At 41.5% G+C, this 48122-nt stretch carries 33 protein-coding genes and 2 tRNA genes; 27 read left to right on the top strand and 8 right to left on the bottom strand.

The genetic code is table 11. The features are described from left to right. Window positions 1-360 precede the first annotated feature (360 nt). From ABIO93_RS28705 to ABIO93_RS28685, 5 genes are all read right to left on the bottom strand, one after another. Complete coding sequence (locus tag ABIO93_RS28705; protein ID WP_348073458.1) at window positions 361-2016, bottom strand: T9SS type A sorting domain-containing protein; 1656 nt, start codon at window positions 2014-2016, stop codon at window positions 361-363. 53 nt (window positions 2017-2069) lie between these two features. Continuing rightward, entirely contained in the window at window positions 2070-3662 is a 1593-nt protein-coding gene (locus ABIO93_RS28700) for a T9SS type A sorting domain-containing protein (protein WP_348073457.1), read from the bottom strand. 188 nt (window positions 3663-3850) lie between these two features. Continuing rightward, window positions 3851-5941: a prolyl oligopeptidase family serine peptidase gene (locus ABIO93_RS28695; RefSeq protein WP_348073456.1), complete on the bottom strand. Its 2091-nt coding sequence runs from the start codon at window positions 5939-5941 to the stop codon at window positions 3851-3853. A gap of 36 nt (window positions 5942-5977) precedes the next feature. Next, a complete protein-coding gene (locus tag ABIO93_RS28690; RefSeq protein ID WP_348073455.1) occupies window positions 5978-7864 on the bottom strand; it encodes a CocE/NonD family hydrolase in 1887 nt (628 codons plus the stop codon). A 9-nt stretch (window positions 7865-7873) separates the two neighbouring features. Beyond that, window positions 7874-8791 (bottom strand): PE-PGRS family protein, encoded by a 918-nt coding sequence (locus ABIO93_RS28685; RefSeq protein ID WP_348073454.1) that lies wholly within the window; start codon window positions 8789-8791, stop codon window positions 7874-7876. Window positions 8792-8883: 92 nt separating this feature from the next. Between ABIO93_RS28685 and aspS the strand changes: the two genes are divergently transcribed. The 24 genes from aspS (at window position 8884) to ABIO93_RS28565 (ending at window position 41347) form a co-directional block, all read left to right on the top strand. Further along, window positions 8884-10641, top strand: a complete 1758-nt coding sequence (aspS, locus tag ABIO93_RS28680; protein ID WP_348073453.1) for an aspartate--tRNA ligase — start codon at window positions 8884-8886, stop codon at window positions 10639-10641. Window positions 10642-10784: 143 nt separating this feature from the next. After that, window positions 10785-13190, top strand: a complete 2406-nt coding sequence (locus tag ABIO93_RS28675) for an SLBB domain-containing protein (protein WP_348073452.1) — start codon at window positions 10785-10787, stop codon at window positions 13188-13190. Window positions 13191-13192: 2 nt separating this feature from the next. Continuing rightward, window positions 13193-14242, top strand: coding sequence for a Wzz/FepE/Etk N-terminal domain-containing protein (locus ABIO93_RS28670; RefSeq protein ID WP_348073451.1), 1050 nt, complete (start codon window positions 13193-13195; stop codon window positions 14240-14242). A gap of 101 nt (window positions 14243-14343) precedes the next feature. Next, entirely contained in the window at window positions 14344-15114 is a 771-nt protein-coding gene (gene rfbF / locus ABIO93_RS28665; protein ID WP_348073450.1) for a glucose-1-phosphate cytidylyltransferase, read from the top strand. Window positions 15115-15123: 9 nt separating this feature from the next. Further along, window positions 15124-16203 carry a CDP-glucose 4,6-dehydratase gene (gene rfbG / locus ABIO93_RS28660; protein WP_348073449.1) on the top strand — a complete coding sequence of 360 codons (1080 nt, stop codon included), beginning with the start codon at window positions 15124-15126 and terminating at the stop codon, window positions 16201-16203. Beyond that, the gene (locus ABIO93_RS28655; RefSeq protein ID WP_348073448.1) at window positions 16196-17125 is read left to right on the top strand and encodes an NAD-dependent epimerase/dehydratase; all 930 of its coding nucleotides are present in this window, start codon (window positions 16196-16198) and stop codon (window positions 17123-17125) included. Before rfbG ends, ABIO93_RS28655 begins: the two co-directional genes overlap by 8 nt. Then, entirely contained in the window at window positions 17122-18846 is a 1725-nt protein-coding gene (locus tag ABIO93_RS28650; protein WP_348073447.1) for a thiamine pyrophosphate-binding protein, read from the top strand. The genes ABIO93_RS28655 and ABIO93_RS28650 overlap by 4 nt, the downstream gene beginning before the upstream one ends. 47 nt (window positions 18847-18893) lie before the next feature. Beyond that, window positions 18894-20213 (top strand): lipopolysaccharide biosynthesis protein RfbH, encoded by a 1320-nt coding sequence (gene rfbH, locus ABIO93_RS28645; RefSeq protein ID WP_348073446.1) that lies wholly within the window; start codon window positions 18894-18896, stop codon window positions 20211-20213. A 4-nt stretch (window positions 20214-20217) separates the two neighbouring features. Continuing rightward, on the top strand, window positions 20218-21132 hold the full coding sequence (locus ABIO93_RS28640; RefSeq protein WP_348073445.1) for a glycosyltransferase: 915 nt from the start codon (window positions 20218-20220) through the stop codon (window positions 21130-21132). Then, window positions 21102-22415: an oligosaccharide flippase family protein gene (locus ABIO93_RS28635; RefSeq protein ID WP_348073444.1), complete on the top strand. Its 1314-nt coding sequence runs from the start codon at window positions 21102-21104 to the stop codon at window positions 22413-22415. Before ABIO93_RS28640 ends, ABIO93_RS28635 begins: the two co-directional genes overlap by 31 nt. A 398-nt stretch (window positions 22416-22813) precedes the next feature. Next, a complete protein-coding gene (locus tag ABIO93_RS28630; RefSeq protein WP_348073443.1) occupies window positions 22814-23389 on the top strand; it encodes a hypothetical protein in 576 nt (191 codons plus the stop codon). A gap of 89 nt (window positions 23390-23478) precedes the next feature. Beyond that, window positions 23479-24375, top strand: coding sequence for an SDR family oxidoreductase (locus ABIO93_RS28625; protein ID WP_348073442.1), 897 nt, complete (start codon window positions 23479-23481; stop codon window positions 24373-24375). Continuing rightward, window positions 24357-25499 (top strand): glycosyltransferase, encoded by a 1143-nt coding sequence (locus tag ABIO93_RS28620; protein ID WP_348073441.1) that lies wholly within the window; start codon window positions 24357-24359, stop codon window positions 25497-25499. Before ABIO93_RS28625 ends, ABIO93_RS28620 begins: the two co-directional genes overlap by 19 nt. Before the next feature lie 67 nt (window positions 25500-25566). Further along, window positions 25567-26391, top strand: coding sequence for a glycosyltransferase family 2 protein (locus ABIO93_RS28615; protein ID WP_348073440.1), 825 nt, complete (start codon window positions 25567-25569; stop codon window positions 26389-26391). Between the two features lie 178 nt (window positions 26392-26569). Continuing rightward, the gene (locus ABIO93_RS28610) at window positions 26570-27547 is read left to right on the top strand and encodes an EpsG family protein (RefSeq protein WP_348073439.1); all 978 of its coding nucleotides are present in this window, start codon (window positions 26570-26572) and stop codon (window positions 27545-27547) included. A gap of 21 nt (window positions 27548-27568) precedes the next feature. Next, window positions 27569-28720, top strand: coding sequence for a hypothetical protein (locus ABIO93_RS28605; protein WP_348073438.1), 1152 nt, complete (start codon window positions 27569-27571; stop codon window positions 28718-28720). Window positions 28721-28944: 224 nt separating this feature from the next. Then, the gene (locus ABIO93_RS28600; protein WP_348073437.1) at window positions 28945-30156 is read left to right on the top strand and encodes a right-handed parallel beta-helix repeat-containing protein; all 1212 of its coding nucleotides are present in this window, start codon (window positions 28945-28947) and stop codon (window positions 30154-30156) included. Window positions 30157-30574: 418 nt separating this feature from the next. Next, a complete protein-coding gene (locus ABIO93_RS28595) occupies window positions 30575-32767 on the top strand; it encodes a hypothetical protein (protein WP_348073436.1) in 2193 nt (730 codons plus the stop codon). 258 nt (window positions 32768-33025) lie between these two features. Then, window positions 33026-34156 (top strand): glycosyltransferase family 4 protein, encoded by a 1131-nt coding sequence (locus tag ABIO93_RS28590; RefSeq protein ID WP_348073435.1) that lies wholly within the window; start codon window positions 33026-33028, stop codon window positions 34154-34156. An 86-nt stretch (window positions 34157-34242) separates the two neighbouring features. Next, window positions 34243-35328 carry a glycosyltransferase family 4 protein gene (locus ABIO93_RS28585; protein WP_348073434.1) on the top strand — a complete coding sequence of 362 codons (1086 nt, stop codon included), beginning with the start codon at window positions 34243-34245 and terminating at the stop codon, window positions 35326-35328. A gap of 464 nt (window positions 35329-35792) precedes the next feature. Next, window positions 35793-36794, top strand: a complete 1002-nt coding sequence (locus ABIO93_RS28580; RefSeq protein WP_348073433.1) for a sugar transferase — start codon at window positions 35793-35795, stop codon at window positions 36792-36794. A gap of 40 nt (window positions 36795-36834) precedes the next feature. Then, window positions 36835-38256: a capsule assembly Wzi family protein gene (locus ABIO93_RS28575; protein WP_348073432.1), complete on the top strand. Its 1422-nt coding sequence runs from the start codon at window positions 36835-36837 to the stop codon at window positions 38254-38256. Between the two features lie 72 nt (window positions 38257-38328). After that, window positions 38329-39750, top strand: a complete 1422-nt coding sequence (locus ABIO93_RS28570) for a capsule assembly Wzi family protein (RefSeq protein WP_348073431.1) — start codon at window positions 38329-38331, stop codon at window positions 39748-39750. A 109-nt stretch (window positions 39751-39859) separates the two neighbouring features. Then, a complete protein-coding gene (locus tag ABIO93_RS28565; RefSeq protein ID WP_348073430.1) occupies window positions 39860-41347 on the top strand; it encodes a capsule assembly Wzi family protein in 1488 nt (495 codons plus the stop codon). Between the two features lie 5 nt (window positions 41348-41352). Here ABIO93_RS28565 and ABIO93_RS28560 read toward each other — a convergent pair whose 3' ends face one another. After that, window positions 41353-41742, bottom strand: a complete 390-nt coding sequence (locus ABIO93_RS28560; protein ID WP_348073429.1) for an HIT family protein — start codon at window positions 41740-41742, stop codon at window positions 41353-41355. A 56-nt stretch (window positions 41743-41798) separates the two neighbouring features. Here ABIO93_RS28560 and ABIO93_RS28555 point away from each other — a divergent pair, with 56 nt between their 5' ends. Then, the gene (locus tag ABIO93_RS28555) at window positions 41799-42509 is read left to right on the top strand and encodes a DUF1080 domain-containing protein (protein WP_348073428.1); all 711 of its coding nucleotides are present in this window, start codon (window positions 41799-41801) and stop codon (window positions 42507-42509) included. On the opposite strand, the gene ABIO93_RS28550 is transcribed toward ABIO93_RS28555, so the two are convergent. Together ABIO93_RS28550 and ABIO93_RS28545 are read right to left on the bottom strand one after the other, a co-directional pair. Continuing rightward, a complete protein-coding gene (locus ABIO93_RS28550; protein ID WP_348073427.1) occupies window positions 42504-46493 on the bottom strand; it encodes an AAA domain-containing protein in 3990 nt (1329 codons plus the stop codon). The two genes, ABIO93_RS28555 and ABIO93_RS28550, sit on opposite strands and share 6 nt — an antisense overlap. A 24-nt stretch (window positions 46494-46517) precedes the next feature. Continuing rightward, window positions 46518-47591, bottom strand: coding sequence for a TerC/Alx family metal homeostasis membrane protein (locus ABIO93_RS28545; RefSeq protein ID WP_348073426.1), 1074 nt, complete (start codon window positions 47589-47591; stop codon window positions 46518-46520). Between the two features lie 300 nt (window positions 47592-47891). Between ABIO93_RS28545 and ABIO93_RS28540 the strand changes: the two genes are divergently transcribed. Together ABIO93_RS28540 and ABIO93_RS28535 are read left to right on the top strand one after the other, a co-directional pair. Then, a tRNA-Gly gene (locus tag ABIO93_RS28540) sits at window positions 47892-47964 on the top strand. 71 nt (window positions 47965-48035) lie between these two features. After that, window positions 48036-48121: transfer RNA gene (locus ABIO93_RS28535), tRNA-Leu, on the top strand. Window position 48122 lies beyond the last annotated feature (1 nt).

The following is a 48122-nucleotide window of genomic DNA, read 5'->3' as shown; positions in this document are numbered from 1 at the left end:
CTTTATCCTTTGAAAACACGGGAATTTATTGGTTAAATATTTGAATGTCAGATACTTAAATATACCAATATTTTCCCTGTTTTTATAAAAAATGATTAAATTTCTTATCCCGAACTCACGTTAATTATCACTTTTTGAGGTATAACGATCTTATTTCCAGAAAGGATTTGATCCGACAAATACTACTCTGAAACCTTGTTACAAGATTAGAAAACTTAGCTATACGCACCGTCCTGTTGTGTCCTGCATGTAGAAATAAATTGAGATTTAATGTGAGATTTGAAAGTTTGCACAAAATGAAATGGTCCGAACAATACTAGTTATGTTCAGACCATTTCAAGACGTTTTTACCTTAGTCGGTTACCTTTGAATTACGATTTTTTTTATTTTGTCCCCTATTTTGATTGTATAGATGCCGTTTGTCAGACTTTCCATCTCCACATTTCCCTTTGCGTCTGTAAATTGTTTGGACACCAATATACCGTTTTGACTAAAAATGGATACGTATTCACAATTCCGCAATCCGGAAATGGTCAATTGATTTTGTGCAGGATTGGGATAAATACTGATTTCGACGGCAGCCTGCTTCACCATTATGATTTTCGAATACTCAAACTCGCCGTTGTAGCGGTCCGCCGCGCGGTCCAGCTGCTTCAGTCTGTAGTAAGTAATTCTGTGCGGCTGCAAATCTGTGAAATGGTAGATCCTGTCTTCCTCCGTATCGCCATTGCCATCCACGAAACCGATTTTTTCGAACGTTCGGGCATCAGCGCTTTTTTCGATTTCAAAACCAGCATTATTGGTTTCCGAGGTAGTTTTCCAGGTGAGGTGATTTTTGCCGGTATCCTGCTTTCCCTGAAAATAGACAAGTGTGACGGGAAGTGCTGTAACGTTATAAGTGGCGCTTGTCAGCGTAAGTCCGGTGGCAATACTATTGGTAACCACTACCTTATAAATGCCAAAGCCCCAGATTTCAGCATTGAAAAATTTGTCACCTACATTGGTTTCGATTAAACTATTATTCCGGTACCATTTGTATGTATTGTTTGCCACTGTACCGCCCGCCTCCACAAACAAAACCCCGCCCGGTCCCGATGATCCGCTAGTGCTAAGCGGAAAAACTCCCTGCATTGGAAGTAATGCCTGATTGCTGTAATAATCCAGACGGCTGATATTTGCTTCTATTCCGGCGAAGGTGAAAGAGTTATTCGAAATATTCACGTTTGCAGAAACAGGCATTCCTGATAGGTTCGGGATTGTTCCGCCTAATTTTCCAAATTCAGTTTCTCTCAGCCAACCATCATACCTTATGTCTAAAACAGTCAATTTGCTCAAACTTCCAAACGAGGATGGAATGTTGCCACTGAAATTATTATTTGCTAAATCAAGAAATTCCAAATTGCCCAAATTGCCAAGTTCTGGCGGGATATTCCCACTTAAATTTTGTGATGACAGATCCAGATGCTTTAAGTTAACCAAATTTCCAAACTCAGACGGAATACTACCAATCAATTTCCCATATGGGTCAAACCCTGAATCAATTGCAATAAATCTTAAATCGAGATATGACAATTGAAATAAATTGCCAATGCTGGAAGGTATAGACCCCGTAAAATGATTACCGCTCAAATCAAGGTGTTCCAGCTTCGTAAGATTCCCCAACTGAGCAGGTATTGCGCCGCCAAGTAATCCATCAGGGATGGCGATATCTTGGTCAAACTTTGTTTTGAGTGATTTCAGTTCTGAAAGTCCCCCTATCTCAGCGGGCAAATAGCCACTTATACTATTATTAGACAAATCTAATTCCGTCACCCGGCCACTTGTACAAGTAACTCCATACCACCCGCAAGGATTATCGCCAGGCAAACCTGGCACAACCCACCCTGTATTAGACCACCAGTTCGCTCCATTTGTGGCATTATACAATGCAACCAAAGCCAGTCGGTCACCTTCCAATGATTGTGAAAACACCTCAAATGAAAAGAAAGAGGCAATAGCAAGTAAAAAATATTTCATGGCTCTGCTTAGATTATGTTTTCAAGAGGAATAGAGGTACTTACTTCCAATTGTTATTGTTCAATCAAAATTTTCTTTGTCTCACCACCAATTTGAATTAAATATAATCCATTTGAAAGGTTACTGGTCGTAACCCGCTGATTAGGAAGTACTTTTTGCTTCAAAAGAATTCTTCCTTCGGTATTTCGAACCACCATATCTTCTTCTTTCTCCAAGCCGCTCACCAGCATGTGGCTTTTCGCAGGATTGGGATAGATACTGAACTTTGCACGCTCGCCTTTCAAAGATATAATCCGGGAATATTCAAAAGTACTGTCGTAATCCAGTTGTTTCAATCGGTAGTAAGTGATTTCCAAAGGTTCCAGATCGGTAAAATGGTAGATCTTGTCTTCCTCAGTATCGCCATTGCCGTCAATGAAACCGATTTTCTGGAAAGTCTTTCCGTCTACGCTTTTTTCTATTTCAAAACCAGCATTATTGGTTTCGGAGGTAGTTTTCCAGGTAAGTTGATTTTCGCCAGTATCCTGCTTTCCCTGAAAATAGACAAGCGTTACGGGAAGCGATATAACGTTATAATTGGTACTTGTCAGGGTAAGTCCGGTTGCAATGCTATTGGTGACCGTCACGAAATAAACGCCCGGATCAGTGACTTGAAAATGATTATCACCGATGATGGTGGCTTCCAACACCGGCGGAGTACCAAATACGGTGGATTCCTTGTACCACTTAAACGTATTGTTTGCAGTGGTCCCTCCGGCTTCTACATACAACTTTCCACCTTGCATATAAATAGGGATTTGGGCTTGCAAGGAGTAAGAATCAATCTTATTCGCGTTTGTTTCCAAACCGTCAAATGTAAAAGCATTGTAATTGATCGACACGACTGCAGAAGTAGGTATTTCTGATAAATCCGGTATCGGACCGGTTAGTTTGTCGGCCGGTCCCCATTCACAACAAATAGGACCTCTTAAACCCAGGTATTCTAAATTGACAAGATTCCCAATCTCCGCGGGAATAGTTCCTGTAAATTTCTGAGCGCTCAGATCTAGATATTTAAGGTTAACCAGATTACCCAATTCCTTTGGAATATTACCAGTAATAGCCCCCTGATATTGCAGGTCATTTCCTTTATAACTCAGATCCAGATAAGTCAGTTTAATTAAATTCCCAAGACTGGCAGGCAGCGGGCCCGTCATAGGCATTGGCCCACCCCACATGTACTCGTCTGTACCACCACTCAAATCCAAATGTTCAAGATTAGTAAGATTTCCAATTTCTGTGGGAATCGGCCCGTAAGGCCCGGTATAATAATCAGCGCGACGCGCGTTTGTGGCAAGCAAAGTCCATCCCAAAATCAATGTCTTCAGCTGGTTCAGATCACCTATCTCAGCCGGTATATTCCCGTTTAGACCACAAGAATTGAGACTCAATCCGGTCACTCTGCCACCTTCGCAGGTTACGCCATACCAGCCGCAGGGATTCGTTCCAGGCAAACTTGCAGGGCTCCAACCCGATTGCTCGGCCCAATTTATTCCGTCGGTGGCATTATATAGCACAATCAGCGCTAGCCGGTCACCTTCCAATGATCCCTGACCAAACGTTTTCAATGAAAAGAGAGAGGCAATTGCAAGTAAAAAATATTTCATAAGCTCCTGATATTGAGGTTAAAAAACAGAATCTTAATGATAATGGTAGATGAGATTTAACAGCACCTTCGCCACCGGCAAGGTTTGAGGGCTTTGCAGTGTTAAGATTTTCAATTTGCGGTTACATATTTACAAATAATTTTGTAAAATATACATTTCAAATTGGATTTATTCAGTAATCATAGCCATCACTCCCAAGCTAACCCCACATTCCAAAACAAAAACGCATAAATATCCGTCTGTGTCTCCAATGCCTTTTTTGTATTGACGGCTCCGTGGCCGGAGTTGGTGTCAATGCGGATTAGTAGTGGGTTTGTAGATGTAGCACCTGCTTTTCCTTGCAATTCAGCGGCATATTTGAATGAATGCGCCGGTACCACTCGGTCGTCGTGGTCGGCGGTGGTGATCATGGTGGCCGGGTAGCTGCCATTTTCTTTGATGTTGTGTAATGGCGAGTATGCATAAAGGACTTTGAATTCCTCAGCATTATCACTGCTGCCGTAGTCGGCGATCCAGTTCCAGCCAATTGTGAATTTGTGAAAACGCAACATATCCATTACCCCAACAGCTGGTAATGCTACCTTGAAAAGCTCCGGCCGCTGGTTCATCACAGTTCCAACCAGCAAACCGCCATTAGAACCTCCCTGAATCGCTAGGTATGCCGGTGATGTGTATTTTTCTTGGATCAAAAACTCGGCTGCTGCGATGAAATCGTCAAACACATTCTGCTTCTTCAATTTCATTCCTTGCTCATGCCAAGCTTCTCCATACTCGCTCCCGCCGCGAAGGTTGGCTTGTACAAACACTCCACCCTGATCGAAAAACGGAATACGGGTAGAACTGAAAGAGGGTGGCAAGCTAACATTGAAGCCGCCATAGCCATACAAAATGGTTGGGTTTTGACCATTCAGACTAAGCCCTTTGTTATGAGTAATGAATGCAGGAATTGGGGTTCCGTCTTTGCTTGCATAAAAGACTTGCGTTGTAACATAATCTTCCGGTTCGAAAGACACTTCCGGTGCGCGGAATATGGTACTGGTTTTTTGAAGTATATCGTATTTAAAAATCGTAGGCGGGTAATTGAAGGAGGTATAGGTGTAAAACACAAATGTGTCATCCTTTTCTCCCCCAAAACCGCTGGCTGAACCCAGCCCTGGCAATTTCACCTCATCTTCCTGTTTTCCGTTAAAATCATACAGATACGTCCGTGTAGTAACGTCTTTCAGATAAGCCACAAATAATTTACCACCAGCCGCCCCGACGCCTTGCATCGGCTCAGGCTTCTCAGGGATAATCACTTTCCAGGTTTTTGATCCTGACTCGAACAGCACTACCTTACTATTCGGCGCATGCTCATTGGTTTCAATCAAAAAGTCCTCTCCAATGTTTTCGATAACGCCGTAACTGAAATCGGTGATCTCCTCCTGAATAGCCTTGAAACTTGAAGCTCCTCTTTTCAATGCCCAAAGACCATTGCCATCCTTCCCTTTTCCCCGGTCGCTCACACTCAAAATGGCATATCCCTCATCTTCGGTAGTGCCTACCGTATGAAAACGCTGCGGACTGGCCGCATCTTCAAAAATAAGTGTGTCCTCCTCCTGGCTAGTGCCAACTTTGTGATAGTAAACCTGGTGGTTTTCATTTTTCGCAGCCAGCGCGCTACCGTCCGGCTTAGGGTAACGACTGTAATAAAAACCGTCGCCCTGCCACGCTGCCCCGGAGATTTTCACCCATTCTACTTGATCAGGCAACATCGCAAGTGATGCCATATCCATCACATTATATTCCTGCCAGTCCGAGCCGCCCTTGGAAAAACCTAATACCGCATGAGATCCGTCTTTTGACAAACTGAAAACAGTAAGTCGGGTGGTACCATCCGCAGATAGTCTGTTAGGATCGAGCACGATCTCAGGCGCTCCGTCTAATCCTTTTTGGCGGTATAAAACTGCCTGATTCTGCAAACCATCGTTTTTATAGAAATAGAAATACTCCCCTTTTTTCGACGGCGCAGAATATTTCGGATAGTTAAATGCTTTTTCCAGATCAGAAAAAATCCGTTGTCTGAACGGGATTTTTTCGAGGTAATCAAACGTAACCTCATTCTGGGCCTTCACCCAGGCTGCTGTTTCGTCCGAACGGTCATCTTCCAGCCAGCGATATGGATCAGGGACTTCTATGCCGTGGTACTCGTCCGTATGATCTATTTTGTTAGTTAATGGGTATGTTATTTTTTGAGCAGAACCGTCCCCAGACAGCACAGAAGCACTATTCACATTCATCAGAAAAACTTTAAAATTCTTAAATAATGGTCTTCGCTATTTGATCACATCAACTTCCAGCGCGCTGGCAGCATTCAACTGGTGGTAGACGGTCTGTTTGACAGTAGTGAAGTCGGAGTCCTGTGCTTTGTAAATATTCTCCACGTATTTCTGAGGATTTCTGTCAAAAAGCGGGAATGCAGTACTTTGAACCTGAATCATGATTTTATGACCTTTTTTGAAAGTGTGCAAAACATCCTGCAAACGAAATTGAATGTCGGTGATTTTGCCTGCTACCAATGCTTCTGGCTTTTCAAAACTATTCCGGAACCTCGCCCGCATGATCTCGCTTCGTACCATTTGCTGGTAACCCGCCAGTACCGTCTTGGCATCAGGCATAAAGTCGTGGTTCTTTTCATCGCCCGGATATACGTCGATTAATTTGACAAAAAAATCTGCATCGGTGCCGGTGCTGCTGATTTTCAATAATGCATTGATCTCCCCACCCAGCGTAATATCCTGATCCAGCACATCTGTTTCAAATACCAATACATCAGATCTCGTGGCAGCAAAGCGCTGGTCTTCCGACATATATTCGAAAGGCGTAAAACCGGACATCTGCTTGTAATTGGCCGTATAAGGAACAGGTTTTAACGGATCGCTGACGTAGTCGCTAACTGATTTGCCTTCTTTGGGCGCATTAAAATCCAGCTTCCCGTTCGAATGGAAATACAGTTTTTTCTTTTCAACAGAGGCTACCGGCCATTTATCGAAAGTCTTCCACTCTTTTTTACCGGTATCAAACAAATATGCTTCCGGCAAACCTGTTTTGCCATCGCCTGCCTCCTTTAAAAAGTGCTTGAAAAATTTCGCCTCAATGTTATTCTGGTAAAATGTCGCTATGCTATCCCCAAAATAAATGTCGTTGTGTAAAGTATGACCCGTTTCCCGACTCCATCGTCCATGTCCAAATGGTCCTACCACAATCGTATTGTAAGCCGAAGGATTATTTTTCTCGATCGTTTTGTAAGTATTCAATGGGCCGTACAGATCTTCTGCATCAAACCATCCACCTACCGTCATAAATGCATGCTTAATGCCCTTTAAATGCGGTAGAATGTCTCTTTTCTTCCAAAATTCATCTTTGTTCGGATGATCGACAGTTTCCTTCCAGAAGAAGTTTTTGGAATAATAGCGATCAAAGTTTTTAAGAGAACCCATATTAAGGTTAAATGCAAAACCGTCAGGCTCAGGCTTGATCATATCACCCGCAAACCATGAAGAGGTTGTGGGCTTTGCCGGTTTGATACCAAATACCGGAAATGTTAGGTAGTAGCCCTGTGTAAATGCGCCATTGTGGTGAAAATCATCAAAGAAGAAATCGGCAATCGGTGCCTGTGGCGACGATGCTTTCAATGCCGGATGCTCACAAAGTGCGCTGGCAGTGGTGTAAAACCCGGGATAGGAAATCCCCCATTGCCCTACCCTGCCATTGTTATTGGGGACATTCTTTAAAAGCCATTCAATGGTATCATACATATCGGATGCTTCATCCACATCACTTTTGCTCTTCTTCTGATCAATGTGAGGCGTCATATTCGTCCATTCACCCCCGCTCATGTAGCGCCCGCGCACATCCTGGTAGACAAAAATGAATTTGTCACGCATAAGGGTCGGGCTTGGCCCTAGTCTGGGCGGATAGTTGTCCTCACCATACGGCGCGACGCTGTAACACGTCCGCTGCATCAGAAACGGATATTTCTTTTCCCCGGAAGCGTCCTTGGGCACATATACAATGGTATGGAGCTTTACGCCGTCCCTTACCTGAATGTCATATTCAGATTTTGAATAATTTTCCCGGATAAATTTTTCGTCACCCGTATTCTGCCCATGGGCAGCACAAACGAAGAGCATCAATGCGATGCTTAGTAGATTTTTTAGCATGAGTTGATATTATTTTCTTTTGTAATAATTAAGGCTCACCGATGCGGCATTAGACCTTTCACTTAATGTATAAAAGCCATTTCCGTCAGCAGCAAAGCAAATTCCCTCACCCTGTGGTTCCAGGGCAACGAGCAGTTGTTTGGTCGCCGCTTTCATTAATGTTTGACCAACCGATTCGCCCAGCGTGCGTTTCCAATAGTAGGCTGCGAGGTATGTGCGGAGTATTATTTCGCTTCCATCTTTGGAAACACTAGCGCCGGTAACCGTGGAAACAGACGGAACACTACCTACTTTTTCAGCCACCATGGTTTCAGTAATCGATTGTGGAAATGCCAGACGGTAAATGCCTGTACTAGCGCCCTCTTTTGAAATGATAAAAATGTCCTTAGAAGCCGGATCCAGCAGTAATGCTTCCGCATCTCTGGGGCCGTCGGGGTAGCTGAAAGTCATCTTTTCAACATCACTTTGATTAAAAGCGCCATTGATATCAGTGATTTCGGGAACACGGTAAATGGTACCGGTGGAAGAAATGGGAGAATTATTGTTCCCGATATCCCCGATGTAAAGATAATTGACTCCGTTGGCCGGCCCTGGTCCAATTGCCACATCCTCCCAGTCACGGTTTGTCGTACCAGGCACATTAAATTCCTTGATCGATTTCCCATCCTTACTGATAAGATAAAGGGAGTGAGGCCGCCCCGAATCCTGATTGGTCCACAGTGAGCCGCTCATATTATAGCTAGGCGCCAGACCGGAAGCTTCATCAATAATACCGGGGGCAATGGTTACTCTTTCAGGGGTAGTTTCAAATTGATCAGAATTACCAGTATCGGGTTTCGGATCAGGATCGCAGGAACAGGTAACACAAAAAATAAGTGTGGAAAGAAGAATTCCAACCTGTCCGCCCCGCATTTTATATAATTTCATAAAAAACACTTCATGTTAGATTTGCTAAAAATACGTAGTTTTGCGCCATTTATTATCAGCCACTTTCATTATATCAGTATTAAAATAGTTATATGTTACGTACACATACCTGTGGGGAGTTAAGCTTAGAACAAGTAAATCAAGACGTTGTATTGTGTGGGTGGGTTCAGCGCGTTCGCGATAAAGGCGGCATGATCTGGCTCGATTTACGTGACCGTTATGGCTTAACACAGCTCCTTTTTGAAGAAGGAAAAACGCCCGCAGCTGTATTGGAAACTGCCCGCTCGCTGGGCCGTGAATTTGTGATTTCGGCAAAAGGCGAGGTTATTGAACGCCTTTCCAAAAACGATAAAATCGCTACTGGCGATATCGAAATACGGGTTTCAGAACTTTCCATACTCAATCCCGCGAAATTACCTCCCTTTCTGATCGAAGATGAGACTGACGGTGGTGATGACATTCGCATGAAATACCGGTATCTGGATTTACGGAGAAATTCTGTTCGTAAAAACCTTCAATTACGTCACCAGGTAGCCCGCCATACCCGCGCCTACCTTGATGACCTTGATTTTATTGAGGTTGAAACCCCGGTACTGATCAAATCAACTCCTGAGGGTGCCCGTGACTTTGTTGTCCCAAGCCGGATGAACCCGGGAGAGTTTTATGCACTTCCGCAATCACCGCAAACTTTTAAACAATTATTAATGGTAGCGGGTTTTGACCGTTACTATCAGATTGTAAAGTGCTTCCGCGATGAAGATTTGCGCGCTGACCGCCAGCCGGAGTTTACTCAGATTGACTGTGAAATGTCATTTGTGACGCAGGAAGACATTCTGAACACATTTGAAGGATTGATCAGAAACCTTTTCAGTAAGGTCAAAGGCTTTGATCTGCCGGAAGTACCGCGTATGACTTATGCCGATGCAATGAGTCTGTACGGTTCGGACAAGCCCGATATCAGGTTTGGAATGCAATTCACCGAACTCAAAGGAGAGACTATTGACCTCACATCAGGCAAAGGATTTGGTCTTTTTGATGATGCTGGACTGGTAGTGGGTATATGCGCAACTGATTGTGCGGTTTATACCCGTAAGCAGATCGATGAATTGACGGACTGGATCAAACGACCACAGATTGGTGCAAAAGGTCTGATTTATGTGAGATACAATACCGATGGATCAATCAAATCGTCCGTTGACAAGTTCTACTCCGAAGAAGATATTAAAAAATGGGTTGTGGCGTTTAATGCTAAGCCTGGTGATCTTTTGTTGATCCTTTCAGGGCAGGGCGATAAAACCCGAAAGCAGCTGAATGAGCTGAGATTGGAAATGGGTTCACGACTTGGGCTGAGAAATCCACAGGAATACAGGGCTCTTTGGGTTCTCGATTTTCCGCTTTTGGAATTTGGTGAAACTGAAAACCGCTGGTTTGCAATGCACCATCCTTTCACCAGCCCTAAACCGGAGGATATTGATCTTCTGGACAAAAACCTGGGCCTTGTGAGAGCAAATGCATACGATATGGTCATTAATGGCGTTGAAGTGGGCGGAGGCTCTGTCAGGATATTCGAGAAAGAACTTCAAAAGAAGATGTTTGGAATTTTAGGATTTTCTCAGGAAGAGGCTCAGGAACAGTTCGGTTTCTTATTGAATGCATTTGAATTCGGCGCACCTCCACACGCAGGAATCGCCTTCGGGTTTGACAGGTTGTGTTCTATTTTTGGAGGAGCAGATTCGATCCGGGACTTCATCGCATTTCCGAAAAATAATTCAGGAAGGGACGTAATGATCGATTCGCCGTCATTGATAGCAGACAGCCAACTGAAGGAGCTATCGATAAAAGTGGAATAATTAAATTTTTTATCAATTTAATATCTTTTGAAAGAATAATTTAATTAAAATAAGATTTCGTAGTTTTGACGAACTTAAATTTTATAATTTAACTCAATGGTGCCTTTACTGTGAGGGCACCATTGACTGTAATAAGACACTGCATGCATTATCATTCCTTTTCAAAGAAATACATTAAGAGTATTTTCCCCATACTTTTAATGATTGTGAGTCTTCCGGTTTTCGCACAAAACACAGCCCCGCAAACGGCTCCAACCCAGCCCACTACGCAACCTCAAGTAAATCCATCCCAGATTTCTAACACACAAGCCGTAGAATTTTATAATCAGGCGAAGGGTGCGGGTATGTCCGACATGGACATTGAGCGGGCCGCGCTCCAAAGAGGTTACACACTGGATGATATTTCTGCTGTACGACGCCGTTTGCAACAGTCTTCCAAAGACAACACTCAAAAAGATCCTAACCGGGATAAGGTTGACGACACACGTGAACAAGACGATAAGGATGAACTTGATGACGAAACCAACAACGAAAGAGATTCCACGACATTAGGCAGAGCGCGTCAGGGAAGGCTGGACAGAACTTTCGGATCTTCATTTTTTGGAAGATCAACAGTGACTTTTGAACCAAACCTAAGAATCCCCACGCCAAAAAATTATGTATTGGGTCCTGATGATGAACTGGTTGTAGACATTTATGGAAATGCCGTGGATAACTTTCGGATGAAGATCAGTCCGGAAGGAACCGTTAAGATGCTGAATCTTGCACCTGTGTATGTCAACGGTCTGACTATTGAACAAGCGAGCGAACGTATTATTAACAGATTACGGCAAGCTTACTCCACGCTCAACAGGCCTGGATCGGGAACATATTCGACCATTACACTTGGCAATGTCAGAAGTATCAGGGTAATGGTTATCGGTGAGGCAATAAGCCCTGGTAGTTATACGGTATCCTCACTTTCAACAGCTTTCAATGCACTTTATGTATCCGGAGGGCCAGGTCGTAATGGTTCCTATCGTAACATTGAAGTAATTAGAAACAACAAAATTATCCGCAAGATTGATTTGTACCGCTTCCTGGTCGATGGTGATCTGCATGACAATATTTCTCTACAAGATCAGGACATTATTTTGATCAGGCCTTACGACACGAGGGTTGAAGTGGAAGGTGAGTTAAAGAAAACCGGCATATTCGAATCGAAACCCGGGGAGACGCTCAAAGATATTTTGAAGTATGCAGGCGGATTTACGCCAGAAGCGTACACAGAATTGATTCAATATCAGCGGAATACCGGCAACAACTTCATCATCGGTAGCGTTGATTCCACCCAAGTCGGCACTTTTACTCCTAAAAATGGGGATATTTTTACGGTCAAAAGAATTCTGGAAGTAGTTGCTAACCAAGTTGAAATTCGGGGTGCAGTGACACGGCCAGGGCTATATCCGCTTGATGAACGCACGAAAACAGTAAAAGAACTCATCAACATTGCCCAAGGGATTGGCCAGAGAGCATTTTTGAACCGTGCCCTACTGGAAAGATCCAGCGGTGATACGCAAACAGGTTTGGTAGCGATTGACCTGAGAAAATTGATAAATAATGAGATCCCCGACATTGTATTGCTACCGGGCGATATCCTGACCATTAAATCGGTTGAGGATCTGAAAGAATTCACCTACCTGTCAATCGATGGCGCCGTGATCAACCCTGGTGCTTATTACTACTATAAAGACATTACCATTGCTGACCTTATTTTCCAGGCGGGAGGCTACACAGAGGGCGGGGTTCCTTATCGCATTGAAGTATCGCGCAGGGTTAAAAATGATACGACCGGGCTGCCTGATAGTCAAAATGTCCGCATTTTCACGCTCAATGTCAGTGACAATCTAATATTGAACGAGGACGACCAGAAGTTCACACTTTCTCCCTACGATATTGTTCTTGTGCGTAAATCCCCAAGATATGAGGCTCAAAAAACGGTAACAATTGCTGGTGAAGTCACATATCCTGGCACCTACACCATAGTTAACAACTTCGAACGGATTTCAGACTTGTTTCCTAAGGCAGGCGGATTGAAAAAGGAGGCGTACATTCAAGGTGCACGATTTTATCGAAATAGTGAATTGGTAGCGCTTGATTTAGCAACAATAATTAACAAGCCGAATATACCTGCGAATCTGCTTTTAGCTGATGGTGACACACTTTACGTCCCTAAGAAATCAGAAATGATAAGAATTCAGGGTGGTGTGTATAACCCATCTGTGATGAACTTTGACAAAAACTTTGATTTCAGAGAATATATATCCCAGGCAGGCGGATTTACCGAGATGGCGCGAAAAAGCAGGGCATTTGTTTCCTATCCAAACGGCCGTACTCACCGTACCACCAGATTTCTTTTCTTTCGGTCATATCCACAAGTTGAGCCAGGTTCAGTCATAACTATTCCAATAAAAGAACCTAAAAACGAGCAACCAATGTCACGTGGCGAAAGACTAGCCCTAATATCTTTATTTTCAACTTTGGCGATCACGCTAATCCGTTTCTTATAAGTATGCTTGATCAACAGAATACAAAAAAAAACGAGACCCTGGAAATCAGTATAAGGGACTTAATTAATTTTCTCAAAAAGTATTTTTTATTATTGGTGCTGGCTGGCGTGAGCTTTGCGATCATCGGTGTTTTATATAGTTTTTTGCTTACAAGAATGTTCACTGCCCAAACTGTTTTGCTACCGGAATACAGTATGTCCAATAGCAATTCCATCTTCAGTATGGCTGTGGGATCGGAAAAAGGAGGCGCAGAAAAGCTAGTCCCCGATCTCTATCCTAACATTCTTAAGAGTACTCCCTTTGGACAGTACTTATTGAAACAACCCGTTACTGATGAATCCGGCAAAAAATACGCTCGCCTCGAAGAATATTTGGGGCGCACCAATGAGGTAAGTATCATTTCAAGTATCTTATCAATATTCAAAAGCGGTAAAGCTAAATCAAGTACAAAAAGTGCTCCAATATCTTCTCCGGATATTTTAACTTTAAGCAGCGAAGAACAAGGAAAGATATCCGCCGCTATTGGTCTCGTCGGCATAAACGTTGATAATAAAAACGGCATTATCACAATAGACTGTGAAATGTCTGATCCGGTGGTGGCTGCCATTCTGGTAGAGGCAAGTAAAAAATATTTGATCAGTTACGTTGAAGAATACCGCACTTCCAAAACCTCAGATCAGGTTACATTTTTACAAGAGAGAGTGACAGAATCAAAAAGCAGACAAAACAAGGCCGAATATGCACTTCAGAGTTATCGCGATAGAAATCGTAGCTCGTATCTCAATGTTGCCCGTATAGAAGAACAACGTTTACAGGCCGATTACACATTGGCACAGTCTGTTTATTCCGACCTTGTCGTTAAATTGGAACAAGCGAAAATTAAGGTAAAAGAAGAGAAGCCTGTCTTCAAAATATTAGAGCCGGCAAAGGTACCCACTTACAAGAGCAGCCCAAAACGCCCTATTATTGCCATTATTTTCGCGGTAGCTGGTGGATTTATGGCTCTATTGTACATTATCTTCTTTAAAGAAAAATACCATTTGAAACTATAATAAATCTTTTGTGCCTAACTTTCGCACGAGAGGATAGAATGCTATTTCTCTTCATGCAAAAGATGGCTGAAAACAAAAGTCACACTATTAAATTTTATTAAATGAAAGTTGTCCTACTCGCAGGAGGCTTGGGTACACGCCTGTCTGAAGAAACGGTACTACGGCCAAAACCAATGGTTGAAATTGGCGGCAGTCCCATTCTATGGCACATCATGAAAATGTATGCGTCACATGGCTTCAATGAATTTGTGATATGCCTTGGCTACAAAGGCTATGTAATCAAAGAATACTTCGCCAATTATTTTCTTCATCAGTCGGATGTTACGTTTGACATGAAGGAAAACAAAATGGAAATTCATAACTCGCAGGCAGAGCACTGGAAAGTAACTTTGGTTGACACTGGGTTTGGAACAATGACTGGTGGCAGGGTGAAAAGAGTGCAGAAATATCTCAACAACGAGCCATTCCTGCTAACTTATGGCGATGGCGTAGGCAGTGTTGATATTAGTGAATTGGTAGACTTTCACCGCCAACGCAATAAACTCCTGACAGTAACAGCCGTACAACCATCCGGCCGCTTTGGCGCCCTTAACATTTCCGAGAGTAATAGTGTTTTATCATTCATGGAAAAACCAAAGGGAGACGGCGCTTGGATAAACGGCGGCTTTTTTGTCTGTCAGCCGGAGGTTTTGGATTACATTTCAGAAGATAGTACTATTTTTGAAAGAGAACCCTTGGAAAATATCGCGGCAGACGGACAAATGATTGCTTACAAACATAGTGGTTTTTGGAAACCAATGGACACGCTGCGGGACAAGCAAGAACTTGAGAGTTTGTGGGAAGCGGGAAATGCTCCTTGGAAAAACTGGTAAAATAGAACTATGAACTACCAACACTTAGCACATTACTATAAAAATAAACGGATTTTTATCACAGGGCACACCGGATTCAAGGGCTCTTGGCTACTTTACTGGCTCCATCTATTAGGTGCTGAGGTAAAAGGTTACTCATTAGCTCCTGAAAATGAATTTGACCTTTTTCATTCTATTAAAGGTGATGAGTTGTGCGACTCCGTTATAGCTGATGTTCGGGACAGGGATCGGATCATAGAAGAAGTACGGGCATTTGAGCCAGATTTCATATTTCATTTAGCCGCACAACCCCTGGTTCGCCTTTCCTATGACATCCCGGCCGAGACATTCGCGGTAAATGCAATCGGTACAGCTCACCTACTCGATGCCGCCCGTCTGCTTAAAAAGTCCTGTAAAGTCATTCTAATTACTACGGATAAAGTTTACGAAAATAAGGAATGGCACTATCCGTATCGTGAAAACGACCGGCTTGGCGGCTATGATCCATACAGCGCCAGTAAGGCATGTGCCGAAATGGTCATCAGTTCTTACAGAAATTCCTTTTTCAATCCGTCCGATCATGACAAACACCAAAAGGCTGTTGCAAGTGCTCGTGCAGGCAATGTAATAGGCGGAGGAGACTGGGCGAAAGATCGAATCATTCCTGACATAATTCGAGCTTTAAGTAGCGGAAACCCGGTTTCTGTGCGTAACCCAAATGCTATTCGACCGTGGCAGCATGTTCTGGAACCGCTGGGTGGTTACCTGCATCTTGGAACTAAAATGATAGATGACCCGGTAACATTTTCCGACAGCTGGAACTTTGGTCCATTGCCTGAAGATAATCTGACTGTGGAAAGTTTGGTTAAAATAGCTTTACAGGTATGGGGCGGCGGCAATTATGAGAAACCTGATTTACCTGGACAGCCACATGAAGCCGGTCTGCTCAAATTAGATATTAGTAAAACTGTAAATGTATTGGATTGGAAGCCCAGATACGACGCCGCCACAGCTATTACAAAGACACTCAGCTGGTATAGTGAATATGAAAGTAACAGGTCAATGGAGTCATATACTAAAAGCCAAATAATGGAATTTATGTATGCCTAATAACAGAGTATTCATCACCGGAGCGGCGGGATTTATTGGTTCACATATTACAGAACATCTTTTAGCTCAGGGATTTAAGGTAATGGCCCTGAAAAGAAACAGTTCAAATCTGTGGAGATGTGATGATTTTAGAGATTCAATCCATTGGCTAGCTAATGAAGATTGGAAGGAACAGGTTATCAAGTTTAAACCTGATACTATCATTCATCTTGCGTGGAATGGCATTAGTCCCACAGAGAGAGAGGATTTTGAAAAACAATTCTTCAACTTACAATTACTTTTTGATTTAATTGATATAGGAAAAACAGTATCTATTAAAAAGTTTATCGCCTTTGGTTCACAGGCAGAATATGGATCTATTGAAGGTAGAATTAGTGAAGCCACTCAGCCAGCCCCTTTCAATGCCTATGGTGTTGCGAAGCTAGCAGCTCAGAAATCCTTGGAGATTTCCTGTGCTAAAAGCGGAATTCATTGGTATTGGCTAAGGATTTATTCCGTTTTTGGTCCAAAAGAGAATACAAACTGGTTCATTCCAATGATAATTACCAATCTGTTAATGGATGAAGAGTGTAAGCTAACAGGATGTGAACAGTTGTATGATTATCTTTATGTTAAAGATCTGGCAAAAATGGTTTTAGCCATCGTCAATAAGGATGGGAATCATTCCGGGGTTTACAATCTGTCCTCTAACCATTCCAGATCCTTAAAATCTATTGTTGATGATATAAATGAGATTATAAACTCCAAGTCAACGATTTCATTTGGTGCAGTTCCTTATCGGCCCAACCAATCTATGCATATAGAAGGTAATAGTGATCTTTATGATAAGACCTTCGGCGAACGTCCCGCTGCTAATATCAATTCAGCACTTAAAGATACTATTGCATATTATTCGAGTTTGCCTAACAGAGAAAATCAATGAAAGTATCAGACTATATCGCGGCATTTATTCATAAACAAGGAATCAATGTCGTTTTTGAAATGGCAGGTGGAATGATCACGCACATGCTTGACTCTATTGCAGCATACAATGAGATTAAAATTGTAAGTATGCACCATGAACAAGCGGCATCTTTTGCGGCTGATGCTTATGGTCGTGTAACGGGGAGACCTGGTGTTGCATTAGCGACCTCGGGCCCGGGAGCAACAAATCTGTTAACGGGTATTGGAAGCTGCTATTTTGATTCTTCCCCCGCTGTTTTTATTACTGGACAAGTAAATCTTCATGAACAAAAAGGAGATCGTAGTATAAGGCAATTAGGTTTCCAGGAAACGGATATTGCCTCAATGGCAGAGCCAATTACAAAAGCCGTATACCGTATCACGGACGCTTCTCAAATCAAACAAGTATTTGAGGAGGCATTTCTAGTGTCTATTAGTGGCCGTCCAGGTCCTGTTCTTATCGATATTCCAATGAATATTCAGAGAGCCGAAATTGATGTTGATCAAATACTTTACATTGAAAAGGAATTCACGGCTCCCTCCGTAAAAACGAACCATCAGGAAATATTCGATCGCATCATGGCGGCCACCAAACCTGTAATTCTCGCAGGAGGTGGAATAAGATCGTCAGGAGCAGGGCCATTGTTCACGGAATTCATAGAAAAGACCCAATTGCCAGTGATCACCTCGCTGTTAGGGATTGATGTATTGCCCAGAACCGATGAACATAATGTGGGGTTTTTAGGATCCTATGGAAACAGATGGGCCAACTTGGCTGTTGGTGAATCAGATCTTATCCTAGTTTTAGGTAGCCGTTTGGATATCCGTCAGACCGGTGCCGATACTAATTTTTTCAAGTCAAAAACAATAATTCATGTCGATTGCGAAATCGGGGAATTAAACAATCGGATAGATAATTGCTACATTATCAATGATGATCTAATCCATTTTCTTCAAGAATCACTCAACTTTATCCGCACAACCAATATCACTATTGAATGTTCAGGTTGGAAGGCAAGAATCAACACTTTAAAAATTAGCTGGCCAGACATTAATGAGCTTCCATCCGTCAAGGGAATTAATCCGAACATCTTCATGCACAAGCTGTCTGCAAATGCAGAAAGTATTTCTGCATGGATTGCCGATGTTGGTAACCACCAGATGTGGGCAGCTCAATCATTGGAGCTAGTCGAAGGACAACGTTTCTTAACATCCGGAGGGATGGGGGCCATGGGTTTTGCTTTACCAGCAGCAATTGGGGCCTGTTTTGCATCGAATAAGCCTGTTGTGGTTATCGCAGGTGACGGAGGTTTCCAACTTAACATACAAGAATTGCAGACTATTTTCAGAAATAATTTGCAAGTCAAAATGATTGTAATAAATAACAATAACCTAGGAATGATCCGTCAATTCCAAGACAGTTATTTTAATTCACGTTATCAGTCTACATTCTGGGGTTATTCCGCTCCCGACTTTGCAAAAGTAGCAACGGCCTATGGAATCGAATCTCTGACAATTTCCCGGGACGACGAGATTGCAACTGCGATAGAGTGGTTTCTAACAGATGATCAGGAGCTTAAACCGAAACTTTTACAAGTAATAGTGGATTCATACGCCAACGCATATCCCAAAATTGCTTTTGGAAAACCCTTAACTGAAATGGAACCGTTTGCACAACCAATTGCAATGGAGAGTACCTAAAACTAGAAAATTATAGTGAAGTAGTAATTCTTTTTAAAGTCATCTAAATGGAACAATCACAATTCAATAATATTGACAGTAGTTTAATTGAAAAATTACTTCCCACTCTAAGGAAAAATACCACCAGAGAAATAATTGCCGGCAGAGACTACATTCCTGTTACTGGTAAAATAATAGATGAAAACGACTTGTTATTGGGTATCGACTCGATGATGGATGGGTGGCTTACCACCGGTCGGTTCGGTAAAAAATTCGAATTTCAGTTTGCGAAATATTTTGGATCCAAATTTTCTGTTTTGGTAAACTCGGGATCCTCAGCAAATCTTTGTGCATTCTACGCACTAACTTCTCCCAAATTAGGTAAACGCCAGATTAAACCGGGAGATGAGGTAATCACTGTTGCGGCAGGTTTTCCTACCACAGTTAATCCCCTAATTCAGTACGGAGCTATTCCCGTTTTTATTGATGTAGATATCCCAACTTACAACATCAAGTCAGAATTGATTGAGCAAGCTGTCACAAGCAAAACCAAGGCGATAATGATTGCTCACAGCCTTGGCAATCCTTTTAACCTGGATACTGTGATGGAAATAGCAAAGAAATACAATTTATGGGTAATTGAAGACGATTGCGATTCTTTGGGAGCAACATACAGAGACCGAAAAACGGGCACTTTCGGTGATTTGGCGACGGTTTCATTTTATCCTGCTCACCACATTACGATGGGTGAAGGAGGTGCAATACTTATCAATAATCCTAAACTTAAAATGATAGTAGAAAGCTTTCGCGATTGGGGTAGAGATTGTTACTGCGAAACCGGTAAAGATAACACCTGCCGTAAGCGCTTCGAATGGCAACTTGGTGATCTGCCTTTTGGGTACGATCATAAATATACCTATTCGCACATTGGTTTTAATTTGAAGGTTACCGATATGCAGGCTGCAATCGGATTGAGTCAACTACAGAAAGCCGATACATTTGTAGCCCGACGAAGAGAAAACCATAAGCTACTTTATGCAGCCCTCAAACCCTTTGAAGAGCATTTAATTTTGCATGAAGCCACCCCACACAGCAATCCAAGTTGGTTCGGCTTCATGATAACGATTAGAGAAAGCAGTAATATCGACAGGAGTAATTTGACTCAATACCTGGAAGAAAATAAAATCGGAACGCGTCTATTGTTTGCAGGTAACCTGCTACGTCAACCAGCCTACAAAGGGATAGAACATAGAGTTGTGGGCGATTTAACAAATACCGATATAATTATGACAAACTCTTTCTGGCTGGGTGTCTGGCCCGGATTAAATGAGACACATTACTCATATATTCAAGAAGTAATAGCAAAATACATAAGTATAAATTTGTAATTCAATGTGTGCAAAATCAAGAATTGGAGTTGCAATACCTACCTACAATAGAGAAAATTATCTTAGGATATTACTAAATACAATTCCCGACAATGTCGAAGTGGTAATCAGCGATAACGGAAATGGCTGCTCTATTGAATTTAAAGAGGAGTTCAAAAATCGTAAATTCATTGGCACCGATCATGTTATTGCTCCACTAGAGAACTGGAATAACGCTGCAAGCAATCTGGACACTGAATGGATTTGTTTAGCCTGCGACGACGATATTTTTTTTGAAAATGCATTCAGTGAATTCAATTCATATCAAGAGAAATATCCAGACGCCGAAATGATCATCTTTGGGCACAAAAATATAGATGAACAAGGAAAAGAAATAAATTCCTGGAAAATAGATACGCTGAGAGTTCTGGATTCACCAGAGGGTTACGAGATTTTCAAGTATGGTGTAGATGCGAGGATTATTGGAGTATTCTTTAAAAAGGATTTATACAATAGGATTGGTAAGTTCGACGAAACATTTAAGGTCACCGCCTCGGATAGTGACTTTATTCAACTTGCATTGCTTAATTGCAAGTCAGTATTTGTGCCTGAAGTAACAGTTGGCTACCGAATTTGGGAAAAAAGCTCAACAGAACAAACCATCGCAACAAAGGAATGGATGTATGAGGTATTTTACTGGCAATCAAAGGTAGCAGCAGAATTAAAAAAAACAAATTATAGCAATTACGAAATCAGAAAAAATACCAACGAGGTAATCGCGAGAAATCTTGTCGGAGGTCTGAGCTCTTTAAAAAGGCAAAACAACGATATTTGGAATTCATTCAAATTTCTCCTTCATTTCAGATATCCGTTTTTTGCTACTATCAAAACTCAATTAAGGATAGTATCATGCTTATTAAAAACCGCATTAAAAGTGTAGGAAGGGCTGGAAAATCATTGTCGATCTCATTCATCAGTCAAATTACGACATCGATCGTCAGTTTTATAATGGTACCACTACTCATTCAGTACCTAAGCAGGGATAATTACGGATTATGGGTAACCTTAATTTCACTAGTTAGTTGGATTCTCTCATCTGATTTTGGAATAGGATATGGTTTCCGTAATCGGGTAACCGAATATTTAGCCGATCATGACAAAATTAAATTGAATGGTTATTTTAAGAATACATTCCAATATTATCTTATCATCACTTTTTTCATTATAGCATTTTTCATTTACGTCCTGAATACTAATCCGATTCTCAGTAAATATAAGTTGTTGTCACTAATTATTTACCTACCCTATATCGTATACTTCCCTTTTAGCATTAGTAACCAGATTCTACAAGGTTTGCGATATGTGCATTTAACTGCTCTAATAAATTTGTTTAGAGCATTGCTATGGGCGGCATTCGTAATCTGTGTTATTACATTAAGCAAGAAAAGCAATTTATTCAATATCGCGATTGGGTATAGTGTTGTCAATTCAATTGTGAATGCCGTTGCTGTATATCTTGCATTTACAAAATCACAAATTACTATTCCAAACTTTAAGAGCTTACTAGCATTACCGATAATTGATAAGACCTTAGTAACAGGTCTTAAATTTTTCATTTTACAAATTAGCTCACTTTTACTATTCTCTATGGGCAATTATTACGTGTATTCAAACCTGACACCCAATGATACCGCTCACTACGACACGATAAATAAAATTTATACCCTATATATGACCTTTTTCAATATGATCATCTCAGTATTCTGGTCTGAAATTGTTTTTCAGAAAGCCACTGGGAATTTTGAGAAACTAAGGGTAACGTATAAAAAGTTACTAGCTATATCAGTAGTAGTTTCACTTGGATCTTTTTTAATCGTATTTGCTGCCCCATTTCTCATTTCATTCTGGACAAACAATAAAATTGTCGTGAGGGCAAAGGATTGTCTTCCCTTTTCATTCTTGGTATCGGTTCAATCTGTTGCTTACGCCGGCGCCGTGTTCCTGAATGCATTTGAGAAGGTCATGCCTCAGGTCATTCTTGCAGTGATCAGTACTGCGTTAGTTTACCCCTTAATACAGCTTGGTTTCAAGCATAATACGGGGTTAGGCACCGTTCCGCTGGTATCCGGTATCCTAACCTTACCCGCATTAGTTATCTGCCACCTCTTCGCTTTACGTTTAATAAAGTCTGATATCCCCCACCCGGTAGGAAATTCCATCTGAATTTTCGCCATTTAAAATTTATGTTAAATTAAGACAACTCTATTCACAATACTATGGTAAATCTAATACGAAAAAAAATAGAATCACTTCTTCTAAGCTTTAAAAGGTCTCTTAGCTCAGACCTTGAGACAATTAAGATTTCACAAGGGTTAATTTTAAGTAATCATAACTTGTCCCATAATGTACCGCTGATTTTAGATGATATAAAGAAAAGCGAATTCAAAATATTCTCACAATGGGGTGATGATGGCATCATCAATTTTCTGGTTGGCTATTTAGACATTAAGGACAAAAGATTTGTAGAGTTTGGAGTTGAAAACTATACGGAATGCAATACAAAGTTTCTGTTAATTACCCAGAACTGGCGGGGCCTGATAATGGATGGGTCAAATAAAAACATGACATCTCTTCGAGCCAGTGAGCTATATTGGAAGTTTGACATCAAGGCTATTGATGTGTTCGTAACCGCAGAAAATATTAACTCACTATTAAATGACAACGGTTTTTCAGGAGAAATTGGGATTTTACATATTGATATAGACGGCAACGATTACTGGATTTGGAACGCCGTAACGGTAGCAAATCCGATAATTGTCATAGTTGAATATAACAGTATTTTCGGCTATGACATGCCCTGGACCGTTCCGTATAATCCATCATTTGTAAGGACCCAAGAACATTACTCCAATTTATATTACGGCACGTCGCTGTTATCAATTTGCGATTTGGCAGAAGAAAAAGGATTCCACTTTGTTGGATGTAATTCAAATGGAAATAATGCATACTTTGTTAGAAAGGACTGGATTAAAGGCTTGAAAGTGTTGTCCCCTCAGGAGGGCTACGTCGAGTCCAGGTTTAGAGAATCGAGGGCAGAAGATGGCACGCTGACGTTCATCAATGGCTCCGAGCGGCTGAAATTGCTGCGTGGAAAGAAAATCCATAATACCCGAACAAACTCGCTGGAAGATATTTAACCTTAGAAAAGAGCTATTTATTGATAGCACAGGTTATTGTATTAGAAAACATTCAGTTGTAAGCGTTTAATTTCCTTCATTTGAAAGGCATGAAAGTACTAATAATTGGTTCAAAAGGATTTATCGGAGCACATGTCGCTGACTATTTTAGCTCACTACCCGATACGGAGGTCTTCGAATGTGACGTCATGGTGGACTATGAAAAAGTTAACTATTTTCTCATTGACGCTACTAATTCAGACTATCAGAATATCTTCCAGAACAATCCTTTTGACGTTTGTATCAATTGCTCGGGCGCCGCAAGTGTACCTGATTCCATCAAAAATCCGTTCCGCGATTTCACATTGAACACGTACAACGTTGTGAAAATGCTTGATGCGATCAGAACGAATCAGCCTGGTTGCAAATTCATAAACCTTTCAAGCGCAGCGGTCTACGGTAATCCAACGGAACTTCCTGTTCACGAAAAGCTACCATTGAACCCTATTTCGCCGTACGGAATTCATAAAATGCAAGCCGAGCAAGTTTGCCAAACTTATTCCAGTTTTTACAATATCCCAACATGCTCGCTAAGAATTTTCTCTGCGTACGGTAACGGCCTGAAAAAGCAGCTTTTTTGGGATCTGTATCGCAAGGCTAAAAACAGTGGCGCAATCGAAATGTTCGGAACTGGTAACGAAACAAGGGATTTCATTCACGTGGACGATGTGGTCCGTGCCATTCAATGCTGTATAAGCAATGCCCCGTTCATCGGAGAAGCTATCAATGTAGCTAACGGGGAAGAGATTAAAATTAGCTCAGTTGTAGCTATTTTTCTCTCTCATTTTCAATCGGAGAAGGCAGTGAATTTCAACAATGTTGAGAAAAAAGGAGATCCTCTAAATTGGAAAGCAGATATATCACAATTAAAAACACTTGGGTATTTTCCCACAGTAAGCATAAACCAAGGTTTGGAAAGGTATTTTCTATGGGCAAATCAGATTTAACACGACGTCAGCTAGGATTACTGTTCTATTCATCCAATATGGCTTGGGCTGGGGGAGTTATTTACATACTCAATATCATTCGTGCCCTTAAACTGCTGCCAGATGATAAGAAACCTGAAATTTTGCTTTTTCACTCCTTTGCTTCTCCATTGCAAGAGGTTATTGATATCGATTACCCTTACATAAAATTCCATGAAATACACAGTGCCAATAAGTTCAAAAAGGTTTATTACTTATTGAAAAGACTCCTTACGGGAAAATCTGCATTTATCAAGCTGTTACCAGAACTTGTATATCCTTACAATGAGGATCTATTTCTAGGAAGAACGCCAGTAAATTGGATACCTGACTTTCAGGAATGGTATCTCCCGGAAATGTTCACAGAATCAGATATTAAAAATCGCAAGAGGTATCAACAATCGATAGCAGATAACGCCCAAATAGTAGTATTCAGCAGTCAGGATGCGATGAATGATTTTAATAAGTTCTACCCAAATAATAGTTGTACCGTCAAACTCTTACGCTTCGCCAGCATTCTTCCAAAATTCCAACACTTAGATATCACAAGTTTAAAAGAAAAATATGCCATCGGCCAAACCTACTTTCTGACTCCGAATCAATTTTGGAAACATAAAAATCATAAAATTATTTTGGAGGCGCTGGTTTTATTGAAAAATCAGGACCTGGGCTTTCAAATTGTATTTACAGGAAGTCCAAAAGACTACAGAAATAAAGAGTTTTTTCAGAGTTTAGCAGATTTCATTGAGCTTAACAAAATACAAAAGTGGGTTACATTTTTAGGATTTATTGATAGAGCCGAACAATTAAGTCTGATGCATCATTCCTTGGCTATCATTCAACCCTCCTTATTTGAAGGGTGGAGTACCGTCGTCGAGGATACAAAGGCCTTGAATCAATTTATTATTCTAAGTGACATTCCAGTTCATCGGGAGCAAATAAACGCTAACTGTCGTTTCTTTGACCCTCATTCCGCTGAACAACTTGCTTCTCTAATTGAAGAAACTGTAAGTAAGCATCCGAAAAAAGAATTTATTGACTATACTCAAAATGTCACTGAATTTTCCGAGAATATTTTAAGAGTTGTTAATACTGACATTCAATAAAATGAATCGAGGCTTTTAGTACTCAGTACATTGCAGATAGTAGTAGCTTGTTAATTAATATTTTGTTATGAACCTACTTCCAACAATATCAATAATTACCGTTGTAAGAAATGGGGAGCGGTCTATTGAGCATGCCATAAAAAGTATTATTTCTCAAACCTATAAAAATATTGAGTACATTATAATTGATGGAAAGTCAACGGACGGTACTGTCGAGAAAATCCAAAAATACCACGAAAATATAAATTACTGGATCAGTGAGCCAGATAGTGGCATATATGATGCAATGAACAAAGGAGTTCTGGCTTCCAACGGAGACTGGTTACTTTTTATAAATGCAGATGATCATTTAGTCAGTGCGACGAGCATAGAAGAGGCCGTTTCCTACCTCACTACTTGCGAAAAGTCAATCGCGTATGGCAAAATAAATTTTACTTATCCCAATGGATCCGTCGCATCGTATGGTTCTGAATGGAATGATCTAAAGTACCGATTTCGGAACGTTGCGGCGTGTATACCTCATCAGGCTACTTTTCACGCCAAGGCACTATTTGCAGGTCAGTATTTTGACACCTCCTTCCGAATTGCGGGAGACTATGACTTCCTTCTAAGGCATTTAAAAGACCATGATGCTTGTTTTATTCCAGTAACAGTAACTAATATGGACGGAGGAGGTATAAGTGCTACTGTTAGCAAGATAGATTTGCTCAAGGATACGCGAAAGGCACAAATTAAAAACAATATGTATAGGTTCTCGCCCTCGATTTCGTGGTATATTTCCGCCATTAAGCTACTAGTAGTGGATTCAATAATACGGACAATTGGCATCCGCGGAAAAGATAAAATCAGAGATTTTTTTCGTTTTAGCAAGCCTCGGACACTTTCGATATAACTGTAATGCGATACGCCAAATTTAACCAGCAACTATCATTAATCTAAACCATCAATACGCTACTCAATTTCTTTAAGGCATAATGTTTCCATATCTAGCAGTTTATTCATTCTTTCTCATTTTCGGGCTGTTTGATTTATTCATTTCAGATCGAAAAAAGGTTATTACAGTTTCCCTTATGACTTTTTTAGGGGTTACCATGATTATTTTTGCTGGAATGAGATGGAATACCGGTACTGACTGGGGGTCCTACCGCTCCTATTTCACATCGATCGAACGAAGGCAATGGGGAGGTTCTGGCATGGAGATTGGATACGAAATAATCGTCAGATTCTTCAAGATGTTTATCAGCTCGGATCAAACACCATTTTTGTTTTTTTGCTCCATCTTCATTATTGGCTTTACCTACCCTACAGTATACAAGCATAGCCCCTTCCCATTATTCACTTTGTTTCTATTAATTTCCTACAGTCTGGTAGGCAGTGGCTTTGGGGTTAGGCAAGATCTTTCCATTGCACTTACACTTTACTCCATTACCTTTATCAAGGAGAGATCATTTTACAAATATGCAGTTATAGTATTTATTGCTGCCCTGATACATAATTCGGCAGTTATATTTTTTCCGGCTTACTATATATATCTCTTTAAATGGAATACCGCCAAATTTCTTATTATTTCGGCAGTTGTTATAGCATTCATATTTTTGTCCGGCACATTAATGCAAACGTTTGGAGCGCTTGTGGCTGAAAGAAAAGCGGAGCACTATCTTGAAATGGGTATGGATCAATTCGAAAATCCTTATGTTGCGCTTATGAAAGGCCTTTCAGGACGGCTCCTGTTTCTATCGATATGTGTATGGTTCGTTAATTATAAAACAGGTGAAAACAAGTACTACAACGGCCTTTTTAATTTGTACGTTTTTGGCATTATATTGTATGCAATATTTTCTCCGATAAATTTAATATTTAGCAGACTCGCCAGACCTTATGATATTTTTCAAATTTTGATAATTCCTCTCGCCTATTTTCAAGCCAAAAGGATATATAAAATATTCATCGTTGTAATTATTGTTGCATTTTCAATCTTGAAATTCTCAACAATTATAAGAAATGACGACGGAGTGAATATTCCGTACAAAAGTGCGCTTAGTAGGTAAATCGTTTTAATATTTATAATAATGATATATGTAGCCGATGTTTCTTCCACTGGTTCCCAGCACGAACAATTTAACTCAGCATTTATTCATATTTTAAATAGCACAACTGGTCAGAATTCAACTACTTTTTTCACTGATGAGACACATGGTGCTGTTGTACAAAAGAACGGTGCTGGCCTGAAATTAGAGAACATCACCATATACAACAAGCGAGGAGGCATTAAAGAATTTGTTAGAGCCTATTTTCAGTACAAAAACTTAGTAGAAATACTTAAAAAAGTTCGTAAAGAAAATAACCCTGGTACCCTATATGTCCTGCTTATTCATCCATTTGCGCACTTTCTTTTCAAACAATTCGGGTCTGCGGGGCCAGACATCGCATTCGTACTGCACGGAGAATTAGAATCTATTAAATTCAACAAGCATTTCGTCAATAAAATTTGGGGATGGTTCTTGAAAAAAGCCCTCACAAAAAAAAGAGCTGATGTAAAGTATATCATTCTCGGAGAAAGTATATATCGGAATCTAGTAAAGGTTCTTCCAGTATTTTTGTCTCAGCCGTCTATTATTCTCGATCACCCATACCCATTTACTACAAATCCAGCCAAATCAAAGGTTAGTAGCAAGATAGTATTCTCCTCTTTCGGTGTAGCAACTGTATCAAAAAACACTCAATATATTTTCGATGTAGCATTAAAAATACAGCAATTAAACCTTCTTCATCTTTGCAAATTTAATATCATAGGCCAGGTCTACAAGAACATGACGCCCTATTTAAATGATGCCGTCGATTACAAAAAGAATTTTGCTCAATTTACTCGTGTTGAGTTAAATCCTTTAATGTCTGAATCGGATTTTGCGGTATTCTATTATGATAATGCAAACTACTCGCTCTGTGCTAGCGGTGCGTTTTGGGATGCCATTAACGCAGAAGTACCGCTTTTGTACGTTCACAACGACTATTTTGATCACTATGCTGCAATTGTCGGTGATATAGGAGTCGCATTCGATAACCCTATCGAATTGAATGAATTTATTATATCTATAGTAAAAAATAGCAATATTGGAAACGAGTATAGTCATTTTTTGGAAAACATACGAAGCTTGAAATATGATTATATGAAACGAGAAAATCTTTTGAAGCAACTACATCCACTAGCCAGGGAGGTATAAATTTAATAATGCTTGTCCGCCTTCGTATCAGGACGATTTAACCCTTCCATCTGACAATCAATCATCCAAATCAGATGATACCAACTGTCATTATAATGTCATTTGACCTGCCGCAATTGTGAAACATCGCTATGACTGTTCAATAAACAAACCAAAAGCTACGTTTCAGTTGGATAGAAGGCATAGCAGTTGTCTTCGCAATTTTGAGCTTAACCACTAATGCTATGATGACTAGACGTCCCTTTTTTCTGCCGATCCTAGTTCTATCCTTGTTTTTCTACGGAAATGTCGTGGGAGCCGACAGAGAAAAAATGCTTCGCGATAGTACGATCAAATACGGGGTCAATATAGAACCCTACCTGAAGAGCCTCAACAATAATAAAATCGTTGAGGGATTCAACTACTCGCCACACATCAACAAGTTTTTGAAAGAACACAAATACGTAAAGTTCCCTGCATACCTATTAACCGTTGGTATCGACGACTCTTTTCCCGGCTACAAAAGTCACATAGTAGTAAGTTCAGGTAATCGCATATATTTCCCGAAAGGAAGTTCGCTGGTGTGTCCTGCTGACTTGAAAACGAATGGCTACATGGTGTTCATTGCGTGGAACGTGCGTGATGTATTCATCGATGGCATCAATCTAACCGGCGGTAAGGCCAACCCTGGATACGTCACGTCTCCCTATGGAGCAGGGATTGCCATGTATGCACCCACTAATGTCCTCATATCCAACGCAACTATAAAAAAGAACACTGGTGACGGACTGACTGTCAGAACGCAATGGGGAAAACAATGTGAGAATATTACCATTAACAAAGCTGTCATTCTAAATTCAACACGCGTAGGCATGTTGGTTACCGGAATAAACAACGGCGTCTTCAGAAATATCTACATTGAAGGAACGGGGGAAAAAGTAAAAGAAAAAATTGTCAAACCGCAAACCGGTTTATCCTTTGAACCCAATGATTGTACAAGCAAATATATCAATTGCAGATTCTACAATCTGGAAACAAAAAACAATCTGGGCCCAGTCGTTGCCACGACAAACTTTTACAACATATTCGTTAAGAATACCTGCGGAGTCAACAAAATTGATATTAAAATAAATAATTGGAAGGATTTTAGTGATGACCCTGCATGCTACGGAGCGTCATTTGATGTCGCCTGTGGGGACATGCAACCTTATGATACCAAGGATTTATCAGGGACATTTGAAATAATCAATCCTACTCTGATCAGAAACATCAAGGACAATTATTATTTTTTTCACGGCCAGGAGGAAAAGCGTAAGGGTGGTGTGGTTTACAAAATATCTAACCTTAAACTTATTCACCAGGGAGTTACCTATACCAATAAGAATAAAGAAAAATACAAAAAAATACAAGAAATTCTCAATAGCGCAAATACCAGTAATAAGATTTTAATAAGGTAGCGTCCACCTTGCAAAAACGCTAATGTAGCAGCACAGAGTCTTTCCTGTGCAACATTATGCCTGGTAAATGATCGCCCATCCAACATTACCCCTTTCTTAATAGTAATTCTTCCTCTCTGGTTCTTTTGACCACTTTCAATATTAGCAGCCGCAGTAGCGAATGCGAAACGAAAGTGCGCCTATCTCTCTGCCCCGCAATTTCCCTAAACGAGGCTCTTGGCATCTGTGCCCTACTTACAGAGGCAAAAATAACTTTATTGGTATTTTGTATAATTTTTTCATATACCTTTGACGAAGTTCTACGTCAACTATGGCAGTTTTTATAGATATTTATTATAGAATTAATTCTATAATATTATTGTCTTATAAAATGTCCTTAGGTGTAGATAGGCTATAACTTACACTAATATTTAAACTTGTGAAGACTCTATCAAATCACCTGGCACTCTTTTGTTTGCTTTTTTATTCATTGTCCTTTCCTGGCCATTGTAGCCCCAAAATCGACCCCATCAAGTTTACGCTTAGTACTAATGCTACACAAATTTCGCTTAATGAGGAATTTCAAATAGATATAAGGGCAAGCTACCTCTATATTCCATCGAATACGGCTTTTGTCTTTGAAGGGGCCAATGCTTTTCGTTTAAAACTTATTTTACCCGATGGATTTGAACAAACTGGTGGCGATTTCAGTGACTTCACGGGTGCTGAGTTATCGTCGGTAAAACCATATATAGCATACACAGTAAAGGGCAAGTTCACCAAAGATCAAGGTGACGGTATTTTCCAACTTCTTCGAAGTCATAAAGGCGCCGACAATCAAAGCACCTACGTCCAGGTATCAACCCTGTCTTTTAAGACCGACGACCATGAAAACGTAAATGATAATGGCAGTTCAGCGCGAATTTCGATACTACCAACCCCTGGGTATGTCCCTTATATGAGCATAAGCCAACTAAGAGCTGGGCTTGCAGATACGGCCAGGGCGGTATTTATAACTGATAATGGCAAGTACGGGATGTTCAGATACAATGCTGCATCCAGCTCGGCTGATGATGGTGCAATGACGATCGTGTCTTCTGCCCGCCGCTTTGAGCGTGTATACGAAGGAGCGATAAACGTTAATTGGTTTGGAGTAGTCGCAGACGGCGTCACGGATCAGACAGCGCTCATACAACCGATCTTGAACAATGTGAAATATCGGAATATTTTTTTCCCGAGAGCCACCGCTTCTTACCGGATAAGAACTTTACGAATCCCAAGCAACAGCACATTAACATTCGAAGAAGGCACTGTGGTTGAAGGAACGGGAACATTGGGAACCAGTGAAAAACTGATGTATATGTATGATGTGGATAATATCATCATCAGAGGATATGGAGTGATTTTTAAAGACCATAGAGAAAATTATACATCCGGCCAATGGAGACATATTTTTTCCTTAGAAGGGGTCTCCAATGCGGTTATTGAGGGAATGGCTGCTAATAATAGTGGTGGTGATGGGTTTTACATTGGCGCAGGAAGCGTTCGCAAAGTAAGTGAAAACATAAAAATCATTAATGTCAGTGCTGATAACAACAGAAGGACAGGGCTAGCGCTCACGACCGGCAAAAATATTGACATTATTAATGTAGTACTATCCAACACCAATGGAGAAGGCCCCCAGGCGGGCATGAATTTGGAACCCAATGGTACTGACAACCGACTTGAAGGAATACGAATCGAAAATCCCAGAACCAGCAATAATGTAGGCCCTGGAGTAATGATAGGCCCTGGCACCCTGGCATCGACAGACCGAGTTGTAGATGTGGTGGTCTCGAACCATCTGGATGACGGAAGCATCTACGGCTTCCTGGTAACGTCAGTTAAAGGTCCTTTGCCCGGATCCATTAATATAGAAAACCCGACCTGGAAAAACTCTAAGCTATGTGGATTTGTTTCAAGAAACTGGGGATCTAGGGCTTGTGCCGTTATGGTTAATAATCCTACCGTTATTAATTGCAATACAAATGCCAGTACATCGCCAACCGCCGGAGCTGCCTTCTACATTCACAGGGAAGCCGCTGACGCTGGGGATTCTAATATTGGCAACATCCATATAATAAATCCCAAAATTCTGGATATGAGAACTCCGCAACTCATTCGGAGGGCCTTTAGTTACAGAGACTGGAATGGCATCAACAAAATTCTTAATTGCAGCATTATTGATCCGGTTGCAGTTGGCAATTTCTTCGTGAACAGCAGCATGATTGTAAATACAGAATTAGTAATTTCCGACAAATACGATGCCCTGATTCATGATTTTGGCACAGGCAACAGCATTATGGATTACACGTATTACAAACATTTATATACCAATCAAAGCTCCACAGCAGACCGTAATTTAACATTGGGGAAAGTTAATGGTGGTTTCCCCGAAATAACCATTGAAATAAGATCACCCTATTATATTAATATCATTCCGAATGCAACAGACAACATTGTGCCTCTTGCTAGCGCAAATGGTAAATACATCCGGAGTAACGTAGTTGGAAATAAGATTACGCTGAGAAAGAACCTAGATAATAGCTGGTTTATTAAAGAAATGATAGGTACCTGGACAGTTCAACCCTGATAAGACACTTAATAAAAACAGAAAAAGCTCTCGTAATCTCTGATTACAGAGCTTTTTCTGTTTTTAAACATGTAAATACGACCGGGAAATTATTTCCATCAGAGAAACCTTCAAAATTGGATGCAATGCCGTATTTTTGGCCGTCAACACCAAAACACACTGACTATGAAGATTCTTACTTCTCAACTTTGTTTGGAGTCACGATCAATACCTGGGTTGGAGACATTATCTAGTATGCACTAACCCAGTACCTAAGGAATGATCCATAAAAACATTCTTCTCCTTGCTCACGATGGGGAAGATTTTTATAATGCCAGAATGCCTTTTGCGCGTTTTTTGAGAAAAGAGGGGTTCGAGGTCTTTGTGCTGTTGCCGAAAGACGATTACACCAACCTGATAGCGGAAGAAGGTATCATAGTAGAACATTCAAGCCTCGAAAGGGATAATAAGAACCCGCTGAATCTGTTCAAAACCCTTCTGGAAGTCAGAAGTTTTAGCAAGAAAAATAATATTGATCTGGTTCATTCTTTCAAATTTGTACCAAACCTGATCAATTCTTTTTCTAATGTACTCACTAAAAGAAATGTAGTATTGCACATTGCGGGTCTGGGTATTGCATTTGCTAATTCCGAACCTAAATACAGGATTCTGAAATTTTTATCCCAGATTTTATTTTTCATCCAATTTCTGAGGGCTGATCTGGTCATTATACAGAACCCGGACGACTTTGATGATTTTCTGTTCAAAGAAAGTTTTCGGCATAAAATCAAGTTAGTGAAAGGCAGCGGAGTCAATATTACCAAGTTCTCCCCTGCTGAAATACGACCTGGCGAAAGCAAATCGCGAAAGTTGACCTTTTTGTGTACGACCAGACTAATATGGGAAAAAGGAATAAGGGAAATGGTGGAGGCCTTTGAGTCATTACCGCCTTCTTTAGCCCAGAGTATTCAGTTAAACATCATTGGCGAACCAGATGACAAAAATCCCAGAACCGTCAGTAGAGAGTACATCGACCGTTATAAGTCAAGCAATCTCATTCATTTCCTGGGACGCCAGAACAATGTCCAGGAGTATTTACGGAAGTCTGACATTTTTATTCTCCCCAGTTATTACCGCGAAGGGATTCCAAGAAGTATATTAGAGGCATTATCATGCGGCCTGCCGGTTATAACCACTAATGTCCCGGGCTGCAACCTGACCGTGATATCAGACAAGAACGGTTTGATGATTGAACCCCGATCGGTGACGACAATTGCCTCGGCAGTTCAGGATTTGCTTTCCAGGAAGGGCAGCTGGCGCCAAATGGGTGAATTCAGCAGAGAATTAGCAATTCAGGAGTTCTCAGAGAATAAAGTATTTAGTGAAATTGTTAAATTGTATCGCTCGTGAAGATTTTGACATTTAATGAGCGGAATTTCAACATGATCTAAAATCAGGATTTATGGTTGTTTACACGCATTGCGCACTATAATCGAATGGGACGAAAAAGGCTATTATATATTCTGCACAATGTACAAATCGGTGGAGTAGAAGTGGCCCTCCTTTCGGCAATACCAGACTTGAACAGAAAATATGATCTCAGAGTTTTGGCTCTGGGAAGAGTAGACGATCAGATCATCTCGAATCTGACCGAAGACGAAAAAAGTGTCTTTTACTCGTTCGATTTCAAACCATACCTCTACCCTTTTCGGGTTACCCAACTTCTCAATTTTATTGCAGATTTCAATCCAGATCTGATGATATGCTCACTCTGGCGGGCATCATTGCTTGGAACGATCGCAAAGCAATTCCACAAAAAAATATGTTTTGTATCGTTTATACACAGTTCCGGATTTGCGCATGCACTGGATCGCTTCTTTTCTGTCCTAGCCATCAGCAAAGCAGATAAAATCCTGACAGATTCGGAAGCAACTTCAAAATTCGTAACATCCAATTTCCTGCCTAAGGCACCAGTTCACGTTATTTCGTTCTGTACCAACCCTTCGCCCGATCAAAATCTGATTGCGCCGTTGAATCCGCATGAAATACGTTTGCTGTTTCTTGGAAGGCTTAACAAAGTTAAAAACCTCACGCTTACCGTAGAAGCTATTGCAGACCTCCGATCCAGGAACATGAACGTCACCCTGGACATTTATGGCAAAGACGATGGCGAGCGTAGTATTTTGGAGAAGCAGATCGAAGCGCTCGCCCTGAATGACTTTGTTCATTTCAAAGGCGAGGTATACGCCGCAGAAAAGCTGAAAATCTTTAAACAGTATAATTTTCTGATACAACTGAGTTCGCGGGAAGGCATGGCCATGAGTGTTGCGGAGGCTATGCAACATGGGTTAGTATGCATTGTCACGCCCGTAGGTGAAATTCCTAACTACGCCACGGACATGGAAACAGCAATCTTTATAGACGTTTCAAACAAAGAAAAATGGGAGCAATCTCTCGATAAAGTAGAGCGTGTAATCCATGTCGACGGCATCTATGAGCAAATCAGCAGTGCCTGTTATGAAAAATTCAAACATGTAAAAACCTATTCTGATTCACTCATTGACGAATTGGAAACGCTGTAATTTGTAAGTACAGTTGAACGTTTTGCGTATACACTATACGGACGTACTTATACTACCGGCTTAAAATTAATTAGGTTCGTCCTCATTTCAGCGTTCCAATGGCCAGGTAATGAAATAAACAGCATTTTTTCCTCTATCTCACAAACTTTTTCCAAGAGCAGACGACAGACCCAAGTCAAGTATTGATCATAAAACTTTTATCACCAATACTTTGCATTATGATGCTTTGAGCAGCTTAGTGACACATTTACCAAACATTATTTTGCTCGAATGCGCCGTGCCGATCTCATGACTAACAGATGATAAAGAAGGCGATATCGGCCTAATATTCACATAGTTTGATTTTTTCATGATAAATATGATAAAAACAACATCGGTAAATTTCTTTTTTGAAAGTTTATTCATAAACTTGTGATTCGTAACACACAGCTATCTTTTCTTTACTATTTCTAGAATACACACATATGAGAAACACTTACGTCTCTGATCGCAGGTATGTCCACCGGCTTTTAAGCAAAACTGCAGTTTCAGAAGAGGTTTTAATTGTAACGAGTTATGATTACTTCCTTCAGAAATATGATCTGGCTTTGTTATTAAAGAGGTACAAAGAGATTATCCTGATTCCCCATTCCGATGATGATGATTATCTTCTTAATCACACGGTAAGGCCATTACTTGACAAGTTTGAGAAGATACACCTGGTCACCAATCCCCAATTCGACAAAAGGAACAGGGTTATATATGAGCTGGTTGTCAGAAAAAATAAATCCATTAGAATAACCACTGTATACGATTTTTGCGAGAAAAGTCTAAAAAAAGTGTACATTCCTGATGATGTTTCAGAAATCAATCCTAATCTTCTGAACATGCCTTCCTTTGGCAGACGGGTGCGGTATCCTAAAAAGATCATTGATGTTACGATTTCGATCATTCTCTTTCTTGTCACCTTCCCTATTTGGATACTCAGTTACTTCAGAATAAAATTGCAATCTCCGGGTCCTGTATTTTTCTATCAGGAACGTGTCGGAATGGATAATAAGTCATTTCATTGCATTAAATTCCGGTCAATGGGCCTTGATGCTGAGCAGAATGGCGCTTCGTTTTCAAAAAAGAATGATTCCAGAACATTCTCTTACGGTTCATTCATGCGGCAAAGTCGCATTGATGAGCTCCCGCAGCTGATCAATATTTTTAAAAGAGACATTTCGTTAATCGGTCCCCGCCCGGAAAGGCAGGTGTTCACTGAAACCTTTGATGAAATTATCCCTTACTACAACATGCGGCATAATATCAAGCCGGGAATCACAGGCTACGCTCAGGTAATGTACACCTACGGCGCTGGTGTATATGACGCACGTCACAAATTGATGTATGATCTGTATTACATTAAGAATTGGAACCTGTTTTTGGAATTAAAAATAATTCTCTTGACAGCCGTGGTCATTTTTGGCAAGAAAGGTAGGTAGCGCATTTCCGGGGTATATCTGAATCATTTACAAATGCTGAATGAGGAAATATTTCTATCTGTTACTAGGTCTAGTAACATGTTACTCCAACGCATACCCTCAGGATTCCACGCTCTTCTATTCTGCTACCCTGTTGGGCGCAGCTTCCACGCCTGATAGCCCTTTTTGGATCAATGCAAATTCGTATGGTGCCATTCCTTACAAAGGATCATTCCTATCCGCCAAAGCTAGCATTCATAAAATATATAATCCAAATAATCCGCGCTTCTTTCAATGGAGCGGCGGAATAGAAGGTATAGCAAATGCCGGCAAACAGTCGTCCATTTTCTTCACTGACCTCTTTATAGCAGGAAAAGCAGGACCAGTTGAACTAAGCATTGGTCAACGAAAGGAATTTATCGGATTAGCCGACAGCCTCTTGACCACAGGCTCAATCGCAATGTCTGCCAACTACCGTCCTTATCCCAAAATCCAAATTTCAACGCCGCAATTTGTAAACATCATCCCGGGAAATGACATCTTTACTTTCAAATTTTCCTATTCAGATGGATTACTCGGCTCAGCAGGGGTACATTACGGCAATGTTACCAATGTGCCGGAGATCTATCTGCATCAGAAATCTCTGTATTTAAAGTTAGGAAAGCGGCGGCACAAGCTCAATCTATATGCAGGTTTTAACCATCAGGCGATCTGGGGAGGTGAAGATAAAATATTCACAGGCGGACTGAAAAAAGCCGAAGCCTACGAATATGTAATTCTGGGAAAATCTTGGCTATCGAGCAGAGTAGGAAATCACCTGGGCACAATTGACATCGGTGCAGAATGGAAAGGTCGTGACTGGACGCTGTTTGTGTATCGCCAGAGCATATACGAGGATGGCTCGCTGGCTAATCTTTCGAATGTCGCCGATGGTTTGAATGGAATTCGGTTCAAAAGGAAAGATCAAAGAGAAAAGGACCCAGGGTTGACATTGAATACCATATTGTTTGAATTTGTTTACACGAAGAATCAGGGAGGGGCTGTGTTCGATTTTAACACAGGAACTTTCGGCCAGGATAATTATTTCAATCATTATGTATACAACCAGGGATGGTCGTACAAAGGCCGAACCCTTGGCACCCCATTGATTGCGCCTCAAAACGTGATCAGGAAAAACCTGACTGACTTGGGCACATCGTACACAGTGAATAATCAAATCATCGCCTACCATTTGGGTGCTGATGTTTCATGGAAAAAAATCAACTTCCTCTTCAAAGGTACTTACTCAATGAACTTCGGAACTTACAAGAACGAATATGACCCTTACCTGCATCAAACCGCACTTTTAATTAGGGCAGAGACAGTAATTTTTAATAAAAAAACAGACCATTTGAGTGTAGCTTTGGCCACAGACATCGGACAATTTTATCCTAATAACGCAGCGATTATGCTGGGATGGCGGAAATCCGGTTTTATCAAATAACTTTGGTAAAATTGAGTATTAGTCAACGGATGAGAAACTTCTAGAACGTCAATGCCCCTCCCAACTTTTCGGATGCGAGTCTGTCTTATTATTTTCATTCTATGTCTCGCGTTACAGACTCACGCTCAGGACTCTACTGTATTTTACAAAGCATCCGTCACCGTTGCAGGTGCTACGGCTCGGACACCATTCTGGCAACACGCCAACCAAAATGGAAGCGTACCAATGGATGGCAACTATGCATTGGGAAATGTCGGACTGTATAAAATCTACAATCCAAATAATCCGCGGTTTTTTCAATGGCGTGGAGGAGTAGAAGCCATCGGAAGCTATGGCAAATCTGGCAGGGCATTTCTTTCTGACGCCTTTGTCGCAGGAAAAGCAGGAATTATTGAAATTCTGGCAGGCCAACATAAGAATGTTATCGGTCTCATGGATACCACACTAACCTCAGGTTCCTTATCAGTTGCCGGAAACGCCAGACCACATCCCCGACTACAAATTTCTATTTCGGATTATTTCCCGTTATATGCGACCAATAATTTCGTTGCCCTGAAATTTTCTTACTCCGATGGATTTCTGGGTGGAAGCAACATTAATTACGGCAGTAGCAAACACGTTTCAAAGACCTATTTGCATCAAAAGTCATTGTATTTCCGATTCGGACAAAAAACGGATCGGTTCCATATCTATACCGGGATCAATCACCAGGCTATCTGGGGAGGCGAGGACAAAATACTGCCTTTGTACGATTTGCAACCACCCAAAGCATACTGGTATACCGTCTCTGGCAAAACATTCGAACACCGAAAAATCGGTACGCATTTCGGGACCATAGACCTGGCGGGCGAATGGACAGGAAAATCCTGGTCGTTCTTTGTCTATCGGCAAAATATCTTTGAAACGGGCTCTTTATTCAAAGCCATCAATTTTGAGGACGGGCTAAATGGTCTGAGCGTCAAGCGAGTAAAACCATTACCTGCCGGATCCACCTATTTTGCGTTCCATTCCTTTCTGCTGGAAGTGGTCGGCACACAAAACCAAATCAACAATTCGCCGCTTTCAGGGTTGGCATTGTACGAGCGGGGAAACTACTACAACAGCTACATTTATCAAAGAGGCTCGTCCTATTATGGGAACGGAATTGGCACACCATTAGCCTCCGCAACTAACAATACAAATGGTGATTTACCAAGAAATGCTAGTGAATTTACAAATAATAACCGCTTCTGGGCGTTTCATACAGGTCTGACTGCAACCTGGCTAAACACAAAATTGACATTCAAAGGCACTTATTCCCGTAACTCAGGAACATTCCTCAGTCCCTACAACGCTGTTAAGCAACAGGCATCTTTGTTTCTGAGTGTCGAGAAAAGTTTAAAATTATTGAAGGGATGCAGTATTTATTCAAGCATATCATCCGATATTGGCGAACTATATCCTAATTCATCCGGACTGGCGCTTGGCATTCGAAAAAGCGGCTTCCTGGATTAGCCAACAGGCTGGTATCACTTTTAAGCACAATATGAATAGCGAAAAGTTATACTTATTTTTGTTGGTTAGGCTACATTATACACATTACGAAACAGTTTGAGGGCGCGTTATGAGATTTTTAAATTTCCTTATCTTAATTCTATTCGTTGTCCCCTTGGCTGGCTTCGCTCAATCTGAGTCGGGGCAAACTGAAATTTATACTGACTCCACCACCAATTTTGTAGAAGTTGCAGGCTACGGAAGCTCCAACGGCCACACTCCGTTCTGGCTTCAAACCAATCAGTTTGGAACAGTTCCTGTACTGGGTCCTTTGGGTAGTGTTCGCGCCGGTCTTGAACATTACTGGCCATTGTCAGCCAATAGCAACCGAAATGTATGGCGCGTGGGCGTGGGCGCAGAGGCCGTCGGAAATTTCAGCCAAACAAATAACAAAGTCCTTTTTCCTCAATTACACGCCACGCTGCGTTATAAAAACTGGGAATTATATGTCGGCAGAAAAAAACAGTGGGTAGGGCTAGCCGACTCGACCATTGGTTCCGGCTCCTACGCCTGGTCCGGGAATGCACTGCCAATTCCAAAAATCTACCTCGGAACAACCCGTTTTGTTTCAGTTCCATTTACCAAGAACTGGATTTCCTTTCAAGCATTTTATTCCGACGGCTTATTTGAAAGCCATCGGCCTGTGACCAGCGGATTGAAATTTCATCAAAAAGCATTCTATCTGCGCATTGGAAAAGCGCACTCCCTATTAAAATTATACGGAGGCTTTAACCATCAGGTACAGTGGGGAGGAAAATCAAAATACCTTACTGCCGAAGATGGTAAACTTCCGGACGGTATATCAAATTATTTCCATGCTGTAATCGGAAGCATCGGAGGAACAGGACCGGATATTACGCATTTTGATAGCACCAGCCGCATTGGAAACCACCTTGGCTCCATTGACCTGGCATTAGAGGTGGAAACATACGAAAGCAGTATTTTTCTTTATCGACAATTTGTATACGAGGACGGGTCATTATTTTATCTGACGACACTTTCCGACGGGTTATATGGCGCAAGGGTCAGAAAAAAGAATTCTTACGGTGCCAACTTTGAAATAACAGAGGGAGTTTTTGAAGTGCTTTTCACCAAAAATCAAGGTGGTGATGTTTTTATCATTGGAAATGGGAAGTTTCGGGGCCACGATGATTATTTCAACAATCAGCAGGTACGAGATGGGTGGTCCTATTACGACCGCACGATTGGCACGCCGTTTATCACGCCTACTTCTGAATCAAGCTGGAAATGGCCTTTGTACGCCGATAACTTCACTAATAACAATAGAGTACTGCTCTACCATCTTGGTCTGAAGGGCACGCTGTTCAGAAAAATTCAGTGGCAAACTAAATTCTCGTATTCCAATAACTCAGGAACCTATAAGCAACGTTTCGACGGATCTCCAAAACAATTTTCCGGCCTGATCTCGATGCAAACCAAGCTTGATATACTGGGTGGAATGACGCTGAAAGGTGCATACGCAGCTGACATTGGCGACTTGTACCGCAAAACCTACGGCTTCACACTCGGTCTGAGAAAGGATTTCTCCTTTTACTGATCCGGCTAAAAGCTGGCTCGTATTTTTTCAGCCAACGAAGCCAGTTCTTCCTGTGATATCTTTATTTTTCTGCTAAAATCCGCGTCTGACATGCTATTGAGCGGGAGCAAATGCACGTGCGCATGAGGAACTTCCAATCCTATCACACTTACACCTATCCGCAAACAAGGGACGGTTCTTTCCAGAGCCGGAACAATGTTTTTAGCAAAAAGGAATAAACCGCTATATAATTCATTGTCCAGATCGAAGAGGTAATCAATTTCTTTTTTTGGAATAACCAGTGTATGTCCCAGAGCTATCGGAAACGCATCCAGAAAAGCCAGGTAGTCTTCATTCTCGGCGATTTTGTGACAAGGAATCTCTCCGTTAACGATTTTTGAAAATATAGATGCCATGAAAATGTGGGTTAAAGTACTTAATATTGCGATCCAAAACTTTTAACAAATAAGACATGAATTGTACAAAATGGCAAGCTTTCGGCAAAGCATCTGTTATCGCATTGATTACTTTGGCTTTAACCGGAAGTAACGCAGAGGCACAGAATAAAGGAAAATGGGTTAGCCTGTTTGATGGTAAAAGCCTGAATGGCTGGCATAGCTGGCAGTCCGACAAAGTTCTGCCTCAATGGAAAATCGAAGATAATGCGATCGTACTGGCAGAAAAAGGAGGAAAAGATCTTGTAACTGATAAAGAATATGGCGATTTCGAACTTGAATTGGAATGGAAGATTGCCGAAGGTGGTAACAGCGGTATCATCTACCATGTAATTGAAGATAAAAAATATTGCTGCCCATACTCAACCGGCCCTGAAATTCAGGTTTTGGATGACGTAAAGCACCCCGACTCAAAGGCCGGTAAAAATGGCAACCACAAATCAGGCTCGCTATATGACATGCTTCCTCCAACGGACCTAACGGTTGTAAAACCAGCAGGACAATGGAACAAAGCAAAGATCGTCATCAAAGGAGGCCATGGCGAAAGCTGGCTGAATGGCAAAAAAGTGGTTGACTTTCCAGCTGCGGGCCCTGAATTTCAAAAATTGGTCGCAGATAGCAAATTCAAAACCTGGGAAGGCTTTGGCGCATCTTCCAAAGGAAAAATTGCCTTGCAGGACCACGGAGACAAAGTTTCTTACAGAAATATCCGCATCAAAGAATTATAATATATCCTGGTTCAGTGAATCTGACCAAAATTCGCGGCTGTAAACGCGCCTGAAAGGCCAGTTTTTCAGCTGCAAAAGAAGGGGTAAATAAGCGTGGGGTTCTTTGGATGACTTACTGTGGTGATACAGATCGTCGTCCGTCAGTATCAAACCTTTATATACCCCTTCTTCTTTTACTGTCAGATCGCCAAATGGGAGCTCTTTCTGATATCCATTTTGCAAATTCAACAGACGGTCTTTAAGTAACCAATCCGTTCTGAACTGCCTTGTCAGAACCGGAGCTGGCTGAAATTTACCTTCTGAAACCTCCAATGCATATTCCAGGTAAGCTTTCAACATCTTAGGCCCCGCATTAGCAGTTTGTTCAGTTTGCAATTGCGATGGCCAAAGACTGGTCACAAAGTAAATGCGCTCCCTCGCCCTGGTAACCGCCACATTCAGCCTGTTTTCGCCACCCTGCATATTCAGGCTGCCAAATTGCATCGAGAGCTTTCCTTTTTCATCAGGTGCATAACCCATCGAGAATATGATAATGTCCCGCTCGTCTCCCTGTACATTTTCAATATTCTTGACAAATAAATCCCTGGCTTCGACCCCATCTCTTTCCAGCCCGTCCTGAATGGCTTGCTGCTGATAAAAATTGAATGTGACCACGCCAAGGCTTTTGCCGGTTTCACTCAAATCTTTCACCAGTTCAATAACCTTTTCAATCTCGACCAGGTTCATGTTATTTTTCCAGACACCTTCGGTTTTAATGTACTGTATGCCAGGCTCGTTTTCATTGATTTTTCTGAAATCTGGCAGCAGTTTCAATGTGTCCTTATAAAAATTTCGGTTAGAAAAATCGATAAGATCCAGTGAAAGGCTCCGGTAATGTCCGGTAAGCTGGTACTGGTCCAGCGATTGAGCTGCAAGATCCAGTAAAGACTCTATTTCCAATGCCGCAGAATATTCTTCCTCCTCCGCTTTGTCGTCAAAGCGGATCTTATAAAGGTCACTGGGCGAAAGTTGCTTGCTATCCCCCGTCACTACTACCTGCCGACCCCGAAACGCAGCGGGTAGCCCATACTCAGCGTAACATTGAGAAGCTTCATCAAAAATAACAAGATCAAAAAGCGCCTCTTGCATAGGAAAAATAGCAGAAACCGCTTCCGGAGAAGCCATCCAGCAAGGAACCAATGAAAACACTTCCTCTGTATAACTTTCCATCAGTTTCCTGATTGGCCATATTTTACGCTTTTTAGTGACCTGATGCCCCAGTTCCCTGTAAGTTACCCGATTCCCCAGCCTATTTTTTTCAATGTCCTGATAGGTAGCCTCACGCAATTTAATGCCAGTAATGTCGCTGCTCAGTTTTTGCTTTACCAAAATACTTTGCTGCAACTGCTCTTCCCACTGCTTCATTTTAAGCGAAGTCACTGAGCGCAAATGAGGATATTTTGTTTCAATGTGTTCAATCCAGGCCAGTTTGACACTGTTTTCAAACAGGCCAACCATTTCTCCCGAACTGCTCAATTTAAGTTTTCCGCTCTCATCTGCAACCAATTTCGTTACCGACTGCTCGGCCACGGACATTTCTTTCCACAACCAGTCCATATCCGCGAGGGAATCGAAATCTTTCCGTAATGATTGAAGTAGCGCCTGGCTGTATTCTTCCGGTTCGGCAATTAAATGCTGGATCTGTTCACGCAACAAAAATGGCGAAATAGCCTGCTCAATGCGATCCCATGCTTCCAGCCAGTGAACCAAATTTTCTAAAACTGACTTGAACCCATTCAAATCTGAGTCAGAAGCGATCCTTACCAACATTCGAAACCACGGCTCCCATGTTGCCCTTACGACTGCGTCAGCAGCGGCCTCAGCCTTTTGAAAAAACAGGACGAAATGCTGTTCCGGCGTTGGCGCGAGCGTATCTAAAATCTCAGCCTCAACACCCAGACTCTTGTTGCTTAGCCAACTTTCCAGTTCCTTTCTGTTCCGTACTTTTAGTTCAAGCTTAACCAAATCGTCGAGTGATATACCGAGATCATTGGCAGCAGCAACCCTTTCAATTTCTTTCTTCTCTTTACTAAACATACCCCACCAAAGCCCTGAAACTGCCGATTGCTTTGATTCTATTGATTTTTGAAGTGATAATGCAAATGGTGAGAGCTGACTGCCCTCCAGAGAAAATTCAATGCCATCTTCGGCCAGAAAACCTTCCAAAGCATCGGTCGTTTGTCTGATGAAAGCCAACCTCTCATGGCCATTGAAAGAAGACTGAATGTATTTTGTAAATAACGACCAGGTAGCGTGATCCTGAACGAGACCGTTAATGTCATTCAGGCGTTCCAGAATTTCCTTTCGATTTTGGATAAAATCCTGTGAAAATGGTTGCCTGGTCAGCTTTTCAAATTGTTCTTTTTGCTGATAAAATGCCCGCGGCCAGTCGGAAAGCATGCTTTCCATGCTCCTCAATTCAGCAATGCCAAAATCCGCAAAACTCCTTCGCTTAGCCCATGCATGATCCGAACCGAGGTGAATGGTGTATTCGCTGAATGCTTTGAAACATCTTCGGAAACTATCCCATGTATCCAGCCGGAAAAACCGGTACTGATCCTTCAAATCGACCTGAGACGCCGTTTGATCGCTAGTAAGATACAATTCCTTAATACTTACCCCACATTCGCTCTCATCAAATAATGCCTTACGAAAAGCGTCCAGATCATTGACAGTTCGATCGATCGCACGACTTTCCTGAGTAAATTCCCGTTCCAGAAAAACTGCGTCCAGACTGTAATTTTGTTGCTTATATGCCTCGACCTTTTCTATCTGAGAAGCAAGCTGCCGATAAAGCTCGGCACGGTCATTCTTGAAGTCGTGAATCAGGCCTACGAAATCGTTCATACCGATCGTTGCCAGCCTTTGATATACTACGTCCAGGGCCGCTCGCTTCTGGCATACCAGCAGCACACGTTTACCCCTGGAAGCAAAATCGGCCATTAAATTGCAGATTAGCTGCGACTTCCCACTGCCCGGAGGGCCTTGTACTACGACAGATTTTCCCGATTTCACTGCCTGAATAATCTCTTCCTGGGATTCATCGATGGCAAATGGTGTTAAGGTCTCTTCCTCCTTTACATGGCGACTAGGTACAGACGGCGCGGCCAGATCGTCAGTAGCGTCAATCTCTTCAACTTCTTCGCTGATTAGAGGAATCGAAAATGGCTTTTCGGCAAAGGCTTCCAACAAACTATTGTAATCTGGAACCAGGTACGACCCGGCCTGCGGAAAAATCCCCAGAACTGCCTCCGGGAACAATTTGAGTTCACCATTTCGCTCACTAACAGCCAGTTCCGAGCTTTTCTCGGAACTGAATGCTGCTAATTTATCTTCAAAAAGTTGTTGGTTAAAATTGATTTTGAATGGCGTAGTTTTCAGCCACTCATACAGCTGAGTCCGGAATTCCAGAAAATCTTTTGAAAAGTCTTCGAACGATTTTTCGAGTACCTCGTCGGAAATGACCGACTCATTGAAATGCGCATAGGCCAGCGCAAAACTTTGATTTAGTGTAATATTACCTTCCTCCCGCTCAAACAGGCACCATTGTTCCTTGTCCATTTTGAGCGTAACCGGGAAAAACAGCAGCGGAGCATGAATGGGTGTCCCATCGGAAAGTTTTCCTTTGACAAAAGGGTACCCTACATATAAGTCCTGGGAGCCTCGCTCCTCTTCAATGAATCGTTCGGTTCTGCCAATTTTCCTGATCCGCTTGCTTACCTCATTGACTTTTTCATAGCGCGCATCGATGACGTCGCAAAGTGCAATGCGGTTCTTTCCCTGAACCAGTTGTTTGACCAGATTCACAGCCGGCTTTTCCAGAAGGAAATCCGTATCATTTAAATCAAGGAATTGCTCAGCTGATAATGTTGTGAGCAACAACGACTTATTACGCGTACTGAGGTTTGTAAGGCGTTTTAGGTAGGCTTTGAGAATGCGGTTCATAGATACTCAAACGATCCTTTACACCTAACTATTGGATAAAGCTTTTTCCTCTTCCAATTTCTTTTCCGGGAAAACGACCGAGGCCAATATACTGACGGCCAGGATCCCAAGTATCACGTATAATGAATACACGGTCTCGAATCCGACAGATTCTAACCAGGTATGCGCCAGCATTTTACCACCAATGAACACCAGCAACACGCCCAGTCCATATTTGAGGAATCGGAACAATCCCATGATGTTGCTCAAAAAGAAAAACATCGAACGAAGGCCCATGATCGCGAATATGTTGGAGAAGAAAACCACATAAGGGTCTTTTGTCACTGAAAACACGGCCGGCACTGAATCAACTGCAAAAATAAGGTCTGTAAATTCTACGATGAGCACCACTACAAACAACGGTGTCACCAGCCATTTGCCTTTTTTCAATACAAAGAAATGCTCCCTCACATATCTTGGAAAAACGGGCAGGTACTTGGCTGTAAACTTCACCACGGGATGCTTGGCAGGGTCAATTTTTTCATCCTCACCGCCTTCAAAGAATATCTTACCACCCTGATAAACCAACAGTAACCCGAAGATGTAAATGATCCATTCAAAACGCTGCATTAAAGCAGATCCAAGGAAGATAAAGATAAAGCGCATGACGATCGCGCCCAAAACGCCCCAGAAGAGCACTTTTTTATAATATTTCGGTCTAACACCGAAAGAAGAGAAGATCAGAATAATGACAAAAATATTATCAACAGACAAGGCATATTCAAGCAGGTAACCTGTGATGAATTCCAGGGACATATTTTTCCTGTATATTTCCAGGCTTGCTTCAAAATTGCCCGGTACCAGCTGTAAATGGGGTGCGAATTTGTTTTTGATCGTTTCCAGATCGGAATAGTTGTTCATTCCGTGGACCAAATCCCCATGCGTGTTGATGATCACATAAAATACGAGTGCAAGTACAATCCACGCAATGGTCCAGGATGCGGCCTCTCCGAATTTCACAACATGGTCTTTTTTATTAAAAACGCCAAGGTCTAACAGGAGCATTACGCTGATCACCAATATAAACCCTCCAAAAAACAGTACCTCGTTAGAAAACATGAAAAAACTTATTATAATTAAAATAAAACGTTCAGGAAGTTAAAGATTCGGGCGAATCTGCCTCTAATCTAATCATTATCCCCTTGCAGGAGGCAAAGGTAAGCAAAATATAAAGCGGGAAGATTAAATAGGACGGGCGGCGAAAACCCAGTTTGATCAAAAGAATTTATGAGCTAGTAGGCCTTGATTTACAATTTGTTAATAAAAAGGTGAAGTTTTTTTATCAAATATTTCATATAAAAACTTGCGTCCAATGGGTCGGCTGCATACATTTGCACCACGATAATCAAAATCGGTTATGCGAAAGTAGCTCAGCTGGTAGAGCGCGACCTTGCCAAGGTCGAGGTCGCGGGTTCGAACCCCGTCTTTCGCTCAGAAGATAAAGCACCGGAAACGGTGCTTTTTTTCTCATAGGTACCAAAAGTTTCCCAACAAATGGTTAATGCCGGGGTGGTGGAACTGGTAGACACGCAGGACTTAAAATCCTGTGAGCCGAAACGCTCGTACGGGTTCGATTCCCGTCCCCGGTAC

This window comes from Dyadobacter sp., from assembly GCF_039919315.1.
Taxonomy (GTDB): domain Bacteria; phylum Bacteroidota; class Bacteroidia; order Cytophagales; family Spirosomataceae; genus Dyadobacter.
This window is presented reverse-complemented; position numbering and strand designations above follow the sequence as displayed.

Coding starts and splice junctions, on each gene's coding strand:
- ABIO93_RS28705 (WP_348073458.1), bottom strand. CDS start 2,016: ATGAAATATTTTTTACTTGCTATTGCCTCTTTCTTTTCATTTGAGGTG.
- ABIO93_RS28700 (WP_348073457.1), bottom strand. CDS start 3,662: ATGAAATATTTTTTACTTGCAATTGCCTCTCTCTTTTCATTGAAAACG.
- ABIO93_RS28695 (WP_348073456.1), bottom strand. CDS start 5,941: ATGAATGTGAATAGTGCTTCTGTGCTGTCTGGGGACGGTTCTGCTCAA.
- ABIO93_RS28690 (WP_348073455.1), bottom strand. CDS start 7,864: ATGCTAAAAAATCTACTAAGCATCGCATTGATGCTCTTCGTTTGTGCT.
- ABIO93_RS28685 (WP_348073454.1), bottom strand. CDS start 8,791: ATGAAATTATATAAAATGCGGGGCGGACAGGTTGGAATTCTTCTTTCC.
- aspS (WP_348073453.1), top strand. CDS start 8,884: ATGTTACGTACACATACCTGTGGGGAGTTAAGCTTAGAACAAGTAAAT.
- ABIO93_RS28675 (WP_348073452.1), top strand. CDS start 10,785: ATGCATTATCATTCCTTTTCAAAGAAATACATTAAGAGTATTTTCCCC.
- ABIO93_RS28670 (WP_348073451.1), top strand. CDS start 13,193: ATGCTTGATCAACAGAATACAAAAAAAAACGAGACCCTGGAAATCAGT.
- rfbF (WP_348073450.1), top strand. CDS start 14,344: ATGAAAGTTGTCCTACTCGCAGGAGGCTTGGGTACACGCCTGTCTGAA.
- rfbG (WP_348073449.1), top strand. CDS start 15,124: ATGAACTACCAACACTTAGCACATTACTATAAAAATAAACGGATTTTT.
- ABIO93_RS28655 (WP_348073448.1), top strand. CDS start 16,196: ATGCCTAATAACAGAGTATTCATCACCGGAGCGGCGGGATTTATTGGT.
- ABIO93_RS28650 (WP_348073447.1), top strand. CDS start 17,122: ATGAAAGTATCAGACTATATCGCGGCATTTATTCATAAACAAGGAATC.
- rfbH (WP_348073446.1), top strand. CDS start 18,894: ATGGAACAATCACAATTCAATAATATTGACAGTAGTTTAATTGAAAAA.
- ABIO93_RS28640 (WP_348073445.1), top strand. CDS start 20,218: ATGTGTGCAAAATCAAGAATTGGAGTTGCAATACCTACCTACAATAGA.
- ABIO93_RS28635 (WP_348073444.1), top strand. CDS start 21,102: ATGCTTATTAAAAACCGCATTAAAAGTGTAGGAAGGGCTGGAAAATCA.
- ABIO93_RS28630 (WP_348073443.1), top strand. CDS start 22,814: ATGACATCTCTTCGAGCCAGTGAGCTATATTGGAAGTTTGACATCAAG.
- ABIO93_RS28625 (WP_348073442.1), top strand. CDS start 23,479: ATGAAAGTACTAATAATTGGTTCAAAAGGATTTATCGGAGCACATGTC.
- ABIO93_RS28620 (WP_348073441.1), top strand. CDS start 24,357: ATGGGCAAATCAGATTTAACACGACGTCAGCTAGGATTACTGTTCTAT.
- ABIO93_RS28615 (WP_348073440.1), top strand. CDS start 25,567: ATGAACCTACTTCCAACAATATCAATAATTACCGTTGTAAGAAATGGG.
- ABIO93_RS28610 (WP_348073439.1), top strand. CDS start 26,570: ATGACTTTTTTAGGGGTTACCATGATTATTTTTGCTGGAATGAGATGG.
- ABIO93_RS28605 (WP_348073438.1), top strand. CDS start 27,569: ATGATATATGTAGCCGATGTTTCTTCCACTGGTTCCCAGCACGAACAA.
- ABIO93_RS28600 (WP_348073437.1), top strand. CDS start 28,945: ATGATGACTAGACGTCCCTTTTTTCTGCCGATCCTAGTTCTATCCTTG.
- ABIO93_RS28590 (WP_348073435.1), top strand. CDS start 33,026: ATGATCCATAAAAACATTCTTCTCCTTGCTCACGATGGGGAAGATTTT.
- ABIO93_RS28585 (WP_348073434.1), top strand. CDS start 34,243: ATGGGACGAAAAAGGCTATTATATATTCTGCACAATGTACAAATCGGT.
- ABIO93_RS28580 (WP_348073433.1), top strand. CDS start 35,793: ATGAGAAACACTTACGTCTCTGATCGCAGGTATGTCCACCGGCTTTTA.
- ABIO93_RS28575 (WP_348073432.1), top strand. CDS start 36,835: ATGAGGAAATATTTCTATCTGTTACTAGGTCTAGTAACATGTTACTCC.
- ABIO93_RS28570 (WP_348073431.1), top strand. CDS start 38,329: ATGCGAGTCTGTCTTATTATTTTCATTCTATGTCTCGCGTTACAGACT.
- ABIO93_RS28565 (WP_348073430.1), top strand. CDS start 39,860: ATGAGATTTTTAAATTTCCTTATCTTAATTCTATTCGTTGTCCCCTTG.
- ABIO93_RS28560 (WP_348073429.1), bottom strand. CDS start 41,742: ATGGCATCTATATTTTCAAAAATCGTTAACGGAGAGATTCCTTGTCAC.
- ABIO93_RS28555 (WP_348073428.1), top strand. CDS start 41,799: ATGAATTGTACAAAATGGCAAGCTTTCGGCAAAGCATCTGTTATCGCA.
- ABIO93_RS28550 (WP_348073427.1), bottom strand. CDS start 46,493: ATGAACCGCATTCTCAAAGCCTACCTAAAACGCCTTACAAACCTCAGT.
- ABIO93_RS28545 (WP_348073426.1), bottom strand. CDS start 47,591: ATGTTTTCTAACGAGGTACTGTTTTTTGGAGGGTTTATATTGGTGATC.